At 45.9% G+C, this 55,168-nt stretch carries 63 protein-coding genes, 1 pseudogene and 1 riboswitch (1 of these 65 cut by a window edge); of the genes and pseudogenes, 38 read left to right on the top strand and 26 right to left on the bottom strand.

The genetic code is table 11. The features are described 5' to 3' along the window. Together AC5W14_RS00320 and AC5W14_RS00315 are read left to right on the top strand one after the other, a co-directional pair. Nucleotides 1-58: the end of a hypothetical protein gene (locus AC5W14_RS00320; RefSeq protein WP_496193445.1), read on the top strand. It extends 158 nt beyond the left edge of the window; only the last 58 of its 216 coding nucleotides appear in the window; its start codon lies off the left edge, out of view; it ends in the stop codon at nt 56-58. Nucleotides 59-307: 249 nt separating this feature from the next. Continuing rightward, nucleotides 308-823: a DUF1643 domain-containing protein gene (locus AC5W14_RS00315; RefSeq protein WP_496193444.1), complete on the top strand. Its 516-nt coding sequence runs from the start codon at nt 308-310 to the stop codon at nt 821-823. Nucleotides 824-937: 114 nt separating this feature from the next. On the opposite strand, the gene AC5W14_RS00310 is transcribed toward AC5W14_RS00315, so the two are convergent. Together AC5W14_RS00310 and AC5W14_RS00305 are read right to left on the bottom strand one after the other, a co-directional pair. Beyond that, complete coding sequence (locus AC5W14_RS00310) at nt 938-1,522, bottom strand: hypothetical protein (RefSeq protein WP_496193443.1); 585 nt, start codon at nt 1,520-1,522, stop codon at nt 938-940. A gap of 112 nt (nt 1,523-1,634) precedes the next feature. Beyond that, nucleotides 1,635-2,054 (bottom strand): hypothetical protein, encoded by a 420-nt coding sequence (locus AC5W14_RS00305; RefSeq protein ID WP_496193442.1) that lies wholly within the window; start codon nt 2,052-2,054, stop codon nt 1,635-1,637. A gap of 202 nt (nt 2,055-2,256) precedes the next feature. On the opposite strand from AC5W14_RS00305, the gene AC5W14_RS00300 reads away from it, so the two are divergent. Both AC5W14_RS00300 and AC5W14_RS00295 read left to right on the top strand, forming a co-directional pair. Beyond that, entirely contained in the window at nt 2,257-2,514 is a 258-nt protein-coding gene (locus tag AC5W14_RS00300) for a hypothetical protein (protein WP_496193441.1), read from the top strand. Between the two features lie 32 nt (nt 2,515-2,546). Continuing rightward, a complete protein-coding gene (locus AC5W14_RS00295) occupies nt 2,547-2,930 on the top strand; it encodes a hypothetical protein (protein ID WP_496193440.1) in 384 nt (127 codons plus the stop codon). Between the two features lie 69 nt (nt 2,931-2,999). On the opposite strand, the gene AC5W14_RS00290 is transcribed toward AC5W14_RS00295, so the two are convergent. Next, complete coding sequence (locus AC5W14_RS00290) at nt 3,000-3,161, bottom strand: hypothetical protein (RefSeq protein ID WP_496193439.1); 162 nt, start codon at nt 3,159-3,161, stop codon at nt 3,000-3,002. A gap of 520 nt (nt 3,162-3,681) precedes the next feature. Here AC5W14_RS00290 and AC5W14_RS00285 point away from each other — a divergent pair. Continuing rightward, nucleotides 3,682-4,590 carry a sensor domain-containing diguanylate cyclase gene (locus AC5W14_RS00285; RefSeq protein WP_496193438.1) on the top strand — a complete coding sequence of 303 codons (909 nt, stop codon included), beginning with the start codon at nt 3,682-3,684 and terminating at the stop codon, nt 4,588-4,590. Nucleotides 4,591-4,614: 24 nt separating this feature from the next. Here the strand turns inward: AC5W14_RS00285 and AC5W14_RS00280 are convergent, their stop codons facing one another. After that, the gene (locus AC5W14_RS00280) at nt 4,615-4,749 is read right to left on the bottom strand and encodes an anti-repressor SinI family protein (protein WP_496059589.1); all 135 of its coding nucleotides are present in this window, start codon (nt 4,747-4,749) and stop codon (nt 4,615-4,617) included. A 27-nt stretch (nt 4,750-4,776) separates the two neighbouring features. Then, a riboswitch (cyclic di-GMP riboswitch) is annotated at nt 4,777-4,860 on the bottom strand. A 196-nt stretch (nt 4,861-5,056) separates the two neighbouring features. Here AC5W14_RS00280 and AC5W14_RS00275 point away from each other — a divergent pair. Then, nucleotides 5,057-5,440 carry a hypothetical protein gene (locus tag AC5W14_RS00275; protein ID WP_496193437.1) on the top strand — a complete coding sequence of 128 codons (384 nt, stop codon included), beginning with the start codon at nt 5,057-5,059 and terminating at the stop codon, nt 5,438-5,440. A gap of 55 nt (nt 5,441-5,495) precedes the next feature. On the opposite strand, the gene AC5W14_RS00270 is transcribed toward AC5W14_RS00275, so the two are convergent. The 4 genes from AC5W14_RS00270 to AC5W14_RS00255 form a co-directional block, all read right to left on the bottom strand. Continuing rightward, nucleotides 5,496-5,930: a VOC family protein gene (locus AC5W14_RS00270; RefSeq protein WP_496059591.1), complete on the bottom strand. Its 435-nt coding sequence runs from the start codon at nt 5,928-5,930 to the stop codon at nt 5,496-5,498. Nucleotides 5,931-6,085: 155 nt separating this feature from the next. Beyond that, nucleotides 6,086-7,084: an aldo/keto reductase gene (locus AC5W14_RS00265; protein ID WP_496059592.1), complete on the bottom strand. Its 999-nt coding sequence runs from the start codon at nt 7,082-7,084 to the stop codon at nt 6,086-6,088. A gap of 98 nt (nt 7,085-7,182) precedes the next feature. After that, nucleotides 7,183-7,581, bottom strand: a complete 399-nt coding sequence (locus AC5W14_RS00260; RefSeq protein ID WP_496193436.1) for a YhjD family protein — start codon at nt 7,579-7,581, stop codon at nt 7,183-7,185. A gap of 243 nt (nt 7,582-7,824) precedes the next feature. Next, a complete protein-coding gene (locus AC5W14_RS00255) occupies nt 7,825-9,234 on the bottom strand; it encodes a cell wall-binding repeat-containing protein (RefSeq protein WP_496059594.1) in 1,410 nt (469 codons plus the stop codon). Nucleotides 9,235-9,432: 198 nt separating this feature from the next. Between AC5W14_RS00255 and AC5W14_RS00250 the strand changes: the two are divergent. From AC5W14_RS00250 to AC5W14_RS00220, 7 genes and pseudogenes are all read left to right on the top strand, one after another. After that, nucleotides 9,433-9,603, top strand: a pseudogene (locus AC5W14_RS00250) (TetR/AcrR family transcriptional regulator); the annotation flags it as partial. Next, entirely contained in the window at nt 9,604-10,119 is a 516-nt protein-coding gene (locus tag AC5W14_RS00245; protein ID WP_496059595.1) for a TetR/AcrR family transcriptional regulator, read from the top strand. It abuts the pseudogene before it with no gap. Continuing rightward, a complete protein-coding gene (locus AC5W14_RS00240) occupies nt 10,070-10,966 on the top strand; it encodes an ABC transporter ATP-binding protein (protein ID WP_496059596.1) in 897 nt (298 codons plus the stop codon). Before AC5W14_RS00245 ends, AC5W14_RS00240 begins: the two co-directional genes overlap by 50 nt. A gap of 13 nt (nt 10,967-10,979) precedes the next feature. Beyond that, nucleotides 10,980-12,575 (top strand): ABC transporter permease, encoded by a 1,596-nt coding sequence (locus AC5W14_RS00235; protein ID WP_496193435.1) that lies wholly within the window; start codon nt 10,980-10,982, stop codon nt 12,573-12,575. A gap of 134 nt (nt 12,576-12,709) precedes the next feature. Then, the gene (locus tag AC5W14_RS00230; protein WP_496059598.1) at nt 12,710-13,036 is read left to right on the top strand and encodes a hypothetical protein; all 327 of its coding nucleotides are present in this window, start codon (nt 12,710-12,712) and stop codon (nt 13,034-13,036) included. A 16-nt stretch (nt 13,037-13,052) separates the two neighbouring features. Next, on the top strand, nt 13,053-13,283 hold the full coding sequence (locus AC5W14_RS00225) for a hypothetical protein (RefSeq protein WP_496059599.1): 231 nt from the start codon (nt 13,053-13,055) through the stop codon (nt 13,281-13,283). A gap of 26 nt (nt 13,284-13,309) precedes the next feature. Next, nucleotides 13,310-13,594 (top strand): hypothetical protein, encoded by a 285-nt coding sequence (locus AC5W14_RS00220; RefSeq protein ID WP_496193434.1) that lies wholly within the window; start codon nt 13,310-13,312, stop codon nt 13,592-13,594. A gap of 48 nt (nt 13,595-13,642) precedes the next feature. Here the strand turns inward: AC5W14_RS00220 and AC5W14_RS00215 are convergent, their stop codons facing one another. Continuing rightward, nucleotides 13,643-14,401: an STAS domain-containing protein gene (locus AC5W14_RS00215; protein WP_496193433.1), complete on the bottom strand. Its 759-nt coding sequence runs from the start codon at nt 14,399-14,401 to the stop codon at nt 13,643-13,645. A 150-nt stretch (nt 14,402-14,551) separates the two neighbouring features. On the opposite strand from AC5W14_RS00215, the gene AC5W14_RS00210 reads away from it, so the two are divergent. Next, nucleotides 14,552-15,526 carry an NAD(P)H-quinone oxidoreductase gene (locus tag AC5W14_RS00210; protein WP_496193432.1) on the top strand — a complete coding sequence of 325 codons (975 nt, stop codon included), beginning with the start codon at nt 14,552-14,554 and terminating at the stop codon, nt 15,524-15,526. 86 nt (nt 15,527-15,612) lie between these two features. Then, the gene (locus tag AC5W14_RS00205; RefSeq protein ID WP_496193431.1) at nt 15,613-15,990 is read left to right on the top strand and encodes an FAS1-like dehydratase domain-containing protein; all 378 of its coding nucleotides are present in this window, start codon (nt 15,613-15,615) and stop codon (nt 15,988-15,990) included. 39 nt (nt 15,991-16,029) lie between these two features. Here AC5W14_RS00205 and AC5W14_RS00200 read toward each other — a convergent pair whose 3' ends face one another. Further along, complete coding sequence (locus tag AC5W14_RS00200) at nt 16,030-16,878, bottom strand: LysM peptidoglycan-binding domain-containing protein (RefSeq protein WP_496193430.1); 849 nt, start codon at nt 16,876-16,878, stop codon at nt 16,030-16,032. 281 nt (nt 16,879-17,159) lie between these two features. Here AC5W14_RS00200 and AC5W14_RS00195 point away from each other — a divergent pair, with 281 nt between their 5' ends. The 3 genes from AC5W14_RS00195 (at nt 17,160) to AC5W14_RS00185 (ending at nt 18,662) form a co-directional block, all read left to right on the top strand. After that, nucleotides 17,160-17,621, top strand: coding sequence for an N-acetyltransferase (locus tag AC5W14_RS00195; protein WP_496059605.1), 462 nt, complete (start codon nt 17,160-17,162; stop codon nt 17,619-17,621). A gap of 69 nt (nt 17,622-17,690) precedes the next feature. Beyond that, complete coding sequence (locus AC5W14_RS00190) at nt 17,691-17,894, top strand: hypothetical protein (RefSeq protein WP_496059606.1); 204 nt, start codon at nt 17,691-17,693, stop codon at nt 17,892-17,894. Nucleotides 17,895-17,999: 105 nt separating this feature from the next. Then, nucleotides 18,000-18,662 carry an HAD family hydrolase gene (locus tag AC5W14_RS00185; protein ID WP_496059667.1) on the top strand — a complete coding sequence of 221 codons (663 nt, stop codon included), beginning with the start codon at nt 18,000-18,002 and terminating at the stop codon, nt 18,660-18,662. A gap of 29 nt (nt 18,663-18,691) precedes the next feature. Here AC5W14_RS00185 and AC5W14_RS00180 read toward each other — a convergent pair whose 3' ends face one another. After that, nucleotides 18,692-18,964, bottom strand: coding sequence for a hypothetical protein (locus AC5W14_RS00180; RefSeq protein ID WP_496193429.1), 273 nt, complete (start codon nt 18,962-18,964; stop codon nt 18,692-18,694). A gap of 157 nt (nt 18,965-19,121) precedes the next feature. Here AC5W14_RS00180 and AC5W14_RS00175 point away from each other — a divergent pair, with 157 nt between their 5' ends. From AC5W14_RS00175 to AC5W14_RS00145, 7 genes are all read left to right on the top strand, one after another. Then, nucleotides 19,122-19,607 (top strand): glutathione peroxidase, encoded by a 486-nt coding sequence (locus AC5W14_RS00175; protein ID WP_496059608.1) that lies wholly within the window; start codon nt 19,122-19,124, stop codon nt 19,605-19,607. Between the two features lie 160 nt (nt 19,608-19,767). Further along, entirely contained in the window at nt 19,768-20,004 is a 237-nt protein-coding gene (locus AC5W14_RS00170; protein ID WP_496193428.1) for a hypothetical protein, read from the top strand. Between the two features lie 140 nt (nt 20,005-20,144). Continuing rightward, on the top strand, nt 20,145-21,305 hold the full coding sequence (locus AC5W14_RS00165) for a dicarboxylate/amino acid:cation symporter (protein WP_496193427.1): 1,161 nt from the start codon (nt 20,145-20,147) through the stop codon (nt 21,303-21,305). 124 nt (nt 21,306-21,429) lie between these two features. Further along, nucleotides 21,430-22,215: a carbon-nitrogen family hydrolase gene (locus tag AC5W14_RS00160; RefSeq protein ID WP_496059611.1), complete on the top strand. Its 786-nt coding sequence runs from the start codon at nt 21,430-21,432 to the stop codon at nt 22,213-22,215. Nucleotides 22,216-22,240: 25 nt separating this feature from the next. Further along, nucleotides 22,241-23,101, top strand: coding sequence for an alpha/beta fold hydrolase (locus AC5W14_RS00155; RefSeq protein WP_496193426.1), 861 nt, complete (start codon nt 22,241-22,243; stop codon nt 23,099-23,101). 11 nt (nt 23,102-23,112) lie between these two features. After that, entirely contained in the window at nt 23,113-23,310 is a 198-nt protein-coding gene (locus tag AC5W14_RS00150; RefSeq protein WP_496193425.1) for a TRAP transporter large permease subunit, read from the top strand. Nucleotides 23,311-23,327: 17 nt separating this feature from the next. After that, nucleotides 23,328-24,104, top strand: a complete 777-nt coding sequence (locus AC5W14_RS00145) for a putative hydro-lyase (RefSeq protein WP_496193424.1) — start codon at nt 23,328-23,330, stop codon at nt 24,102-24,104. A 14-nt stretch (nt 24,105-24,118) separates the two neighbouring features. Here AC5W14_RS00145 and AC5W14_RS00140 read toward each other — a convergent pair whose 3' ends face one another. Then, the gene (locus AC5W14_RS00140) at nt 24,119-25,216 is read right to left on the bottom strand and encodes a DNA alkylation repair protein (protein WP_496193423.1); all 1,098 of its coding nucleotides are present in this window, start codon (nt 25,214-25,216) and stop codon (nt 24,119-24,121) included. A gap of 127 nt (nt 25,217-25,343) precedes the next feature. Here AC5W14_RS00140 and AC5W14_RS00135 point away from each other — a divergent pair, with 127 nt between their 5' ends. Continuing rightward, nucleotides 25,344-26,669, top strand: coding sequence for a protoglobin domain-containing protein (locus tag AC5W14_RS00135; protein WP_496193422.1), 1,326 nt, complete (start codon nt 25,344-25,346; stop codon nt 26,667-26,669). A 17-nt stretch (nt 26,670-26,686) separates the two neighbouring features. On the opposite strand, the gene AC5W14_RS00130 is transcribed toward AC5W14_RS00135, so the two are convergent. From AC5W14_RS00130 to AC5W14_RS00120, 3 genes are all read right to left on the bottom strand, one after another. Continuing rightward, nucleotides 26,687-28,279, bottom strand: coding sequence for a histidine kinase N-terminal 7TM domain-containing diguanylate cyclase (locus tag AC5W14_RS00130; RefSeq protein WP_496059617.1), 1,593 nt, complete (start codon nt 28,277-28,279; stop codon nt 26,687-26,689). A 150-nt stretch (nt 28,280-28,429) separates the two neighbouring features. Continuing rightward, complete coding sequence (locus AC5W14_RS00125; RefSeq protein WP_496193421.1) at nt 28,430-30,013, bottom strand: histidine kinase N-terminal 7TM domain-containing diguanylate cyclase; 1,584 nt, start codon at nt 30,011-30,013, stop codon at nt 28,430-28,432. A 140-nt stretch (nt 30,014-30,153) separates the two neighbouring features. Beyond that, entirely contained in the window at nt 30,154-31,512 is a 1,359-nt protein-coding gene (locus tag AC5W14_RS00120) for a hypothetical protein (protein ID WP_496193420.1), read from the bottom strand. 171 nt (nt 31,513-31,683) lie between these two features. Here AC5W14_RS00120 and aroD point away from each other — a divergent pair, with 171 nt between their 5' ends. Then, nucleotides 31,684-32,433, top strand: coding sequence for a type I 3-dehydroquinate dehydratase (gene aroD, locus AC5W14_RS00115; RefSeq protein WP_496193419.1), 750 nt, complete (start codon nt 31,684-31,686; stop codon nt 32,431-32,433). Between the two features lie 59 nt (nt 32,434-32,492). Here aroD and AC5W14_RS00110 read toward each other — a convergent pair whose 3' ends face one another. Both AC5W14_RS00110 and AC5W14_RS00105 read right to left on the bottom strand, forming a co-directional pair. After that, nucleotides 32,493-32,795 (bottom strand): nucleotide pyrophosphohydrolase, encoded by a 303-nt coding sequence (locus AC5W14_RS00110; RefSeq protein ID WP_496059621.1) that lies wholly within the window; start codon nt 32,793-32,795, stop codon nt 32,493-32,495. Continuing rightward, the gene (locus tag AC5W14_RS00105) at nt 32,782-34,434 is read right to left on the bottom strand and encodes a DUF2075 domain-containing protein (RefSeq protein ID WP_496193418.1); all 1,653 of its coding nucleotides are present in this window, start codon (nt 34,432-34,434) and stop codon (nt 32,782-32,784) included. The genes AC5W14_RS00110 and AC5W14_RS00105 overlap by 14 nt, the downstream gene beginning before the upstream one ends. A 286-nt stretch (nt 34,435-34,720) precedes the next feature. Here AC5W14_RS00105 and mqo point away from each other — a divergent pair, with 286 nt between their 5' ends. Continuing rightward, nucleotides 34,721-36,229 carry a malate dehydrogenase (quinone) gene (gene mqo / locus AC5W14_RS00100; RefSeq protein ID WP_496059623.1) on the top strand — a complete coding sequence of 503 codons (1,509 nt, stop codon included), beginning with the start codon at nt 34,721-34,723 and terminating at the stop codon, nt 36,227-36,229. Between the two features lie 209 nt (nt 36,230-36,438). Continuing rightward, nucleotides 36,439-36,684 (top strand): hypothetical protein, encoded by a 246-nt coding sequence (locus AC5W14_RS00095; protein ID WP_496193417.1) that lies wholly within the window; start codon nt 36,439-36,441, stop codon nt 36,682-36,684. 33 nt (nt 36,685-36,717) lie between these two features. Here AC5W14_RS00095 and AC5W14_RS00090 read toward each other — a convergent pair whose 3' ends face one another. Beyond that, nucleotides 36,718-37,947 carry a dicarboxylate/amino acid:cation symporter gene (locus AC5W14_RS00090; RefSeq protein ID WP_496193416.1) on the bottom strand — a complete coding sequence of 410 codons (1,230 nt, stop codon included), beginning with the start codon at nt 37,945-37,947 and terminating at the stop codon, nt 36,718-36,720. Nucleotides 37,948-38,166: 219 nt separating this feature from the next. Between AC5W14_RS00090 and AC5W14_RS00085 the strand changes: the two genes are divergently transcribed. The 3 genes from AC5W14_RS00085 to AC5W14_RS00075 all read left to right on the top strand — a co-directional run bounded on the left by AC5W14_RS00085 (nt 38,167) and on the right by AC5W14_RS00075 (nt 40,554). Then, complete coding sequence (locus AC5W14_RS00085; RefSeq protein ID WP_496193415.1) at nt 38,167-38,304, top strand: hypothetical protein; 138 nt, start codon at nt 38,167-38,169, stop codon at nt 38,302-38,304. Between the two features lie 359 nt (nt 38,305-38,663). Continuing rightward, nucleotides 38,664-39,653, top strand: a complete 990-nt coding sequence (locus tag AC5W14_RS00080) for an aldo/keto reductase (protein ID WP_496193414.1) — start codon at nt 38,664-38,666, stop codon at nt 39,651-39,653. Between the two features lie 115 nt (nt 39,654-39,768). Continuing rightward, entirely contained in the window at nt 39,769-40,554 is a 786-nt protein-coding gene (locus AC5W14_RS00075) for an SDR family NAD(P)-dependent oxidoreductase (protein ID WP_496193413.1), read from the top strand. A gap of 36 nt (nt 40,555-40,590) precedes the next feature. Here AC5W14_RS00075 and AC5W14_RS00070 read toward each other — a convergent pair whose 3' ends face one another. After that, on the bottom strand, nt 40,591-40,731 hold the full coding sequence (locus tag AC5W14_RS00070) for a putative quinol monooxygenase (protein ID WP_496059628.1): 141 nt from the start codon (nt 40,729-40,731) through the stop codon (nt 40,591-40,593). A gap of 324 nt (nt 40,732-41,055) precedes the next feature. On the opposite strand from AC5W14_RS00070, the gene AC5W14_RS00065 reads away from it, so the two are divergent. Then, nucleotides 41,056-41,238, top strand: coding sequence for an undecaprenyl-diphosphate phosphatase (locus tag AC5W14_RS00065; RefSeq protein WP_496059629.1), 183 nt, complete (start codon nt 41,056-41,058; stop codon nt 41,236-41,238). Between the two features lie 960 nt (nt 41,239-42,198). Here AC5W14_RS00065 and AC5W14_RS00060 read toward each other — a convergent pair. Next, the gene (locus AC5W14_RS00060; protein ID WP_496193412.1) at nt 42,199-42,834 is read right to left on the bottom strand and encodes a pentapeptide repeat-containing protein; all 636 of its coding nucleotides are present in this window, start codon (nt 42,832-42,834) and stop codon (nt 42,199-42,201) included. A gap of 239 nt (nt 42,835-43,073) precedes the next feature. On the opposite strand from AC5W14_RS00060, the gene AC5W14_RS00055 reads away from it, so the two are divergent. From AC5W14_RS00055 to AC5W14_RS00035, 5 genes are all read left to right on the top strand, one after another. Beyond that, nucleotides 43,074-44,273: a sensor histidine kinase gene (locus tag AC5W14_RS00055; RefSeq protein WP_496193411.1), complete on the top strand. Its 1,200-nt coding sequence runs from the start codon at nt 43,074-43,076 to the stop codon at nt 44,271-44,273. After that, a complete protein-coding gene (locus AC5W14_RS00050; protein WP_496193410.1) occupies nt 44,209-44,850 on the top strand; it encodes a response regulator transcription factor in 642 nt (213 codons plus the stop codon). The genes AC5W14_RS00055 and AC5W14_RS00050 overlap by 65 nt, the downstream gene beginning before the upstream one ends. Before the next feature lie 108 nt (nt 44,851-44,958). Further along, the gene (locus AC5W14_RS00045) at nt 44,959-45,891 is read left to right on the top strand and encodes an ABC transporter ATP-binding protein (RefSeq protein WP_496059633.1); all 933 of its coding nucleotides are present in this window, start codon (nt 44,959-44,961) and stop codon (nt 45,889-45,891) included. A gap of 12 nt (nt 45,892-45,903) precedes the next feature. Next, nucleotides 45,904-47,178 carry an ABC transporter permease gene (locus AC5W14_RS00040; protein ID WP_496059634.1) on the top strand — a complete coding sequence of 425 codons (1,275 nt, stop codon included), beginning with the start codon at nt 45,904-45,906 and terminating at the stop codon, nt 47,176-47,178. Next, complete coding sequence (locus AC5W14_RS00035; RefSeq protein WP_496059635.1) at nt 47,175-48,278, top strand: ABC transporter permease; 1,104 nt, start codon at nt 47,175-47,177, stop codon at nt 48,276-48,278. The genes AC5W14_RS00040 and AC5W14_RS00035 overlap by 4 nt, the downstream gene beginning before the upstream one ends. 49 nt (nt 48,279-48,327) lie before the next feature. Here AC5W14_RS00035 and pruA read toward each other — a convergent pair whose 3' ends face one another. From pruA to AC5W14_RS00005, 6 genes are all read right to left on the bottom strand, one after another. After that, entirely contained in the window at nt 48,328-49,875 is a 1,548-nt protein-coding gene (gene pruA / locus AC5W14_RS00030) for an L-glutamate gamma-semialdehyde dehydrogenase (protein ID WP_496193409.1), read from the bottom strand. 12 nt (nt 49,876-49,887) lie between these two features. Further along, entirely contained in the window at nt 49,888-51,093 is a 1,206-nt protein-coding gene (locus tag AC5W14_RS00025) for an ornithine--oxo-acid transaminase (RefSeq protein ID WP_496193408.1), read from the bottom strand. 54 nt (nt 51,094-51,147) lie between these two features. Next, complete coding sequence (gene rocF / locus AC5W14_RS00020) at nt 51,148-52,038, bottom strand: arginase (RefSeq protein ID WP_496193407.1); 891 nt, start codon at nt 52,036-52,038, stop codon at nt 51,148-51,150. A 107-nt stretch (nt 52,039-52,145) separates the two neighbouring features. After that, a complete protein-coding gene (locus AC5W14_RS00015; protein WP_496193406.1) occupies nt 52,146-53,546 on the bottom strand; it encodes a sigma-54 interaction domain-containing protein in 1,401 nt (466 codons plus the stop codon). Between the two features lie 159 nt (nt 53,547-53,705). Then, complete coding sequence (locus AC5W14_RS00010; RefSeq protein WP_496059640.1) at nt 53,706-54,614, bottom strand: Gfo/Idh/MocA family protein; 909 nt, start codon at nt 54,612-54,614, stop codon at nt 53,706-53,708. Nucleotides 54,615-54,739: 125 nt separating this feature from the next. Beyond that, the coding region (locus AC5W14_RS00005; RefSeq protein WP_496193405.1) for a phytanoyl-CoA dioxygenase family protein at nt 54,740-55,168 on the bottom strand (429 nt) is incomplete at its 5' end.

The raw sequence follows: 55,168 nt of genomic DNA, 5'->3' as shown, positions 1-55,168 counted from the left end.
CTGGAGCGTTTTCGTTTATCCTATTCGCCTTTTTCATTATATAAAGCCAAAAGAATAACCCAAACATTATTTAATAAAAATTTTAAAGGATGATTTGAATGGAAGGAGTAAAGTAAGGACTGTATATTTTACTTGCCTAGAAGTAATTATTGTATTTTTTTCTTTCATAAGGTTGATAGTAAAGTATTATAATGTTTGTTTAAAACGATAGTGCCGTTAAGTAAAACAATATTAAAACAATGAAATACAAAATTATATTCTGAAATTGAAAAGTGAAAGAATAAGTATGAGAAGGAGAGAAGCGTTAATGGCTGGAACACCTTGGAGTTTAAGTGATAGAGTTACGGTTGTTTTTGATAATGAAAATAAGAAATATAGAACATATAGATATTCTTTAAAATGTATATGGGAGGAGCAAAAAGATGTAGTGACTTTCGTAATGTTAAATCCAAGTATTGGAGACGCGGAGTTATGTGATCCAACATTAAAAAGGTGTATGAATTTTTCTAAAAAATGGGGGTATGGTGGTATGAATATTTTAAATCTCTATGCCCTTATTTCTACTGATCCGAAAGGATTAAGGAAACATCATGATCCTATTGGGCCAGACAATAATAATCACCTTTTGGAAGCATTAAAAAACACAGATAAAGTAGTATTAGCATGCGGTCAAAGTTTTAACGGGGTTAAAACTCGAATTAAAGAAGTTATGGCATTGGCAGACAAGCATGAAATATATTGTATTGATACAACAGTTAAGAATATTCCAAAGCACCCTTTGTTTTTAAAAGGAGATTCGACCTTGAAGCCTTACACAGCATAAAAAAAGAAAAAATTATTTTTTCTTTTTTTATGCTCATTTTAACTAGTGTTGTTTTGCAAAATGTGTTTAGAAAAGCCTTCATTAGCTCCAAGTTACTTACGTAGTCTTTAGCAGTTATTCTTCCTCATACTCCCATATTTCTTCGTCAGAATATCCTTGTTCCTCAGCCCAGTCGATTTGGTCTTGAATCCAGGAAGGCGCCTCTTCGCCGGTTTCACTGTGGTAATAGACATCGTCTTCCCGCTCTTCATTTTCGAGTGGGGCATGCATAGGGGGACCGTCGCCTTCCGGGTACTCTTCTTGGGATTCCGTGTATTGCTGGTCGCTTTCTTCTAATAATGCCTCCTGCGCTTCGGTTTCTTTCTGCCGGGCACGCTCGGCTTCCTCGGCAGCAGCCTGCTGAGCGGCTATTTCTCGTTCCATCCGCTCCTGTTCAGCCAAACGTTCTTCCTCGGCTAGTCTGGCTTCTTCTGCGATTCGTTCTGCTTCTTCTTGCTCTTCCTGTTCGCGTTGTTCCTGTGCCAGACGTTCTTCCTCCTTCTGCTTTTCTAAAGCTTTCTGTTCTTCTTTTTCGGCTGCCGCTTCTTCCGCCGATTCTGTATCTTCTACAGGTTCATCCTCCGGGGTTTGTTCACCCCCACAGGCGGCGAGAATGAACACTGCGCCGCAGAACATAGATGGTAACCAGTATTTTTTCATCGTGTCTCTCCTCATTTTTATAAAAGTAAGTCCTTCACATATCTTTAGTATAATAAATTGGTAAAGATTTGAAAACAACAAAAAAGCTGTGCTGGCATCAGCACAACCTGTATCAGGCCCCTTTTGAGAATAGCTTTAACGTTAAGTCGAGAAGGTGGCTTCCGTCTGCTTCTGCGGTGTGACGGGCTGCATGTATCGCCAGAAAAGATGCCTTCGGGATAGGCTGGATATCTTCACCGTTATGTATCGAGAAACCGGCTTCTTTCACGGCCAGAGCGAGATCCCGGTCAATGTTGTAAACAAGCAGCGGCTTCAACTGGGCGGAATCGCAGGCACGGTAGTGGTTCTCAAGCCGGCTGCAAAAGTCGGTGAGTTCCTGCTTATCATCAAACTGCAGGGTAAGACCGGTAAGTGTCATAGGATCAGAAGGCGTCTGGTAATGAAGCTTTCTATTTTGGCTTGCATGAATTTTATCAAATAAGTCTTTGTATAAATAGTTTGCCAGTTCGGCGCGGTCAATCAGGCTGCTCATAAGAATTCTCCTTCGTATAAACATATTTCTGGAAATTATAACATTATTCGTTAAACAACAGATAGCGCTTACAAAAAATCAGTAACAAGGGATCGGGGCTTAAGGTCGTAGAAGATTATGTAACAATCCGGTCGGTGTTTTTCACAATAAGCTCCAGACATGTTATATTTGCCTGACCATAACTAATAAAGGACTGATGCAAATGAACAGCCCGATTCCAGAAGAACTGCTTAATCATTATATTGCCTCTATGGAACTGTACATTGGAGAAGCAATGGAAGAACAAGAATTTAATGGTATTGAACTCACGGTCATGAAGGAAGTAGGGCTGGAAAACACGAAAGAAGGGCACCGGGCCTTCTATGATGTCATGAGCACGACTGCTTCGTTTCTGTACGGGGAATGCGAAAAGGAAGATATCTACGCCGAGTTAAATAAAGTGGCAGCATCCAGAGAGTAGACAGTCACAAATAAAACGAAAGGAGGAATTGAATGAAAAGAAGGCTGCGAATAGCCGCTGTTTATACAAGTATTTTTGCAGCGGCGGGAATAATCATTGGATTTTTCATTAACGGAGCAATCGATTGGAAGCTCGTTCTCAGCATGGTAGTGACAGGAGTTGTTATTGGCTTGTTTATAGCGCCTGACGCTTATCTGGCTTCCGGCACAAAACAAGAACGCACCAGGTTCGATCGAAGAATACTCTACATTCTGTTGGCGGGCAGTGGAGTATTTTTTCTGCTCGGACTGGCCGCTTTTATAAGGGCGGAGGAGGCAGACCGACTTCTGACCGGCGTAACAACCATGCCATTACTTATAGTGATTCTATTGCTGATGGGGCACAAAAGGCGGATAGAAAAACAAAAGCATACATAAAAACCCTGATGTCCTTTACGGATGTCAGAGGTTTTTTCAGTAGTCAGTATTGGTTCATTATTCAACTGTTTATACTTCTTCCGGATTGGAAAGCTCGTCGATAAAGGGCTGTACGTTTCGTTTTTTATCGCCGCGGAATGTGTTTAACATACCGAGAAGAACGGCCACTTCATCATAATCAAGCGTTAACGTTACTTCATCATTTTTAATATCATTTACTGCTTTTGCCATCGGACATCCCCCTGATTGTGAAATTATTGTATAAAATGCTGTATTAAAAAGCGCAGCCGGGTACTTCTTTTACTATTATTCACCATTTTCTGTTTTCTAAAACGTGTCCCGCTCAAAAAAATATGAATCCCTTTTGTTAATTTCACAAACCATATTAAAAGCTAAAATAGTTCAGCAGCAATACAAACTGCTGACAGTCCTCCAATTTCTGCTCCCGGTCGATTCCAGTTCTTTCTAAGAGAATCAAAAAAAGGAGGAGAATAGATTCTCTTTTCTACAAAAAAAAGAAAAGATAGTGTTAGAAACAGGAAAATAAGGGGAATATGTTAAGCAGATAAGAATGCTGTATCCCAATTATGTTGTATTGTTTAAACAAAAAGAAAATATAGTGAATAACGATAGCATTTATTGGATGTTTTTAGTGAAATAAAGAAAAGTTTTATATATACTAAAGGAAATAATTGGTATGTACATCTACTGACCGTCGTCCAGATAGTTCATTCTTGAGAGGATGCCTGCTATGAAAATGGAAAAGAAAGAAATATTGGCCGAAGATTTTGCGATTAGTACATCCATATTAAACTCTCTTCGGGATCAAATCTGTGTGATCAATCATGCTGGAACAATTCTTTTTGTGAATGATGAATGGATTCGCTCGGCCGGCAGCCAAAATAACCTTTGTGATTTACAGGGAGTCGGTGCGAACTACCTGCATACGATCGAAAGCAGTACCCATGTATATGAAGGTCTACTGTCCATTCTTTCAGGAAAAGAAGATTATTTCACGTATGAATATTCCTGTCACACGCCGACCGAAAAAAGATGGAATGTAATGCAGGCGACTCCGCTGCTTGAAAAGGGATTGGGGCGCCAGGGCGTTGTGATCCGCCATGTAGATGTGACAAAACAAAAGCTGTTGGAACTGCAGTTAAAGCAGCAGGCAGAAACGGATTCACTGACAGGTCTGTATAATCGACGGTATTTCGAAAAACGCCTGGAGCAGGAGGTAGCACTGCTGCAGCGAAATGGATCCTATTTATCCCTGCTGTCTATCGATGTGGATAATTTTAAAACGGTCAACGATGTATACGGGCATCTGGTAGGAGATGTGGTGCTTAAACAGCTTGCCCTCCTCCTTGGAAAGTCTACGAGAAAAACGGATATTCTGGCTAGAATCGGCGGCGATGAATTTGCCGTCCTGCTTCCGTGTACAAATGCCGACGGATTGGAGAAAGTAGCGGCTAAAATACTTAAAGTCGTGCAGGATCAAAACAAAAGCGGGCAGAACCCGTATCCGATTGCTCTTAATATTTCCATAGGCGGGGCTTATTTTTCCAATAAAGATTCGATGGAAGCGATACTGCAGAAAACTGACCGGGCATTGTATGAAGCCAAGAACCTCGGAAAAAACCAGATTAATCTCGTGTAATACCCAAAAAAAGAAGCCGAGTGTTTACGGCTTCTTTTTTGATTCGTCCGCATACTGCAGAAAATCCTTGACTTGTTCCCTGGTAAGTCCGGCTTTTTTAGCCTCAAGGATCAAAGCCAGCCATTCGTGGTCCAGCTTTTTCTCATTCTGTCTGCTCATCAACCCTCACACCTTTAGGAGTATTCCTCAGGCGGTCCAGCCGTCTTAGCGCAATGCCTTAGACCTGTAACTTTGCGAAACTGCTTTTCAACAGCGTAGCCTTTTTCTGAAGGTTGGTAACTGTCTTTATTGTACTATGAAATCACCGGTCACATTAAAAGAAATTGAAAAAATATTCGGTTTTTTTGTGCACGCTGCACAGGCAGGCGGTATGACGCAACTATCTTCCGAAAGAAAAGGACCATTGTTCTAAAGGATGAATGTGATTATAATAGAAGGATAGGAAGCACAGGAGAAGGAGGACATTATGGAAGATCGACTAAAATTTTCTATTATTTATGCAGCCCTTGTGTTTGTCATCGCCGTTCCTTTTACCTTTGTGGTAAAAGAAAGCGATGTGAGCTGGGGACTGAGCCTTGGCACGAGCGGTATCACCTTTTTGTATTGGTATTTTACATATAAGAAAGAAGCAAGGGTTATTGGTGCCACCCGGTATAACAAAAAGACAAAAGGACGGGCCGGCTCCAAAATGATTTATGCGAATATCATGTACAGCTTTGTGTTTGCCTATCTTATTGTGACCAACAGCTATAGTGACGGCAACTGGCTGACGCTTCTTCTGCTTACATCACTATTGTTCCTGGCCGTACAGCTGTTTCAGAATAACAAAGAAAAACTGGTGAAAGAATAAAAGGTTTGTTTCTTACAGGCTGAAGCAGGGGCACGTTCCCCAGCTTCAGCTTTTATTATTGGTTTTCTTCTACAGTCGACACGTGCCACAGCACGCCGAACGGATCTTTTACCTGGCCGTAGGCCGGGCTGAAAAAGTTTTTCTCAAGCGGCATCACGACTTCTCCTTCAGCTTCAAGCGCCTGAAATATCTGTTCCGCAGAGGAGGCATCACTTACATGAAGCGCAATGGCTACCAGACTTCCGGAAACATCCGGCCCGGGCATCCCCGGAAGCGAATCGGAGAGCATTAAATCCATGTCGCCTATTTTTAAATAGGCGTGCAGGATAAGCCCTTCGGCACCTTCCGGTATTTCCATGCCTTCCATATCTTTTATATCCCCATACGTTTGACTGTCAATCACTTCAGCTCCTAAAGCTTTTTCATAAAATACAATGGCTTCCCGGCCTTTGCCATCAATCATAAGATACGGATTCATCCCTTGAATCATCAGTATACTGCCTCCTTTATTCGTAGTCGGAAAAGAAGACCGAAGATGACTGCTCCCATCACATCACCTCTCAATATATGGCTTGTTATTGAATATATTCTGGATAACCCAATAGTTCCCTTTAAAAAAACCAACAAAAAATCCTGCGCTGTAGGCTACAGGATGTGATTCTGAGGTTTAGTGGTAATAAGCTCTTCCGAACGGTCCGTGGCCGAAGGCGGAGCAGGGGATAAGGCAGAAATTTCATCGCGCCATTCAGGTGTCATATTAATATCCAATGAGTTTAACGAATGCTCAAGCTGCTCCGGGCTGCGCGCTCCGATAATAGGGGCGGTGATACCAGGATGCGATTTAGCCCAGGCGACAGCGAGAGAAGCGGGGTGGATGCCATGGGTGGCTGCATAGGAAGAAAAGCGTGCAGCAATATCGAAATTAACCGTATCTGCATAACGGTCGGTGTACATCTTTTGTTCGACCAAACGTCCCTGGACCGGTCTGTCCGTTACGCCGTATTTTCCGGTAAGCAGGCCGCCCCCGAGAGGACTGTAGGAGATCACTCCGACCTGTTCGGAAGCGGCAAAGGGAAGGATTTCGACTTCGGCCTGACGCTTGGCAAGGTTATACATCGGCTGGATCAACTCAAAGCGGCTGAGATGTTCTTTAGCTGAAATACCCAGAGCTTTCGCGAGCTGCCAGGCTGCCCAGTTGCTGGCCGCCGGATAAAGGATTTTCCCCTGGCGCTGCAGATCGTCAAGAGCGCGGAGAGTTTCTTCCATTGGGGTGAGTGAATCGAATTTATGTAGAAAATAAAAGTCAATTCGATCCGTTTTCAATCGGCGCAGGCTGTTCTCGACCTCAAGCATGATATGACGCCTGGACAATCCGCGTGCATTCACATCCGTACCGGTTGGATTGGCCACTTTGGTTGTCAGCACAATATCATTCCGGCATCCGGCGATACAGTCTCCCAGAATTATTTCCGCCCGGCTGTCATTGTAGTTGTTGGCAGTATCAAAAAAGTTAATGCCGGCTTCCCGGCAGCGATTGAACATAGTTTTAGACGTTTCTTCGTCTGCATTGCCTCCAAAAGACATCGTGCCAAAACAAAGCTCAGATACAGAAATACCTGTTTTTCCGATCGGATTGTATTTCATATAAGCCGCCTCCTGCTTGAGTAGTTACAAAAAGTATAAAGCTTAACCCCCGTTATGTAAACGCTGTAATGTAAAATATTGACTCCAGTGTCCGTTTGTTACTTTAATGAATAATATGTATCGAAAAAAGCAGAATCGCCGAGCAGGTAATAGCGAAGCAGCTCACTGATGCGTTTTTTCATGTTGAGCTTCAACAGGTGTAGACGCTCATGACGGCCTTCGCAGTAAATGTCATATACAATAAAACCCGGATAAGCCGCATCGGCCCGGGCGAGTCGAATGCCTTGCTGCTGTAGATCCTGCTTGATATCACGGAGGTCCCGTTTTATCCGAAGAATCAGCACGTCAAACAGTTCCTGGTAGTAATGGCCAAGCTTCATCGTCTTTTCCAGAAAAAAAGAGCGGTCTTGTTCCATTGTATTCACAAGCAACTCGGTAAGCAGAAAACGATCTGCGGTCTGAAGGTGCTGCTCTTCTATCATTTTGACGTCTTCCATCGCACACCTCTCTTTCCTAAAGCAGCAGAACAGGATTTTTCTAAGTATATACGAATAAACGTTCCCCTGTGAAGACTTAAATACGAATCGACTGTAAATAAAAAACAGCGCCTTTCCCACAAATAGGAAAGATGCTGTTTTCAGTTTTTCTGGTCAGCGTTTCGTTTCATGTACGGTTCCTTCTTTCAAAACGTAATTCCTATTGTTCTACCCGTTTCCAAAAGAAGAAAACCTTTATGAGAATTAAGGCGTCACACGAACAGCACCGAAGTATCCATCATTCCAGTAGGCAGAAAAGGGGGTGTAATCCACGCCTTTACTCACTGTGGCATGAAATAATGTGTTGTTATCAATATAGATAGACACATGGTTAATGATGCCATTTTTATTCGTATCAAAAAAGACAAGGTCTCCTTTTTTCAGGTTGGACCGAGCAACGGGGGTTCCGGCTAAATACTGCTGGCGTGAAGTCCGTGGAAGCGTAATACCATTTTCAGCAAACACACGCTGGGTAAAGGATGAACAGTCAAAAGCCGACGTTATTGTAGGGGCTGCTCCAAACAAGTACGGAGTGCCGATATAGCTTTCTCCCCTTGCGATGACGTTATCAATAACGCTCGTATGAACGCCGCCGACCTGTTCTTTAGGTGGTTCAGGGGTCGATGTATCGCTGTTGGAAGATTTTTCATAAGCTGCCATTACCGAATCGCTGATGGCCGCAGTTCCCCCTAAGATTAAGCTGCGGTTGGAGGAATTTTGAGCGTAGTCGACGGTAGCTGTTCGAGCGCTGCTGTGATGGGATAAGATAACTGGTGCATTTAACTTATTTGCAAGTCCAGCCGCAGCTACAGCATCAGGGTAATCTTCCTGTTGAGTGTTTACAGAAGTACCGCGCACATAAATATTATGTTGTCCGGAGGCGGATAAAGATTCTGCAGCAGCAATACTTGTTTCATAACGATCTGCTCCTTGAATTCTTTCTACCGTTCGTCCTTCATTGCGAAGCTGCTGCTCTACAGAGGCACTTACTGCAGCCGTGCCTCCGAAAATAGTTACATGTTTAACGTTAGCTGGAAGGTTCACACTTAAACTGTTTTTTCTGGTTAAATATATCGGACGTTCTTTAATGGCAGCCATGCCGGAAGCACTTAGTGCATCAGCTGCCACTTCACCGCTTACGAGAAGAGCGGAACTTTTCTTATCATAACTGGAAGTTTCGTTCACGGCTTCAGCTGTTTCATAACGGGTGTCTCCAGAAATACGCTGGACAGAAATGCCTTCAGCGTTCAGCTTTTTTTCTACAGTAGAAGAAATTGCCTGCGTGCCACCCAAAAGATAAACTGTTTTCGTGTTTAAGCGGCGCAGTTCCGAAATAATACGGGAGTCAAGAGAGCCAGATCTTGTTAACAGTATGGGAGCATCATTTTTAGCAACCAGGCTTGCAGAAGCCAGCGCATCAGCAGGATGATCTGCTCGGGCTAGAATGGCATAATCACTTTTATTCCATCCGTATTCTGAAATGCCAATGGAGGTACCAATCCGGTCCTGCCCGTGTATTCGCTCCGAGGCGTCCGCTGTAGTAGGGAAAGCAGCAAAGCCAATCAGACAGGCAAATACCAAAGGAGTAGTGCAGCGTAGTAAAGATTTTTTCATTATGTATTCCTCCATATGTATGTTTTGGTGTTTCTAATATCACGTGCAGAGGGTCTCATTTATGGGAGGCGCATACTCTAGTTATCGGCAGGTTCTGTAAACATTTGAAGGAAAAAAAGTAAATTGACCAGAACGGTCGAACATGCTATATTTAAGTCGACCAATGCGGTCTAATAAAAATGAACGGAGGGATGGCTTATTACAACATCTTTTGCAAACCTGCAGCCGGAGAAGAAAAAAGCCATTCTGGACGCCGCATTAAAAGAATTCAGCGACAATGGATACAAGCAGGCGTCCACAAACAATATCGTTAAAGATGCCCAGATCGGTAAAGGGATGCTGTTTTATTACTTTAAAAGCAAAAAAGGCATGTACGAATATTTAGTGGACTACAGCATGGAATTTATCAAAACGGAATATTATGCCTACATTGATGAGTCCGAAACTGATTTTATCGAGCGCTACCGGAAAACATCGGAGCAGAAACTACACTGTTACTTATCGCATCCGTATCTTTTTGCGTTTCTCGGCACGTTGTTTCTATCAGACGAAAAAGAGTGGAGCCCGTCCCTGCGGGAAAAATATGAGGAATTGACGAGGCTTGGCTACAGCAAGATGTACCATAACGTCGATATGACACTTTTCCGGGACGACGTCGATGTAGAAAAAGTATTTAAGCTGATCACCTGGGCAGTGGAAGGTTACGGCAATGATATAAAGCACAGGCTGCACGGGAAAATGATAAGTGAAATAAAAATGGAGCCTTTTTGGGATGAATTTCATGACTATTTAGACATATTAAAAAAAAGCTTCTATAAACAGGAGGTAAGCTGTCATGACTATTCTGGAGACGACGGAGCTGACAAAGACGTTTGGACGGGTTAAGGCACTTGATCGAGTGAGTATCGAAGTGAAAGAAGGCGAGGTTTACGGATTTATCGGCCCGAATGGGGCAGGAAAGTCCACGACGCTTCGTGTGCTGCTGGGTGCGATTAAAGCAACAAGCGGAAGTGCCCGTATCTTTGGAAAGGATGTATGGAAAGAAGCGGTCGCCGTGCATAAGCGAATTGCCTATGTTCCGGGTGACGTCAGCCTCTGGCCGAATTTAACGGGCGGAGAAGTTATTGACTTGTTTATGAAGCTTCATGGAACGAAGAATGCGAAGAGGCGCAGCGAGCTCATCGAGATGTTCGATCTGGATCCGGCTAAAAAGTGCGGAGCCTATTCAAAAGGAAACCGGCAGAAAGTGGCATTGATCGCTGCCTTTGCGTCTGAAGCAGATTTGTATATTATGGATGAACCAACATCCGGACTCGATCCGCTGATGGAAAAGATTTTTCAAAAGCAGGTACTGGAAGCAAGGAAAAATGGAAAAAGTGTGCTTTTATCAAGCCATATTCTGTCCGAAGTGGAGAAACTGTGCGACCGGCTCAGCATTATCCGTCAGGGGGAAATTATCGAAACCGGCAGTCTTGCCGATCTTCGTCATTTAACGAGAACCACTCTGCTGCTGGAGACGAAGAAACCGCCGCAGGGGCTGTCTTCTTTAAAAGGTGTCCACGAAATGACCCATAAAGAAGGTGCTCTTCAATTCCAGGTGGATACAGAAGAACTGGAGCATGTGATGGCGTTTGTCAGTTCTTTTGGGATTACCCGGCTCGAAAGTGCACCTCCTACGCTGGAAGATTTGTTTTTGCGCCATTATGAAACCGCGCGTCCAAAAGCGCAATAGAGGGGGAAGGAAGATGTATCAGTCTTTATTTGCCCAAACGAAAAAACTGTCCTGGTTTGTCATCAAGCGCAACAAGCTTCGTTTTCTCATATGGCTGATAGTATTGGTTGGAATAACTGCCGGAACGGCAGCCTCCTTTTTAGGACTTTACCCCTCCGAGGCAGAACGCCAGGCGCTTACGACGGCGATGGTAAACCCGGCGACAACAGCGATAGTAGGGCGCGGCTATGGATTGGATAATTATACGTATGGCGCTATGCTGGGCCATCAGATGCTTGCGATGACGGCCCTTACAGCCGGCATCATGAATATCCTGTTTGTGAGCCGCAATACAAGAGGCGATGAAGAGGACGGAAAGACAGAAATGCTGATAGCCCTGCCAATCGGCAGAATGTCTTCATTAGCTTCAGTGATTGGCACGGCGTTTTTTTTAAATGCCGTTTTAGTTCTAATGATGACAGCGGCATTAATGATGCTTAATATTGAGAGCATTGATGGGGCAGGTGCTTTTCTCTATTCTGCCGCTATCGGGCTGTGCGGGTGTTTTTTTGCAGCGGGAACGGCTCTTTCCGCACAGCTTGCCCAGGGCGCCAAAACCGCGACCGGTCTGGCGTTTGGTTTATTAATGACCACGTATGCCCTTCGTGCCATTGGAGATGTGAATGAAAATGCTCTCTCCTGGCTGTCTCCGATAGGGTGGGCGCAGCAGACGGAAGTCTTTGTAAACAACATCTGGTGGCCGCTGTGGCTGTTAGCGGCTGCAGTGCTCCTAACAGCAGGTATCGCCCTGTATATCAATGCAGCAAGAGACACAGGAGCTGGTTTGTTTTCAGCCAAAAAAGGAAAAAAAGAAGCTGGACTGCTGCTGCAGGGACCAGGTGGACTTGCTTTCAGGCTGCAGCGGACCGGTATATTATTCTGGACTGCTGCTCTTCTGCTGCTTGGTATCACGTACGGATCGGTATTGACCGATACGGAGGCTTTCTTTGAAACAACGGATGTCATACAGGGAATTATTTCGCAGACTTCTGATTTCACGCTAAGCGAGCAGTTTCTGCCGATTTTAATGGCTGTCATGTCTCTTATTGGAACCATTCCTGCTGTCATAGCTGTATTGAAAATAAAAACGGAAGAGAAAAAAGAACGCTTGCAGCACATACTGGGCCGTTCGGTTTCCCGGGTGCAGCTGCTAGGCAGTTATGCGATTCTTTCCGTTACGCTTAGTATCGTGATGCTGCTTGCAACAGCTGGTGGGATGGCGTTGGCGATAGACCAGGAAAGCATCTCAATTTCTACGGTGTTTACTTCTGCCTCTCTTTATCTCCCGGCTTTATGGGTGATGACCGGTCTGGCTGTTCTCCTGATTGGGTTTTTCCCCAAGTATACGTTTATAGTCTGGCTGTATTTAGGCTATTCCTATGTGGCTGTATATTTTGGGGGGATCTTTCAGTTTCCGGACTGGGTAGCCGAACTGACACCGTTTGGCTGGGTAGCATCATATCCATTAGAAGACGTGAATACCATGCCAATCATAGGATTGGTGATTACAGCCATTCTGCTCGGGACAGCCGGATTTATAGGGTTTATGAGACGGGATACGAATGGATAATATGTACAAATAAACAGTTGATTATATTATTGTCTATATTATTATTATGTAAACAAAAACGTGGAAATCTATTTCGGGTATAAGTTTCTCGAAAACGGGTATGTTTTTATATAACCTAAAGGAGGGTCTGCACGATGAGAAGAATTGGTGTTAATAAAATTGCGATCAATGGAAAAACCCATTATAAAGCCGATAAAATGGTGCTTGAGTGGCATTCCAACAGCAGGTGGGTCCTTCAGGTCCAGTATTTGAACCTCACGTTGAAAGATTTTCAAAAAACAAAAGATGGAAGCGTGGAATTGACGATTTACTCGGATAATGATAAATTCGGCACATATAAAGGACGGGCGCGGCCGATTCCTTTACACGGCGACAAAAAGAATCAAGGCGTCTACAATTACAAATTTCAGGGAACGGAGCCTTTAACCGAAGTCGAAGAAAAATTAACACACAACGGATAGAAAGGAATGACAGTCCATGAAGCAATACAGTGAAGAAGTATTAACGGAGCGTGGATTCGTGTTTGACGAAGAAGCCACGAAAGAAGAAACAAAAAATAAATTTAACTCCAACGGCTACAAAATTTATACGCAGTGGCTCAAAGATGAACGAATTGCCTCTTTAGGAGTAAACAACGATACAGAAGACAAGCACATTATTTCCTCATTAAACAAGCTGGAAGAAGACCGGAAGAAAAACGCTAATTAACGTTTATTTCGGGGGAGGATTCACGTATGAGAGACATTGAGATCAAACTGGTCTACATCAATGATCAATTCATCGACTGCCAGGGTGGCATTTTATCTGTGGAAAACACGGAAGACAGCTGGCAGTTTGAGATGCATCATCCGGTACTAACCCTGGAAGAAGAAGGACTGCACCATACGGATGAGTACTATTTAAAGCTTTACACAGTAGATGATACGATGTTTACCGGGCGTACCTTTACGTCTGAAAACGTAGAACAAAATAAAAAGCTCCTTGTGTTTCAAGGAGCCGGTGAACTAAATGAAGCGTGACATGGAAAGTCTCCGGCTCAAGCCGGGGACTTTTTGGCGGTAAGACGCTTAGGGATTCATCTGTTTCATCACATATTTTAGTCCGGTTTTGGAATGAGGGAAGGTAGGAATATTCCGTTCCAGATTCCCCATAGTCATAGCAAGATTGCTGCTCATGCCAACAACAATACACTGCGTGCCGACTAATTTCAGGCTGTCATGCACCCGCTGAATATAGTATTTCAAACGATCTTCGAATTCATATACTGCGCCCAGATTTAATATAACGTACTCGATTCGATGTGTGCTGCATTCTTCTAAAAGAGAGTGCAGCATGTGCCCGGCACGTTCTTCATTGAATTCTCCAATCATAGGCAGCACGATCGTGCGGTCCCAAATATGTACGATTGGAATAGACAGCTTCCGGTACCATGCTTCTTTTCTTTTTTCTTCCTCCGCTCGTGAGGTCACATCCATCAGCATTACAACAAAACCAATAATGTGGTCTTCCTCCTGGAGAGGAGTAATGACAATATCGGCAACGATCGTTTGTTTTATCGTAATGCGTGTCCGCTGTGTCTGCTGCATGTGCTTCATCACATCGAGCTGATGCGCGCTTAAATCATAAAAATGATGAATGGAAACGCCGATAAAATCTTCCGGTCCAGTCATATAAAACAACGGGGCAGCTTCCTTCAATAATACCGCCGCCTGTTTATTCGCCCAAATGATTGTATACTCCTTATCCAAGAGCATTACATTTTCACCAATACTGTTAAGAATGGTCCGGGAACTCATATTTGAAGGAATGCTGCCAATACCTGACATAGGATACCGCCTCCATCGTAAAGTCATATTCTTTTGATTATAGGTTACCACATAATGCCAGCCTTCCGCTTTAAAATCGGCAGGATTTGGCAATAGAAAAAAGAAGGAATATAACATGAGCTGTTTACTATAAACAAAGGAGTTTTATACATGAGAGCTGTAACGGTAAAGGAAGCTGGCGGTGCAGATCAGCTGCAGGTAACAAATCAGCCGCTGCCGGAACGGGGCAGGCGTGAGCTTTTAATTAAAGTAGAAGCCGCTGCAATTAACCGGACGGATATTCTAGCACGTGAAGGGAAAGCCGGTTACATGAAAAATCCTATCCTTGGAATAGAAGTAGCCGGTACGGTAGTGGAGAGCGACAGCTGGTCCTGGCAGAAAGGAGACCGGGTAATGGGACTTGTCGAAGGCGGCGGCTATGCAGAATACGCCGTAATGCCCGCTGACCGGGCGATGCCGATACCCTCATCTTTGTCCTTCGAGGAAGCCGCAGCCATTCCTGAGGTATTTCTAACGGCGTTTCAGACGCTCTACTGGATTGGACGGCTTCAAAAAGAAGAAACGGTTCTTATTCATGCAGGGGCAAGCGGTGTAGGAACCGCCGCGGTGCAGCTTGCCCACAGGCTCAGCCAGGCACGGATCATTGTAACCGCAGGATCGCAGAAAAAACTCGATGCGTGCCGTAATCTTGGTGCTTCCGTGTGCATTAACTACAAAACCGAAAAATTTGAGAAAGAAGTACTAAACGTTACAGACAATACGGGTGTAGACTTGATTTTGGACTTTATCGGAGCCTCCTACTGGGAAAAAAACCTAAATAGCGTACGAACCGACGGACGCTGGGTGTTGATCGGTATACTCGGAGGCGCGGTTGTGGAAAAAATGAATTTAATGGACGTACTCTTAAAGCGCGTTCAGATTACAGGGACATTGTTAACACCAAGAAGCAGTGAATACAAAGCGGAACTCACTGCCGATTTTGTGAAACATACCATGCATTTATTTCAACGCGGGGATCTGGCACCGGTAGTGGACGAAGTATTTTCCCTGGAAGAAGCGTCCGCCGCCCACACAAAAATGGAATCCAACAAAAATATCGGTAAAATTATTCTGCGGGTCAGCTGAAAGCAAGCAAGGAGCAGCATCGCTTCCTGCTCGGTTATGGTAGAATAGAGAATGAATATTCATTCATTTTTTAGAGGAGGAAAACGATGGTTAAACCAGGCGATGTATTTCGGGAAGAAAAAACGTTCCAACGGGAGGAAGTTCGCCATTTTGCCGAAATAACAGGAGATACCGGCAGGCATCATATGGAAGAAGATGAAAAAGGACGGGTGATGGTTCACGGGCTGCTGACCGCAAGCATCGGCACGAAAATTGGCGGAGGGCTGCATTATATTGCAAGAGAACTAAACAGTGAATTTCTGCGCCCGGTCTTCAGTGGAGATACAGTAACGTGTGAACTCGAAATTCTTACTGTCGATAAAGAAGAAGCCCGTCAGGTCGTGTCGCTCCGCTCGACATACCGCAACCAGAACGGAAAAGAAGTGCTGCGCGGTACAAGCATCGGCGTTATTCTGCATCGTTAAAAAGGCCTCTTCCTGTATGGAAGGGGCCTGGATTCATGATTAATAGACAGCGACCACTGCAGGACGGGCCCCTTTTGTGGTGTAATGCAGGGTAACCGTACTGCCTTCTTTCAGGGAGTAGGTGGTGCTGTATGCTTTGCTAACCGCTGTTTCTTTACCGTTTATCTGAAAATAGAGCGTGTGGTTGTCGCCCTGGCCGATATATTTGGCTTTTGTAGTTATCACATTGGGGATTTTTAAGCTTTCTCCGGCCCAAAGCGCAGAAGTTTTTTTGTTGTTTAGTTGTTTTAATGAAGAAACGGTAGTGCCGAAACGGTTAGCGAGCGAATACATCGTATCACCCGGCTGTACCTTATAAGACGCTTTGGCAGTGGTGGCGGCAGGAGAGGCTTTTACTTTCAGCTTTTCCCCGACGTAAATGGTTGTGCCCTTTTTCTTATTTAACTGCTGCAGCGCAGGCACGGTCATGTTGTGGGCCCGGGCAATGCGGTACATGGTGTCTCCCGATACCACGGTATAACTGCCTGATTTGGATTTACTGTTCTGAAACTGGTCAAGTGGAACGCCTTTTCCTTGATTGGCATTCTCATTATTGGCAGCTTCTATAGGGACGAGAAGCGTCTGTCCGGAACGGATCATGTACGAATGCAGTTCATTTACACTTTGCAGCTGTTCGACGGTAACTTTGTGTTTGTTGGCAATCGAGTAAAGGGTGTCACCTGGCTGAACCCGGTAATCCTCACTGCATGCGCACGCACTTCCGGCAGTGGATAATGTTAAGAAACCGGCAGCCGCTATACTGGATGCAAGCGAGACCCGCCATACTTTCCGGCGTACGACCTTTTTGTTCTGGTGGCTGGTTGAGCGGGTAGGAAGGGAAGAAACCATTTTCAACAACTCCTTTTCGTTAGTGGGTTTCACTAAAATGCAACATGTACATTTTAAATACGAAAAAAGGAAAAATGGAATCAGGATGGGGTGATATAGAGGATTGGTACTACTCTTATTATACCTTTAAAAGAAGGAAAAGAAACAAAAATTCGCTGAATAGAACAAAATTTTTATAAACATGAAAATGAATAAAAATACATTTATATGATTATTTATTTACATTTATCCTGGTTTCCATTACACTGAATGAAAGAGTAAAAGGATAAAGGAGAAAGATCATGGTTACGATAAGAAAAGCCCGGCCGGGGGATGTAGAATCTATATATAGCATTGTTTACGATTACGCCCTGCAGGGGCTTATGCTTCATCGCACCCGTGAAGCAATCCGGCAGGAGATAGAAGCAGAAGCAATGTTTGTGGCAGAAGAAGCTTCTTTGATTTACGGCGTGGCAGGAATTACCGTCTTTGATCCTTCTCTGGCAGAAATCCGCTCCCTCGCGGTAAATAAAAGCGGACAGGGCAAGGGAATCGGCAGCAAACTGGTCGAGCGGATCGTGGAAGAAACAAGAGAGCGCCGCATCGAAAAGCTTCTTTCACTCACCTACCAGGTTCCTTTTTTTGAAAAATGTGGATTTCATATCACCCAGAAGGAAACGATGCCGCAGAAAGTGTGGAAAGACTGCATACACTGCGCGAAATTTACCAACTGTGACGAAGTTGCAATGGTCGTTTATGTATAAAGGAAAGGGATAACGGCAGGACACAGCGAATACAAACGAAGTAGAGAGAATAAAGGAGGTGCCTGCTGTATGCATTACCGCGTAACGTATTACTTTTCCAAAGACTTTTCTGTTGTTCATATGATCAAAACAGATGAACCTTCTGAATCGCTCAGCAACCGTATTTTTGCTGAAAATGAAATTCAGTTTCATGATTCCTCCGGAACGCTCCACCGTTTTTTAATGAAGGATGTTGTCCTGATTACCATCGATCAAGCTCACCAGGAAGCATAAACAAACCGCACATCCTCCGGGATGTGTTTTTTTTGCCGGGCTTTCTTGATTGCCAGGAAAGAATAGATATTTTATAATGCAGAAGACAAAAGGAGAGTGGCAGCGATGATTAAAGGCGTTATATTCGATTTTGACGGATTGATTCTCGATACAGAAACCCATCAATATGAAGTGATGAATACGATATACAAAGAGCACGGCCACGAACTGCCGCTGGCATTGTGGCAGGAACAGATTGGCACGTACACGGGATTCAGGCCGTTTTCCTATTTGGAAGAGCAGCTGCAGACCCCGGTTGAACATGAGGTGCTTGAAAAAAGACTGAACGAAACCTTCGTGGAAAAGTTGTCGTCTGAACAGCCGCGTCCCGGCGTGCATGACTACCTTCAGGCCGCTTCGCACCTGAATTTAAAAATCGGTCTCGCCTCGAGCTCCGATTATTCCTGGGTGTCCCGTCATTTGAAGACATTAGGGCTGTATGATCATTTTGAAACGATCAATACGAAAGATGACGTGGAGATTGTCAAACCCGATCCTGCGCTTTATCAAATAACGGCCAAACAGCTCGGTCTTTCCCCGGAGGAGTGTCTCGTATTTGAAGATTCGGCAAATGGGGCGCTAGCTGCAAGAAGAGCGGGAATGGCCTGTGTGGTGTTTCCGAATACGGTCACGAAAGCAATGGAATTCGGGGAAGTGTCCCATCAGTTGGAATCGATGGCAGACATGGAACTGCAGGAATTGATCCAATATATTAATGAAAAAGCATAAAAAAGGAATCCCACGATGGGATTCCTTTTTTATGCCTGATTGGCTCGTTCATTCCGGGAGGAATACAGGCCGGGGTTTCCCGGGCTGACGATTGCGGCGATCACACGGTCATGGTCTTCATCGACATCCTGCAGGGAATAAATTTCGGCGACAATCTGCGCCGGCGTCTGCCGGAAGGACGTTTCAATCATCCAGCAGGAGCTGGTAAGCTCTCTTGATTTAAATGAGGTGCGGATATACTTTTCAATAGCGCCGAAATCACGCTGCCGGCCGGTGATAGCCAGTTCGTAATTTACAATCATAAAGCTCATAGCGTATTACTCTCCTTCTTTCTAACAGTTCCTATTCAGTGTACCAAATCGTGACATGCACAGAAAGCATGATGCCTGCAGGGAAGCTCGATTCATTGCGGTTCTTTTTAAAGTTATTTATAGTAAATAAAGAAAGGAGAGGATAAAAATGAGTGTACATGACTTTACAGTGAAAACCCCTAAAGAAGAGGAGAAGGCATTATCCGATTATAAAGGGCAGGTCATGCTGATCGTAAATACAGCGACCAAATGCGGGCTTGCTCCTCAGTTTGACGGACTCGAAGCGCTCCATAAAAACTATAAAGAGGAAGGCCTTGCCGTAGTCGGATTTCCATCCAATGATTTTCTGAACCAGGAACCTGTAGAGGATGAAGCGATGGAAGAAACGTGCAAAGTGAATTTCGGCGTAACGTTTCCCCTGTTTGCGAAAGTAAAAGTGAACGGACCGGAGGCCCATCCTTTATATAAATACTTAAAGAAAGAAGAAGGCGGCGTGTTCGGCTCTGCTATCAAATGGAACTTCACGAAGTTTCTGGTAGACCAGGAAGGCAGAGTAGTTTCCCGCTACGGCCCGAAAACAGCACCAAAGGATATGGAAGACGATATCCGCAGACTTCTTGAAAAAAACGAGTAAGACAGTGCGGCCCGGGAGGCCGCTTTTTTATAGGCACAGAACTTTTTATCCATAAGACAAAAGACTTGCGGCGGCAGGCTTCTTATAGCATAATAATAACCATTCCGATTTATTAGAAAAGGTGGTGAAGGGCGGGCCCGGCCTGCTGTTGATTATGCCAATGAATAACATACAAACATTTTTTAAGTTTCATCCTATAGAGGCACAGCGTTATACCTTTGTGCTGGATAATAAGCTGCACATGATAGAAAGTGATTTTATGATAGGGGTTATTTTGTCTTCTTCCCAGGAAGAACAAGAAGAAGTAATGAGCATGCTTCATCATATTAAAAACGATCAGCAGACGATTCATGACATGCTCAAACATTTTGCGATACTATACGTGAAATACCAGTAAAAATGAAGCCGCAGCACCTGCGTGAAATGAAATTGTCCTGCTCTTTATGACAAATTTACGAAAAGGATTGTTTGTTGGCTGAATACCGGTAAAATGAGAGGGGTGCATGACGAGTCTAACGCAGTTATTGGAGGATACATATGAAATTAATCATTCGCTTACTTGCCGGCATTGCAGCCGGGGCACTTATTGGCTATGCGGGAAATGAAACGACCGTACAGCTGATGGTAACCATAAAAGAACTGATCGGAACGTTTATTTTCTTTATGGTTCCGTTGATTATCCTGTTTTTTATTACAGCAGGTATTGCTTCCCTCGGAAAAGGAGCGGGGCGTATCCTGGGGGCCACCGTCGGGACAGCCTACGCGTCTACGGTGCTGGCAGGAACTTTTGCGTTAACGGTGGTCGTGTTTGTACTTCCTGCTTTAGGTCTGACAGGAGGAGAAGCAGCCCAGCCTTCTGAAATGGAAGGATTTATTGATTTCACGATTGAGCCGGTGTTTGATGTATTGACGGCTCTCGTGCTGGCATTTGTGTTTGGTATTGGGATTGCCGCTACCGGTTCTCAAAAGCTGCTTGGCTTTTTCACGGAAGGGCAGTCCATTGTAGAACTGTCGATTCGTAAAGTGCTGATCCCTCTGCTTCCTTTTTATATTGCAGGTGTATTTGCAGAAATGAGCTATGAAGGCACTGTCGTGCAGACGCTGGGCGTATTTGGAATAGTCCTGCTGCTCGCCATTGGAATGCATTTTGCCTGGCTTATGATTCAGTATAGTATTGCAGGAACATTGAACCGGACAAATCCTTTTGTGCTTCTAAAGACGATGCTCCCTGCTTATTTCACAGCATTAGGTACGATGAGCAGTGCCGCTACGATTCCGGTAACGCTGGAATCCGTGAAAAAAACAAAGGCGCGGCATGCTGTAGCCAATTTTGTCGTGCCATTGTGCGCGAACATCCATTTATCAGGAAGCATGATTACGATCGTGACAGCAGCCACAGCCGTCATGTACGTTTATCCAGGGCTTGCGTTTCCCGGCTTTCTGGCGATGATTCCTGTTATTATGACGCTCGGCGTGATGATGGTGGCAGCACCCGGCGTACCGGGCGGCGCTGTCGTTGCAGCAGTCGGGGTACTATCCACCATGCTTGGTTTCGATGAAGGAGCGGTTGCCCTGATGATTGCCATTTACCTGGCTCAGGACAGCTTCGGAACGGCAGCCAATGTTACCGGAGATGGTGCCATTACAATGATTATTAACTCTTTAAAAAGCAGCAAAGCCAATATAGACGTGGATTAAAAAGCAGAGCCCGCGGGCTCTGCTTTTTTGTGGCGAACAATAGTGAAGAGCGGGTCTTTGTTTTATTATTGGAAAGAAGAGGGTATAAATAGATAAAACAGGATGAAAACAGAGGAGATTGGACATGAATATTATCGTTTTTCAAATGAATATTATTGCCGGAGAGCCGGAACGCAACAGGGAAAAAGTAAAAGCGTGGTTTCAGCGGAATGTGGAGCCTGCGGTAGATATTGTAATGCTTCCTGAAATGTGGACAACTGCTTACGCGCTGGAGGAACTTGACGATCTGGCGGAGCCACCGAACGGCCCGGCCGTTACTTTTCTTAAAGAACTGGCTGTAGAGTATAATGTTCATATCATCGGCGGGTCAATCGCGGTGAAAGAAGACAATAACATTTACAACCGGGCTGTCGTCATTGATAGAAAAGGCCATGTCGTATACGAGTACGATAAAATTCATCTTGTGCCCATGCTTGATGAACCAACCTACCTGAGCGGCGGCAGACAAAAGGTTCAGGCGTTTGAGCTGGACGGCATTAAAATGGGGATTATTATCTGCTATGACCTGCGTTTTCCGGAAATTATCCGGGATCTGGCCCTGCAGGGCATTCAAGTCTTGTTTATACCGGCGGAATGGCCGGATGCACGTGCAGCCCACTGGGAAACATTAAGTGTGGCCCGGGCGATTGAAAATCAAATGTATGTAGTGTCCTGCAACCGCATAGGGTCGTATAACGGCACGACGTTTGCCGGACGTTCAATGTTTATTGAACCATTTGGAGGCGTGCTTTCCAAAGGAACCCCGGATAAAGAAGAAGTGCTGCAGAACACACTGGATCTGGAAAGCGTGAAACGAGTAAGAGAAGAGGTGCCTATTTTTAAAAGCAGAGTACCGGACTTGTATAATTAATCCACTAGACAGAAGGGGATGAAGGATGAATAAGATCGGATTGGTCTACCGGGAAGATGGCCGGCAGCTGGAATATACGATAAGAGGGGCGGGACCGGCTGTACTCGTAATGCACGGCGGTCATTCGAACTGTTATGAACAGCTGGGGTACAAAGAGCTTATCGAGGCAGGTTATTCCATTATAACGCCTTCCCGTGCCGGTTATGGGGAAACGTCCCTTGCATGCGGGAACACACTGCAGATGGCTGCAGAAAGCTGGGTACAGCTGCTTGATGCCTGCAATATCAATTCGGTTTCCATCCTTGCCATGTCAGCCGGCGGACCGGAAGGCATCGCAATGGCAGCACTTTATCCCGACCGGGTAAAATGCCTCGTGCTGCAGTCTGCCGTAACAAAAACGTGGCTTGCGCCAGGAGATAAAGAATATACTGCAGCCCGGATTCTGTTTAATCGTTATACAGAAAAAGGGACATGGCGTCTGCTTGCTGCAGCCAGCCGGAAGCTGCCGGACGTTGTTTACAAAGCAATGAGCTCTTCTTTCAGTACGCTGCCTTATGAAAACATAGCCGGCAAAACCCGCCCGGAAGACGTAACGGCATTTGTGCATATGATGCAGACGCAGCGGTCGAAAACCGGCTTTTTCAACGACATCGCTCTGGCCCGGGAGTGTGTGCCTTCTCTTCTGGAACAGATCACATGTCCAGTGCTCATTCAGCACAGCAGAAACGACGCAGCGGTAGCCGGTTCTCATATGTATCACGCGGGAAAGCATATAAAACAGGCAGAAATGCAGCTGCTCGACACATGGGGCCATTTAATCTGGGTTGGTCGTTACTCCGATCAAATGCAGGAAAAGCTGCAAGCATTCTTAAACGCTCATAGCTGAAGAGCGGCAGCATGGGCCCTCCACTTGGGGTGGCATTGTTTGTCACCGCCCGAATTGCTAATAGTAAAGTACCGGATATGTTCAAATACCTGATCCCGCAGATCAGCATTCTTTTGGCAGTGTTTCTTATTGTTACGTATCTGCCGGATATTATTATGTTTATTCCGGATAATTATGAAAGCTGGTTCAATACGCCGCCGGCAGAGTAAGAAGGAGGAGAACAAAAATGATATCGGCAGAAAACGCACGTCTGCAGATACGGAGCCGCTCCCATATCGGGCCTACCACCGGCATGGCGCCGGAGTACACCCAGACAAACGTAGTGATTCTTCCCGAAAAAGAAGCCGCGGCTTTCCGGGAATTTACGCGTCTGAATCCAAAGTCGTGTCCGGTACTCGAAGAAATGACCGCGGGCGATTACGTTTCCTCTTTAGCGGCCGGATCGGATATCCGCAGTGATGTGCCGAAGTATCGTATTTACAAAAAAGGCGCATATGTGGAACAGCAAACGGACATAACGGATTTGTGGAGAGAGGATTTTGTAACGTTTCTAATCGGATGCAGCTTTACATTCGAAGCTGCGCTGCTTAAGGAATCGGTGCCGATCCGTCATATAGAAGAGCACCGCAATGTACCAATGTATAAAACAACCATACCGGCAGAAGCCTCACTCCCTTTTCAAGGAAAGATGGTCGTGAGCATGCGTCCGATCCCGGAAGCACTCGTCCAGAAAGCAGAACAGATTACCGCCCGATATCCTGATGTGCACGGGGCACCTGTTCACGTCGGAAATCCAACCGATCTGGGCATTACGAATTTAGGGAACCCGGATTACGGCGACGCGGTAACGATCCGCCCGGGAGAAGTACCCGTATTCTGGGCGTGCGGGGTAACACCGCAGAATGCACTGTTGGAAGCAGAAGTATCGCTCGCGATTACTCATGAACCAGGCCATATGTTTATTACAGATCAGCCGCATGATGTGTATAAAAAAAGTGAATAAAAAGAGCTTCTTCCTTAGGGAAGAGGCTCTTTTGGTGAATCCATCAGTTCAAAATCAACCGCCTGTTTTTCTTCACCGTTTATTAAAACAGCCAGCGTGTGCCTGCCCGGATAATGAACCCGGGTCGTTAACTGCCGGAAGGACAAGGTTTTAACGAATTGCCTGTGCGTGTCAGCTGCCACCTCTGTTTCGGTTACATGAAATACCTTCCGCGAGCGGCGGCCGCTGTTTTTTACATAATCCACTGCGAATTCGACCCTCACCTTCGTACGCTTCTTGGTCGAGAGGAGAAAAGAAAACTCTGCGCTGTTCCCGATAGGCAGCCTGTCGGGAACGATAGTGAGATTGGACACTTCTGTGCGGCCTGGATAAAATCCAAACAGACCTAATATTCGGAGGTCGCCTTTTTTCAGCAGGGAGCGCGACGCATGTTTGACGATCCAGCTGGTACGTCCTCCAATTTCATTCCAGCGGGTAACCGTTTCGAGAAATAAATCGGGATGGGTTTTGGATATGTCATTCAAATGATTGGCCACACTTTTCTGCACATACAGAGACGGATCCTGAGCTAGTTCTTCCAGCAGAGGAAGCGTGAGTTCAGGGTTCTTTTTTAATGCAGGGATTCCCTCTCCCCACGGCAGTCGTGGGCGGCTGCCTTCGCTGGCCAGTCGGCGGATATGCTCATTCGGGCTGCGGGTCCATACAGCCATCCGTGCCAATGTGCCGTTCAGGTCATGTTTTAAAAAGGAACGGATCGCATATTCTGAGGTGGAATAGCACGTATAGGCTTCCAGCGCCTGAAGGGACCGCTCCCGGTGCAGATGGCCAAAGCGTGCCACAAATTCAGGAAAGACAATGCCTTCCAGCCCTTGAAAAGAAGGAGCGGCCTGGTCAAGTACCTCGAGTGCTTCGAGATACCCATCAGGCAGGACCTGCTGCATCGATTCGGCAATCCGTGCAGCCCGCTGCTTAAATTCCAGCTGCTCCCAGTCTCCCTGGTATACGGCGTTTCGGAAATCTACCACAGAAACGGCAGGCGAAAGCGCAGAGAGTATGCCGCCAAGACGTTCCACGTAGTCTGAACTATAAATACTTTTTAGACTGGCTGTCATATGATCCCCCCGTTGAGATGCTTAATTGTAAACTATTTTATATCTATAGATGGAATATTTGATAAATCTGCCGATAGTAAGAAAAAGACTGTATACCATATTATACGGGATAAAAGGAGATAATCGAATGGCATTTCTAACAATAGCAGGCTTGAGAAGAACTGGAAAAAAAGGAAACGGATCCACACCCGTTTATCAGGGGAAAGGCACATTATCTATACCATCCGGCAGTGATGTGCACCGGCAGCTGCATATTATCAATTTAAGCGAAGCGGATCTTTCGATAGTGAAATCACTCAAGCCTCTAGTGGTAGAAAACATAGATTGGATCACCGAACAGTTTTACGGCAATATTACCAAACAGCCCAACCTTCTCGAGATCATTGAAAAACACAGCCACGTGGAGCGTCTGAAAACAACGCTAAAAGCCCATATCGTGGAGTTGTTTGATGGGACGATTGATGATACGTTTTTGGCAAAAAGAAAGCGCATTGCCCATGCCCACGTACGGATTGGTCTGGAAACGAAATGGTACATGTCTGCTTTTCAGGATCTGCTGAACTCACTGGCTAAAACCGCCGAAGCTCATATTGAAAGCCGGGAGGAATTAACACAGGCTGTACTTATTATAAGCAAGTTGATTAATTTTGAACAGCAGATCGTTCTTGAAGCCTATGAAGAAGAAAACGAGAGACTTCGTCTGGCAGATCAGGCCGTGACGGATACGTTCATCGAACGGGTCAACGTTACGTCCGAAGAGCTGTCAGCTATATCTGAAGAAACCAGTGTGTCGATTAAACAAACAACGGTGCAGTCGGAAAATATATTAAAGCTTGCCCAGCAGGGATCAGACCTGGCCGATAAGTCGGAGGCGTCTTCGATGAGCGGCAAAACCCAGGTGGAGCACCAAAGTGAAAACATGACCTATATTAAAAAAAGCATGGATACGATCCTGCAGGATTCCAAAGAACTGCAGGTCATTTCCCAGCAGATCAATGAAGTGATCGATATCGTTCAGGATATTGCGGTGAAAACGAACCTGCTAGCGCTGAACGCCGCAATTGAAGCATCGCGTGCGGGCGAACACGGAAAAGGGTTTTCTGTCGTAGCCGACGAGATACGTGCGCTTTCAACCCAGACGAAACACTCTACGTCCACTGTCTCGGACTTGATTGCCAAAACCAATGCACAGGTGAAAAATGTGTCCGCTTCTGTGGATCAAGTTAATTTACTCGTCCAGGAAGGAACGAACGGCATGGCGGAGACAGACCGTTATTTTGCCGAAATTCTGGCAGCGATGAAAGAGTCAAAAGGACAGAACGAGAAAATTGAAATGGAGCTTGGGACGTTTGCTGCGGTGATGAAGGAAATGGAACACGCCATGGCAGAGGTGGCCGGTTCGGCTGAAGGGCTCAGCCGGATACGGGAAGAATTTGAACAACAGCAGCGCTGAAAAAAACGGAACCTCTTTTAAAAGAGGTTCCGTTTTTTTTCGGGCCGGCGGGAAGAAGCAAGCTGCAGGTTGGACTGCACGCAGTTCCGGCCGCGGCTTTTTGCTTTATATAGAGCCTGGTCTGCCTGTTCTGCGATAGGACAAAGCGGGGGAGGCAGGGTGCCGGCAGCGGTGTAGGTTGAAGCAACTCCGAAGCTGGAAGTAACCGTAATGCTTTTATCTTCAATGGTAATCGCCGACGCGGCAATTTTCCGGCGTAGATTCTCGGCAATTTTTACAGCGGTTTTTAATGGGACGTTGGGAAGGCAGATAATAAACTCTTCTCCCCCGAACCGTCCGATAATATCGGAAGCACGCAGGTTGTCTTTCACCGTAAGCGCCACGTTTCGCAGCGCCCTGTCTCCGGCTTCGTGGCCGAAGGTATCATTTACCTGTTTAAAGTAATCGATATCAAACATAATGATGCTGACATAGCCTCCTTTTCGGCTTAACGTTTTGTTTGCATCGTTTGCGCGCTCAATAAAGGCGGCTTTATTCAGAAGCATCGTAAGAGAATCAATCGTCGCAAGCTCTTTTAGTTCTTTTTCTATTTCCACGCGCGTGGTGACATCAATTAATGTAACGATTTTCCCAATATCTGTATTATTTCTATCATAGATAGAGGAAAAACGGGGATGGAAGTGGTAGTTTATTTCGTCGGTCTCCCACGTGAAGTCTTCTTCTTTTTCCTGGTATATAATCTTAAGGAATTTAGGATGATCTGCTAATACTTTATCTGCGGGCTGGCCGATGGAATCATCTGAGAGTTCGGGTACCAGCTCCTGCATGGGCCGGGTATAGTCTATAATCATGTCGCTTTTATTCAGCACGATGACCGGCTCTTTCATATTTTCAAATACCCGGTCTCTTGCGATCGGAGCCACAAGAAAAAAAGGAAACATGACAAGGGCAAAGCCGTGAAACAAAAAGGAAACAGCCAAAAACACAGGAGCGAGATCAAGGCCGGCGGGCTGGAAATTATATGCATGAAGAATACCGGATAGAATGGGAATGCAGATGCCGGCTGCCATTAACAGGGTAGGGACTTTGTATTTCGAAGAAACGCGCTGCAGCTGGCGCAGCAAAATGAGAACACTTGAGAGCAGGCAGAAGAACATAAAAAAAGAATGTATATAGAACCACAGACCCGGCACCAGGTTTAAAACAGGAAAAGGCCCGCTGTTATCAAAAGAAACAGATGCATAAAAATAAGAGTGCAGATGGCTTGTCTGCTGCATTAAAAGAGTGATTACAGGAAGCACGCATAGCAGCTGAAAAAGCCAGGATGGCATTTTTAATCCAACATAGCGGACACACATAAATAAAATAAACAATGGAATAAAAGGGATAAACAAATATTCCACGTTCAGCCAGAATCTTATATTTTCAAAGGAGGAGGCGGATAAACGAAGCGTATGCGCAAAGGCATACAAGGCAGTATAAAGCGTAGCTAGAATAAAATAAAACCCGCCGGGAGAAGCTTTAATTTTAAAAATGGCAAATATGCTGAGCATAAGGCTGAGAACGCCGCTGAGCACAACAGCACTCATGTAGAGGCTTAAATCTCCCATTACTGTATCCTCCTCTATAAACAGTTCCGAACGATCATGTATATTTTATAACGAACTATCTATAGTATAAACAATCTTTATATCGAATGGTATGGTTATTCCTATAATAATAGGGAAAAGAAGGAAAAAAATGCCCGGCGGCAGGTGCTGTTAACGGGAGCCTGCCGGCTCGGACAAAAGGTGCTCGTAGACGCGGACGCAGTTGCGGCCATCACGCTTGGCCTCATACAGAGCAAGATCAGCTTTTTTTGTTAACCTGTTGAGTACTGCCGGGACATCCGCCGGCTCATCAAGCAGCACATGGGCAATCCCGAAACTCGAAGTCACTTCAATATCAAACTCTTCTGTGACAATTTTTAATCCGGCTATTGCCAGACGAAGCGTGTGGGCTTTTTCCACCGCTTCTCCTTTTGTTGTCCCGGGAAGACATAAAATAAACTCCTCCCCGCCATAACGGCCGGCAATATCAGACGGGCGCAGGCTTTTTCTAATGATTTGGGCAATGCTTGTAAGCACCTGGTCTCCGGCATCATGGCCGTATGTGTCATTAACCTGTTTAAAATAATCAATATCCAATAAGATAAGCGCTGCCTGTACGGGTGGAGACGTCGGCAGGCTTAGACTTTTTTCAGCCTGTTCGGTAAAAAAGGTACGGTTGTATATTTGGGTAAGGCCGTCCGTGCTGGCCAGGTGTTTTAATGTTTCTTCCATTGCTACACGTTCTGTAATATCGAGAAAGGTAACAACGGTCCCGGCGTGGTTGCTGTTTTTATCCATCACCGGAGAGAAACGGACGTGAAAATGGGCAGGGCGTTCGTTGATTTGAAGAGAAAAATCACATTCTTCGCCTTTCTCGACAGCAGTAATTAGATCTTCGTGTTTGTTCAGCGCCTCATGTATTGAATGGCCGACGAGTGGATCGGTAACATGCAGGGGCAGGCTTGTAAAAGAGGTATTGTAGTCAATAATAATATCGTTATCGTTTAGCACAAGCACTCCCTGCTCAATGCTTTCAAACACAATATCTCGTGCGATCGGCGCTACATCAAACATGCGCAGGGAGGTAAGCGCCAGTCCATGAAACACAAAAGACAGGCTCATAAAAACAGGAACCAAATCGATACTTCCGGCGCCGGTATTGACGGTGTTCAAAAATCCGCCGATGCCCGGCACAATAAGCCCGATAATCATCAAATAAGTCTGCTTTCGAAACGGTTTGATTAATTTCCGAAGCTGCAGCAGCAGAAGCACAATGCTGATACAAACGCAGCTGTAAAAAAATACAGCATGAAGCATATAAAAAGGGCCATGCTGCAAATAGATAACTGAAAACGGATTATTAACGATTACCCCCATAGAAGTATAATACATATAGTGAAATTCATTTGTGTTTTGCATGATAATAGTGATTACAGGAATAATTAACACAAGACAAGACATCCATAGTCGCACTTTATGGCCGCAGTATTCTGCAGCCATTAAGAGAATAAATACAGGCAGCAGCGGCAGTGCAATATACTCGACGCGGAGCCAAAAGCGCATCGCTTCATAAGTCATGCTATATATTTCCATTGCATAGGAAAAGGTAAACAGGGCGGACAAGGCGGTAACAATAATATAATAGCGGCCGCCCGGCGCATGCCGGAACCGCATAAATCCGAAAATAGAAAGAAAAGAACTTAATAGAGAGGCAAGGGATACAATAATTAAATAGATTATAACGGTCGACGACATAGGTTCTTCTCCTTCTATATATAAGTATGGCTGTATCTAGTATATAGAGAGGACGTTTGTTCGTCTATAGTGTACAAAAATATAATATTCACTGTGATAGAAGAATAAATGGCAGTCATTATTTTTTCGGAAATCAATAGTTAAAGAACAAATGTGAGTCCATAGGCAATGAGAATACTAGAAACGATAAAGTACAGGGAGAATGGTAAATTCCATAAGCTGAGCTGGAAAGGCACAAGGTTCATCTGGCCGGCCAGAAGCGACACCGATAAATTATAAGGGCTGTAAATGGCCGTGGCGAGACTTGATGTAATTAATACGAGCGCGAGCGGGATGGAAGAAATATCGGCCATTACGGGAGAAAGCACTTCGCCAAGAAGCGCAATCGATACGAGCGGATGAAAGCCGCTGAATGAAGCCAGGATGAAATACAGGCCGATTAATCCGAACAACAGCAGTTCATGCCCGGCATTCGCAAGAAAGACAGCTTCCAAATAAGAAATAAAAGGAGACGCCGACAGCATTTCCACAAAAAAACCGGCACTTAGAAACATAAAGAAATAGTTGGAAAGAGAAAAAGTCCGCACTTTAAAAACGGGAACGGCAATATTTAAATAACGTCTGCGCCTATGAATCAGCAGCGCCCAAATAAATGAAATCGGCACAATCGATAGAACGACGGAAAACAAAAAGCCCTGCTCGAATAAGTATTCAAAAAGAGTCGCCGTCAGCACGAGCACACAGAGCATGCCCATCATCTGCGCGGTTTTTCTAATGATTTTTTTTAAAGGAAGGCTTTCGCTGGTCTTTATCATAAGAGGGAGGCCTTTGTATTTTCTGCGTGAAAATATCCAATCGGATAAAAACATCAGCAGCACGAGCGGAATTAAAAATGGGACGAGGTGAATATAGGTAAACCCCGTTAAATCAAGCGAAATGATGACCATAATTTCAATAGGACTCCACACAAGACAAAGCGCGTACCCGCGCAGAATGCTGCGGGTATAAAAAATATCGGCCATTTTCGTCTTCATGCCGGAAAGCGACGGCTTTAACGTCCGATGAACGAGCGACACGGTGGCGATGTTTAAAAAGAGACCTAGAAAGTGGGAAATCATAAAGCTGCGCGTGTACAGTGTGTGTACGTCATGAACGCCATTCTGGAGAAGCCGGCGCAGGCTCGTATCATACTGTCCGGCCCGTATAATCGAATTTAAAAAAGGAAGAACAAAAAACAGAGACAATATGCCGATCATCGAATCAAAATACAAAAAGAAAGAGCTCCAGGCAGTTCCGTTGTAGACAAACAACACGGATGCCAGAATAAGAAAGACCAGTCCTGATTTTTTATAAAGGCCGGATGCGTGTAAAGAAGCTGCCGCAAGCGACAATACAGCGAGAATGCCTACCGCATAAGAGAAAAACGGCGTTTCCCAAAAGCGGGACATGGTATAGATAAGTATTAAACTCGAATATAACGTAATAATGACCGGCCTCATAGTCTCCTCCTTTTTATTGAATAAAACATATTATCTCATGTATTTTTAAACGGTCCTACAAAATATTTAAAGAAAATAGTTACAGCAGCTGAATGTTTCCGATAGACTAAGAATAAGAGAGCAGCAGCAGAGAGAAGCTGTATAGTAAAACAATCAGGAGGCACAACCGTCATGACAATAAAAGCACAAAGCCTGGATTTACACAAATATACGTCCAATATATGTACAGCATTAGTAGGAAAAACAGAAGAAGAAGTGAACCGGGAACTGGATATTATTCTGCCTAAAGAGCCTGACGTACTGGAATGGCGTGCTGATCATTTGCAGACGCTGGCAGACACCGGCCGGGTGCTTCGTACAGCCTCATCCATTAGAAAGCGGGCCGGCAGCCTGCCGATTATTTTCACGATCCGGTCCGTGCACGAAGGCGGAGAAACGATCGACATAGAAGAAGAGGTAAAAATAGAGCTGATCGAGCAGGTAGCGGCAACTGGAAGTGTGAGCGCGGTAGACTATGAATGGAGTAATCAACAGGAACAGGTGGAAACTGTTCAAAAGTCCTGCCGGAAACACGGGATCCAGTGTATCCTGTCCTATCATAATTTTCAGGAAACGCCTGCCCGTGAAGATATGGTACGAATTCTTCAAGAGATGGCTGCTCAAAATCCGGATTACGGCAAGCTCGCTGTCATGCCGAAGAAAAATACGGATGTACTGCAGCTATTAGATGTGACCGAAGAGCTGGCAGCCTCTATTGACATGCCGATTATTACAATGGCGATGGGGAAGCTTGGAGGCATTACCCGGCTCGCCGGCTGGCAGTACGGGTCCGTTCTCACGTTTGCCGTGGGAAGCAGCAGTTCTGCTCCCGGCCAGATACCGATTGATTTAGTCAGAAGTGTGGAACAAGTGCTTAAATAAAGGGGATTATACAGAAAGCCGTCCGGCATCCGGGCGGCTTTCTCATGCGTTATTTATGTCTAGCCCGCCGGATACTTCACAGCGTTTTTTGCCAGCTTCTGCTCGATAATTTCTTTTACATCAAGATTTAGGTCTGAGCACATCATCAAAGCATAAATAAGCACGTCGGCGATCTCTTCGCGGATATTATCTCCGTTCGCCTCCAGCGCCTGGGCACTGCTTTTCCACTGGAAATCCTCCAGCAGCTCGGCTGCTTCAATAGAAAGGGAAATCGCAAGATCTTTTGGGTTATGGTACTGCCGCCAGTCTCTCTCGTCCCGGAAGTGGTTAATTTCGTTGATTAACTGATTAATGTCGCTCATGGTCTGCTCCTTTGCTTACCGCCCGTAGTTTCTTTTTCAGCTTAGGGTCAACGGCATATAAAAACAAGCCGTGGATGCCCCGCTTCATTAACATAGTAAGCGAATTTAAAATAATTTCCTCTTTCATCTGTTCATTCTGCGCTTTTGTATAGTCTTTTCTTGCCGCAAATGCGCCTTTATCCTGGTATTTTGTCGTATCAATGACTAGTTTGTCTATTTCTTCATCGTAGCTTACGGAAGGGCCGATCACCACACCGGCATAGTTCAAATCAAAGCCCTGCACCGTATAAATGGAGCCGACTTCCTTGATCGTCTGGGGACTCTCGGCCCATGTTTTTTTGTCGTCCGTGCGGTTCCACGGCATGTTTAAACCATCTTCGTCGACATAGTAGGTGCCGCCATCCTTTTTATGCAGGTAATCAAACGTGGATACGATCCGGGAAAGGCCATGCTGTTTGTTCTTCGCTTCAATGCCCTGCCGGAAGTCATCCGGATCGTCAAACAGCTGAAATTCATAGCTGTCTGGACGGTCCTGTGGAAAAACAGGTACCTGCTTTTCGAGAAAAGCATTAATCCAGTCCAGTACGGATTGGTCCGCAGTCATCCGCAGCTGCGAAGAAAGTGGCAGCGTTTCGGTTTTATATTGCCTGCTGATATTCTGCATCATCTTTTCGTTCCAATAGCTTTTAATTTTCAGTACCTGATTTGGATCGAATATAATAATGGTGATTTTACTGCGCTTCATAATTTCCTGCAGATGGTTTGCAGCGTTGAAATTATTGTAGGAATCTTCTTTGGTCAGCAGGAGGTGGGCTTCGTCCACCAGCGTAATATCTGCCGTTTGATCCTGTTTTGTCATTTTATTAATAAATGACGTTGGCTTTTCAAAATTATTTTTCTTTAAATTAGGCAGACTGTCCGCCATATTTTTATACGTTTTAAGCATTTCGGCGTGATTAACGAGTAAGTAGTTTTTTGTTTTGTAGAGCGTCGAGCCCGGATCGCCGGCTTCATCCTGGATCGTGTTAAACAGGGAGCTGAGCAGCACGCTTTTGCCGGTGCCGGCATCGCCTTGAATAATAAACACCCGATGCTCCGGATGCTGGATGTGTTCTTTGCAGTATGCAATCAGCTTTTCTTTTACATCTACCTGCTCCGGAGAAAGCTCCTTAAAAGGGGAAAGCTTGAACAGATCCTTGTTCTCCAAATACGCCAGGGATTCGGACACGATATTCCGGCTGCGCAGCTCTTCCCAGATTTCCTGAAACAGTGTCTCGTTGTAGTAACTTTTCTGGTAGTACTGGTGCATCTGCCTAGTGGCACGCTGGCTGACATTCTGGAGCTTGTACCGGTTGTCGGCAATAAAGTAGTTAATAAGGTTGGATTCAATGTTATATGTAGCCGACTGGTTGAATGTTTCATGGCCGAACATCAGAAGGGAGTTCAGGCTGCGGCGTTTTGGATTGACAAAATGATTCTTCAGGCGCCGGTCCGCCTGCACAGACTGGCCGATATAGGCCGTCGGTTTGTTTTTCTCATACAAAATATAAATCACAGGCTGATTATTTAACGCCTGTACGGGCATGGATGCAATAGTTTCTTCGGTAAATGTGTGATGTTCGACGATTAATGGGCCCATACTTTCTCCTTAAGTGTATTTTTCTCATCGTACCATAAGACAGATTGCGGCAAAAAGAACGTGAAGAAATTAACATAGAAATTGCGGAAAAATTATTGTATACTATAACAATAATTGAAATAAAACCTGTATTAAAACACGGCTTCATATTTTATTCTTCGGCCTAGGATGATACAATATAGTAAGGTAATTATGTGTATGAAGCGGATGTACAGCAGACAATATAGAAGAGTGAAAAGTAGAACGCTTACATCCTTTCAATAAAATTAAGTATAGAGGCGATAACATGAGTAAGGAACATACTTCTACAGACGTCATTTTAATTGGTGCAGGTATTATGAGCGCCACGCTGGGTTCGCTATTAAAAGAAGTAGCACCGGAATGGAACATTACAATGTTTGAGAGACTGAGCGGGGCAGGCGAAGAAAGTTCCAATGAATGGAACAACGCAGGCACGGGCCATTCTTCGCTCTGTGAGCTCAACTACACGGACCAGAATCCGGACGGCTCCATCGACATCAGCAAGGCTGTCAAAGTGAACGAAGAATACCAGCTGTCCAAGCAGTTCTGGTCGTATCTTGTCACGAGCGGAAAGATACAAAATCCAAGAGACTTTATTATGCCGGTGCCGCACATGAGCTTTGTGCAGGGCCAGGACAATGTCAACTTTTTGAAAAAGAGACTCGATGCTCTATCAGGAAATCCATTATTTCAGGGCATGGATTATGCAACCGATGCCGAAACGTTAAAAAAATGGATCCCACTCATGATGAAAGGCCGTTCGCTGGACGCTCCGATTGCCGCAACGAAAATTGACGCCGGCACCGACGTAAACTTCGGCGCCTTAACGCGCAAACTGTTTAACCATCTGGAAAGCCAGGACGTTAATATGAAATTCAGGCATCAGGTGGAAGACATTAAGCGCGTAAGCGGCGGCGGATGGAAGCTGAAAGTACAGAACCTGGAAACCGGAAAAACAGAACATCACCAGGCTAAATTTGTCTTTATCGGCGGCGGAGGCGGAAGCCTTCATCTTCTTCAGAAAACCGGAATACCGGAAAGCAGAGGCATCGGCGGATTCCCGGTAAGCGGCATGTTTATGGTATGCAGGAAGCCGGAAATTGTCGAGCAGCACCATGCGAAAGTATATGGCAAAGCACCGGTCGGCGCGCCCCCAATGTCCGTTCCCCACCTGGACACAAGGTTAATTGATAAGGAAGAGTCGCTGTTCTTTGGACCATTCGCGGGCTTTTCCCCGAAATTTCTGAAATCAGGATCGAATCTGGATCTTTTCACTTCCGTCAGGGCAAACAACCTGATTACAATGTCGGCGGCCGGCATGAAAAACATGCCTCTGACAAAGTACCTGATCAATCAATTGCGGCTGAATAAGGAACAGCGGATGGAAGAACTGCGCGACTTCGTACCGGAAGCAAAAAGCGAAGACTGGGAGCTTCTTGTCGCCGGCCAGCGTGTGCAGGTTATTAAAGACACAGCCGAAGGCAAAGGCACGCTGCAGTTCGGCACGGAAGTCGTCAGCTCTGCCGACGGTTCTGTATCCGCTCTTCTCGGCGCCTCACCGGGCGCGTCTACTGCTGTTGCTGTCATGCTCGAAGTAATGGAAAAATGCTTCCCGGACAAAGCAAGCCGCTGGGAGCCGAAGATCAAAGAAATGATTCCATCCTACGGTAAAAAGCTGTCCGATCATCCCGAGCTCGTGGACAAGCTGCACGAATCCACAGCAAAAGCACTGAACCTGGAGCAGGAAGAAAAAAAGCAGGGGAATTTAGCTTAATAGGATTTTAAAACGCGCATGCGGCCTGAGGGTTGTGTGCGTGTTTTTAAGATAAATTAAATAGATTTTAAGATAATGCATGTTGAACCGTATCATAAGTTCAGTTATTCTTAATCGTAAAAACATTTAAAAGCAAGTCTGCTTAAACAACTGTAAACCGGGAATAGAAGACCTAAGCATACTATGTCTCAAACCATGAGGAGGTTTTTATGCTCGATTATAAGTTGACCCGCGTGATTGATTTGACAATTATGAAGCAGAATCTGGAAGGGTTTCCGGAGAATGTCCTGGCGGATGCGCACCGGGAATTGGCGCTGGAAATTGGCTATGAGTTAAAGAATGAAGATAAAGAAGAGCTCGACCGTACGACGCAGGCGATTGATGATTATTTAAATATGAAGCTGGGCTATCAGGAATTAACAGAAAAAATCCAGCAGCAGCAAAAAGAGCAGTAAAAAACGAGCAGGGATTTGAGCCCCTGCTCGTTTTTATGCGTCTGCTTCTGTTTTGTTTTTCTCTGTTTTATCAATAACTTTCGTTCCAACGAGGTCGCCGGTCACGTTCAGTGCCGTCGCTCCCATACCGATCAAAACGTCGACTGCTACAAGCAGGGCAACGGCTTCCATCGGCAGCCCGAGCTGGGCGAAAACGGTGGCAATCATAATGATACCCGCACCGGGCACGCCGGCTGTGCCAATGGTAGCCAGTGTGCCGATCAGCACAATCTGCAGGATAGCGACAAAGCCGAGCGGTTCTTCAATTACGTTAGCGGCAAATACGGCGGATACGGCGACGCGTATGGCCGCGCCGTCCATATTTATCGTAGAGCCGAGCGGTATGCTGAAGCCGTACAGGCTTTGTTTAATACCGAGATTTTTTGCGGCATTGAGTGTAATAGGCACCGTCCCTGTACTGCTCTGTGTGACAAAGGCTGTGAGCATCGGCGTACGGGCTTCTTTGAAAAACGCTCCGAGTTTGGTTTTCGTAACAAGCAGCAATCCGATGTATAAAGCCAGCTGCACGGCAAGTGCCGCATACAGCACGAGAATAAAGTTTCCGAGTGACAGCAGGGTGCCAGCGCCCTGGCTGCCGACGATACCGGCGATAATAGCGAAAATGCCGAACGGAATGTACTGGAGAATTCCTTTCATTACTGTGATGGTCATTTCATTTAACGCTTCTGCGCCGCGGTAAAGCCTCTCTCCCATATCCCCTGTAGAGGCGGACGAGCGCAGATAGGAAATCGCGATACCAAAAACGATGGCGGTAAAAATAATGCCAAGCAGATTCATTTCTGTAAAAGCAACAGCGAGGTTATCCGGTACAATACTTAGAACCACTTCTGTTAGTTCCGGACTGTCGGGAGAATCAACATTTTCACTTCCGTCGAGTGTGACCCCGGTCCCCGGATTAAAAAGACTGGCGACAGAAATACCAACAATAATCGCAATGGCAGAGGTAACAACATAATAGAGAAAAACTTCTCCGCCCATGCGGCCAAGCCCTTCTATTGTAGTCTGGTTTACCCCGACGATAAGGGTAAATAAAATAAGTGGAATAATAATAAACTGCAGGAGCCGCATCAGCAGATCTCCGAAAGGCGCAAGCACAGAGGCATTTTCCCCGAATATAAGTCCAACTGCAATACCGGCTGCAAGAGCAACGGTAATTTTTTTTATCAACGACACTTCAAAATACTTTTTCACTAACTGCTTCAAGCCAAACCCTCCTTTATAAAAAAACCTATCGATTTAGTCAACATTAAATAACCTATCTAAAATAGGAAGGAAAGTCAATAAGATTGCTTACAATATGTATAAAACCTTATAGAAAGCACTTGTCTTTTTCGTTTCTAAAGAGTTTTTACTAATAGGATGGTTATGAAAAAGGAGAGGAGGTCTTGTGTTAAAATGGAAATAAATTGGGAGGTGTGGTCGATGGGCAATCACTCAAATGATGGACATACCATCGGAGAATCTGCTATTGGAATCATGCCATCCGGCTTATTTATTATTAACACCTGTACGTTTTTCGATACGACGTTTAAACAAGATAAAACAAAGACCTCATCTTAAAACAAGTACTGGATTTTAGGTTGTTTGATAGAGGAGGTTTCAACATTGACGGCAAGGCTCATTTTACTCATTTAATATCCGTGGCCATTGGATCTTTTTCTGCTGACATACTGGAAAATATAAACGTTAATGTTTGGGCATCCAGAGTGATTGGTTGTTTTATTTCTATTCTGGCTGCATTTCCCTTAAATAGAATGTTTAAAATCTTTTAAAGTGATTATGTGCTGTTCATTTTGCGGAACGAATTTTTATAATGGACAGGTTTAAATAAAAGAAAAAAAGGAATGATTATTTATGTACAATAATTACTAAATATTATCAAAGAATCAAAAGTACGTAAAAAGAAAGGATGACAAAACATGCAAAAAAGAAAACTGGGAACGTCAGAACTTGAGGTATCACCACTGGGACTCGGATGCATGGGCATGTCTGAATTTTACGGTACAGGAAATGAAGAAGAATCGATTCAAACGATTCACCACGCGCTTGAACAGGGAGTAACGTTTTTGGATACAGCCGATATGTATGGCGTCGGCCACAATGAGAAGCTGATTGGACGGGCGATTAAAGACCGCCGTGATGACGTAGTTCTGGCAACAAAATTCGGCAATGTTCGTGGAGAGGACGGTTCTTTTAAAGGAGTAAACGGGCATCCGGACTATGTTAAGCAATCATGTGAAGACAGCTTAAAACGCCTGGGAATCGATCATATTGATCTATACTACCAGCATCGTGTGGACCCGGTGGTGCCGATTGAAGAGACCGTCGGGGCGATGGCAGAACTCGTAAAAGAAGGAAAAGTCCGTTATCTGGGATTATCGGAGGCATCTCCAAAGTCGATAAAAAAAGCGAATCAAGAGCATACGATCACTGCGCTGCAGACGGAATATTCGCTCTGGAGCCGTGATGTGGAAGAGGAAATTCTTCCATTGTGCCGGGAACTCGGTATTGGCTTTGTTCCATACAGTCCGCTTGGCCGTGGCTTTTTAACCGGACAGATTAAAACGATCGATGACTTGGAAGAAAATGATTTCCGCCGCTACAATCCGCGCTTCCAAGGCGAAAATTTCCAAAAAAACATTGATCTTGTAAGAAAAGTCGAAGACCTGGCAAAGGAAAAAGGCTGCGATCCATCCCAGCTTGCTTTAGCCTGGCTTCTTGCCCAGGGAGAGGACATTGTGCCCATTCCGGGAACCAAGCGTCGCAAATACGTGGACAGTAACCTTGGAGCGCTGCAGGTGAACGTTTCAAAACAGGATCTTGAACAAATTGATAAAATAGTGCCCCGTGGTGCGTTTGCCGGAGAACGTTACCCTGCAGAACACATGAAAGGTCTTAACGACCAATAACAGATAACACGTAAGAAGCTTGGCATGCGGTTTTTCTACGAGAGAAGCACAGCTAATGGAATCCAGCTGTGCTTTTTCACATGGTACCAATTGAAAGATAAAAGGAGTAGATACTATGACTAATGAACGTCCGTTTGTCATGATCACAGGAGCCTCTTCCGGATTAGGACTGGAACTTGCTAAATTATTTGCTCAGGATGGGTATGATATTGCGATTTCAGGCTCGAGTGAGCGGATTTTTGAAGCAGAATCGACTATCAAAAGCTATAGGGTGGAGGCGTATCCTCTCCAGGCTGATGCCTCTACCTATGAAGGAGTGGAGGCATTCTGGCAGTTTGTAAAAAGCAAAAATAGAAAGCTGGATGCAGCTGTGTTGAATGTCGGTGTTAGTATGGGCGGTTCCTTCCTTGAAAATGATTTAGAAGAAGAGTTAAAGTTGATCGACATTAATATTAAAGGAACGGTGCATATGGCAAAACGCGTCTTGCAGCATATGGTTCCAAATAAAGAAGGAAATATTCTGCTCGTGTCTTCTGTCTCAGCGACGCTACCGACTCCGTATGAAACAGTATACGGACCCTCTAAAGCATTTGGATTTATGTTCGCGGAATCGCTGAGAGAAGAGTTAAAAGAAACAGGAGTCAATGTAACAGCGATGCTTCCTGGTGCGACCAATACAGATTTCCATCATAACGCCGGCATGGATTCTACGTACTTCGGCGACGAGAGAAACAAAAACGACAAAGAATTAGTCGCGCAACAGGGCTACGAAGCGTTTAAGAATAAAGTAGATCACGTCGTTTGCGGGGATGAAGCGACGAAACAAGAAGCGGAAGACAATCGAACAACACCGGAAGAGGTAAAAGCTGCGGCCCATGCGAAAAAAGCAAAACCGCAATAACTAAAAAGAAGCTGCCGGTGAGCAGCTTCTTTTTAGTTATTCTACAGGTTGTACTTTATACACTTCCCGGGAAACAACGAGATTCTCTGTATTTTCGCGGTAGGCCTGGTAATGATCAGTCTGAATGTGCTGCTGAACGGCTTCTTCATCTTTCCACTTTTCCGAAAAGATAAGCACCTATCCATATTCCAGCAGCAGACTAAATTTCATGTTTATCTTCTCCTTTTCAAGACAAACTTAATATCCTGCCGTGATATGCATTCTGCGTAGACACACAAAAAACCTTCACCGCTGAGTCGGTGAAGGTACACAAAAAAGCCTTCACCTGTCTCATAGGTAAAGGTCTCGCTAACAGCATACTGGCTGCCAATAAAACCGGGGATTTCTCCCGTCCTGACGATTTTATTGAAAAAGCTACTCCCCTTTTTCCAAAGGATATCAAGTTATTTCTTATAATGTACTCTTCTCTAACGAACATGTCAATCTTAATTATTCTGGCTGGTGGACCAAGTTTTCTGGAAGCATGCTTTACTTACGGGGATGGTGCAGTACCCGGCATTGTGGCCCGGATTTTCAAGATCATGTGTCACAATATCAAGAGACGTTCTCCATGAAATAACGCCTCACACAGCAGTTGATTTTACTTTTATGTTGGATAGAGTACTGCGGCGTGGAGGCTTATAAGAGATAAACTGAGAGAAATTTCAGTTTTATCAGTGAAGTTCCTCAAATGGAACCAGACCATTTGAGAGCAGTCTTCAGCTGACACTAAAGGGACCAAACGACAGAAACATACCCAAGTGAAAAAGGAATAAGGCAAGAAGTATTACTGTGTACAGAAGCATAATCATAGAGGTACTTTTTTGGCTGTCTAATACATAGTATTTCACTAAAAGAAAGGAGCGGGAGAAATAGAAAACAAACGTGAAAATAATGAACATCGTTCCAAGTGGATAGGTAATCGACCGCCATGAACCCAGGTAGGAATAAAAAGAAAAACTGAGATTATAAAGCAAAATACATAGAATAGAGAGTGTCACCATATCACTGAAAATTTTCTGCGTACTTCTTTCAGTCGCAGAGTAACGCCTGCTGAACCAGCGGATCACATAAAAGTTCACAAGCACGGCTGGAACACTTAGCACAAACAATGTTTGTCCCAAAAAAATGTACATAAATATTCCCATGGTTTCATAAACAGGAAGAAGAGTTCCCATAATGATTAGGTTAACCGCATATAAGACAAAGACAAGCAAAAAAAGGAACAAAATGAGGAGAATGATACTGTTTATAATCGTTAAATGATGATCTTTCTTAATATTTTTTCTGGGAGCGCTCAAGGCGTTTACAAAAAAAGCCCACATGGTTAGTTTCTTATCACCGGATTTTGTCATAATAGCTCCTTTTTACCTGAAATGAAATGGGCATGCCTAATTGAACAGTGAAAAGCAGAGAGACCGCTTATAATAGTTCTCTTTTAGTCAACTACTAGATATATTCGATGCCCGGTATAGAATTCCTTTCTCCAAAAACAAAGGCGGGCGCTGAAAAGAGTGAAGCTGATCAGAAGATTTATGGAACCAATAGATTAATGCGGCTGTATTTTAACGGAAAATAAGAAAAGCAAAAGGAAAAAAACAGTACCTAATCCACAATTTTGAGGCCTAAAAGAGCCGCAAACTGCAGGGCCTGATGACTGGAGACTTTGCAGCCGAATAGATTATCGGGCGAGATTGTGAGGGAATCAAACCTGGAGGTACTAATGTCGATTCCTTTTAATGATGTCTGTTCAAAGTTGGCATCCGTAATGTTACAGGAGTTGAAGACGACATTCTTAAACAGACAGTCAAAAAAGTCGGTATTCACTAATGAACTGTCCTGAAAAGAGGTTTTCTCGCATTTGGATTCACCAAACGCTGCGAGGTTTAACAGGGAGTGTTCAAATGACACGTGACCGAATCGGGACTCGGTGAAGTTTACGCCTGTCAGCTTACAGCTGTGGAACACGACGCGGTGAATGGAAGAATGGCTTAAATCAGCGTTGGAGAAATCACAGTTTTCAAACTGCACGTCGGTAATGTCGATATCCCGGAAAAATGTGTGCGAGAACCGGGAGTTTTTGATAATCATTTTTGACAAACGGGCACGAGGAAGCGATTCTGCTTCAAACAAAGAATCGGTGATCGAGCAGAGCTCGAGCTCTCGATCTTCTTCCATTAGAATATCGCTGAAACTTCTCGTAAAAAGGTGGTTCGGAATGGCAGGGGCATTTATTTTCATACTAAAACCTCTCTCTGCGTGTATTGTATTACTATAGGAAAGAAACACAAATAAAAACAGACTATATTTTTTGTGCAAGGTATGAGCAAAGGTTATTATATCCATTATAATTTCACATACTTTAATATTTTTAAAATAAAATAAGCAGTAAACAGATAAAACTACTTGAGAAATTACATATAAATTCATTTGTCTATATATGATAAAGTTAAAGAAAAACCTGAGGCGGGGGAATCGCAATGCACATAATAGAACGCCATCAGTTCTGGATATGGCTTCTGCTTTTAATAGGGGCATGGGGATCGATTTTATTTACACCGTCTTCGCTGTGGGACCTGCCGCTGAAAGCACTGCTCGCTGCTTTGTTTTTTGGGGTGTTTTTTCTGCTGCCGCTTGCAAACGAGCACATGAAAATACAGGCGGGGCTCATCTTTCTACTGGGGCTGGTGGCTGCTGCAGCGGCATGGCCGGAGGGGACGACGATGCCCGTATATGAACTGCTGCTTGTTTACACCCTCTTGGGCGGCCTGGCTGTGTTTTATCTGCCGGCTGCATACGCTGCGGCAGCGGGTGCTGGGTTTATCGTTCTGGCGGTGCTTTCCGGGCTGCCGGGTAACCTTAGCTTTTTTCTGTTGTACATACTGACGGCCGGTACGGGACTGATTATGTATACGTATATGTATCGGAAGGAACAGAGAATGTCCCGGCGCAATGAAATCCTGTTCACTGATTTTCGAAAAATGAAGCGTTCCCTGATTTCAGGTGAACAGGCCGTGCGTCGTGAAGAGCGGACGCAGATTGCCAGGGAAATTCATGATTCGGTGGGCCATAAATTAACCGCATTACTCATGCAGCTGGAAGTATTCCGGATCCAGGCCCCGGAAAAACAGGAAGAGGTACAGGCGCTGAAGGAGCTGGCCAATGAAAGCCTGGAAGAAACGAGATCGGCGGTGAAGTCATTAAAGCGTGAGGAAAGTTCCGGGCTGCCGGCGATTCTTCTGCTTATCCGCAAGCTGGAGGCAGAAAGCGTTGTAACGATCGATTTTACGATAAAACAGAGAGCACTTACCGCTCCGTTGAGCAACGTCCAGTCTATTGCCGTGTATAGAGGCGTACAGGAAGCGATTACGAACGCGATGAAGCATGGCAGTTCCAACCAGATAAGCATTACTTTCGAGGCACCGGGCGGTCATATTTTCCGTTTTATCGTAAGAAATTTTATAAAATCGGAGATGTTTCAAAAAGAAGGTTTTGGCCTTTCCTCGATGCGAGAAAGAATGGAAGAAGCCGGTGGAAGTTTACGCATTGAAATATATAACAAAGAATTTATAGTAACGGGAACGCTGCCATTAGGGCAGGGAGGGGGTGCAGACTATGATTCATATACTGCTGGCCGAAGATCAGAAGATGGTTCGACAGGGATTGAAAGTTATGATTGAAACGGACGAATCTATGCTGGTGAGCGGGGAAGCGGCAACGGGTCTGGAAGCCGTCGAATTATGCGAAAGCGGCAACCGCTATGATATTGCGATTCTCGATATCCGAATGCCGGTTATGGATGGGTTAAAAGCCGCTAAAAAACTGCACGAAGACTACCCGCAGATGAAAATTCTCATGCTGACGACGTTTAACGATGACGAGTATGCAATTGAAGCGTTAAAAAACGGAGCGAGGGGCTACCTGCTGAAAAATGCCGACACGGAGGAGTTGATCCGCTCGATCCATACCTGCCTGGAAGGAGGACTCGTTCTCGAAAGCCATGTGGCGGCCAAAGTACTTCCTAATTTAATCGGTCGCAGCCCTCAGGAAAAGCAGTTTCTGGATCCGTCATTGACCGAACGGGAAGTGTCGCTCATCTGCTGCGTCGGAAAAGGAATGAACAATAAAGAAATAGCGGACACCCTTTATCTTTCTATCGGTACAGTAAAAAATCAAATCAGCGTAATTCTCGAAAAACTGGAGCTTCGGGATCGTACCCAGCTTGCTATTTATGCAATCCGCAATCAGATGGTATAAACAGATGACTAAAGTCATTTAAAAACGCAGCATAGATGACAAAAGACAGTGGGAGCACTGTCTTTTTGTGTATACACTACATATAACAACAAAAAAGGAGGTACGTCTATGCTGGAGGTAGAGAATGTGTCCAAATCATTTAAAGGCAGAAATGTAGTCGAGGGAATAAATCTTTATTTGGAAAAAGGCGAATCAATTGGACTGCTCGGGCCGAACGGAGCCGGGAAATCAACGACTATTTCTATTATTTCATCGCTCATTAAGCCGGGCAGCGGCGATGTGAAGCTGAATGGAAGCAGTGTAATAAAAAAGCCTTCGATAATCCGGAAAGTAATTGGCATTGTGCCGCAGGATATTGCCTTGTATGAAGAACTGTCCGCCTACGAAAACCTGCTTTTCTTCGGCCGGATGTACGGCATGAGCAAAACCGGCCTGGAAACGAAAATTCAAGAAGTCTGTAAACTGGTCGGGTTGGAAGACCGCCAAAAAGATATTGTCAAAACGTATTCCGGCGGGATGAAAAGACGGGTAAACATTGCGGCAGCCCTCCTGCACGATCCGGAAATTTTAATTATGGACGAACCGACGGTCGGTATCGATCCCCAGTCCCGAAGCTATATTCTGGAAATGATCCGCAGCTTAAATATAGAAAAAGGGATGACCGTATTGTACACGAGCCATTACATGGAGGAAGTCGAACGGCTCTGTGACAGAGTGTATATTATGGATCACGGGAAAATTATTTCCTCCGGTACAAAAGAAGAGTTGAAAAATATTTTATCTGCCGAAGAGACCATTTATATCGATTTTGACCGGGTATATCCAGCGATGTATCAAGAACTGCAGCATCATAATGACGTGCTGCGGGCCTCGGAAACCGAGCATGGCCTGAAGCTGATTGTGCCAAAAGGAAGCCGCCTGCTTAGCCGTATCTTCCAAATTACCGAGCGTCATAAAGCACAGGTCACTAATGTGAACGTCAGCGTTCCGTCACTCGAAGATGTATTTCTGCATTTAACAGGACGTAAACTTCGTGATTAGGAGGGGACAAATGTGAAGCCTTTTCTTATCAAAGATTTTAAAATAATGCTCCGCGACCGCTCTGAGCTCGTTGCTCTGCTGCTTATGCCTTTTATCATTATGGGAATACTCGGTACGGCATTAAGCGGTGTGATGGAAGGCGATACGTCTTCGATTGATATTCAGCTGGCTGTAGTCTACGAGGACGTTCAGGAGGAGGGTATTGCGGCTTTTCAGGAGCAGTTGCAGAACAGCGGACTGCCTCCGGAAGCAGAAGGTGAATTAGCTGCTGCTGCAGAGAATACGAATCCGGCCGGGTTGTTGGATAATATGCTGGAAGATCCGGAATTGGCGGACATGATACACGTGCAGACGATGGAGCGGGAAGAAGCAGAAACAGCCGTTCGTGCAGGGGATATAGATGCCGTGCTTACCTTCCCGGAACATTTTACGGAAGAGACGCTGAACAACATGTTAATGAATAAAGGAAACGGCAGCGAAATGCAGCTGCTTATAAGTGATGAGAGCTCTATTAATACCACAATTCTGAAAGATCTGCTGGCAGGTTTTACAGATAACCTTAATACCGAAAGTGCGATTGCTGCTGCCGGAGGAGCCGAGGCTGCTGTATCCCCTGCTCCGATAGAAGTCGGCGGGACTGAATCAGTATCCCAAAATGAGCCGGTCAGCGCGATGCAGTACTACTCCATCGGCATGGCTGTCATGTTTGTCCTTTATGTAGCAGGTACTATAGCGGGTAAGGCATTCGTAGAAAAACAGCAGCAGGTGTATAACAGAATTATTTTATCGGGAACAAGTCCCTGGAAATACCTGGCGGGAAAAATCATAGCCACTGCTGTGATTGCTTTTGTGCAGCTGACAATTCTTTTTATTCTGTCCGCTCTCGTATTTCGAACCTTTGAACTAAGTTCCCTTTCCTTTTGGATGGGCATGCTCGGCATTTCTGCTGTTCTGGCGGCCTGTGTAGGGGGGATGGGCGGCTTATTGACCTCCTTATCGATTCGGACCGAATCAGATACGGCCTCAGGAATTTTTACAGGCGTGATTGTCACGCTGTTTGCGTTTGCGGGAGGCAGTTTCTTTCCGCTGGAAGGAATGCCCGCATTTATCAGCGCCTTTGGCAGCTGGACGCCTAATGGAGCCGCGATGAACGCTTATTTACGATGGGTGCAGGGATTTGGATGGAGTGAGCTCGCAGGACCATTTATGCAGATCGGCATCGTTTCGCTCGCGGCAGTCTTTATCAGCTTCCTGATCTTTCCAAGAAGGAGGTCGGTGTCCTCATGAAAGCAATATTCCTTTTACAGTGGAAAAGGCTGCGGCGGATGCCGTATCTTGTTCTCACATTTTTCGCTCTGACACTGCTGTTTGTCTTTTTCTTAGGCAGTAACGGCCCTGGAGGGCAGATGGAAGTTAATGCATACATGGGGGAGAATGTGCAGGAAGCAGAGGCTGCCGGCTGGATAGACAGACTTAACGCCTCGGATTCCTTTCATTTTGAACTGGTGGATGAAGATCGGGCACGCAGTGAGATTATGGACGGAAGCCGGAACATGGCGCTTGAAATAAGAGAAAATGACTACCGCATGCTTGTTGCGGTGGAAGACCAGAACCACCAGCTTGTCGACAGCTATGTGAACCAGGTGTTTCGGGAAGAGCAGCGGCTGCAGCAGGCAGAAGAGCAGACAGGAGCGACTGATCTAAGAGAACAGGTGGAAGAAGAAATGGACAATCCGCCGCTCGATTTAACGATCAATTCAGTAAGCGGGGAAGAAAGCGGGTTTGTGTATAACGCGAGTCTGCAGGCGCTGTTTGGGATGACGCTGTTTTTCTCCATGTATACGATCATGTTCAGTCTTTCCAACGTTGCAGACGAAAAGCGGCAGGGCACATGGGATCGGATGATTGTGTCGCCGCTCCGGAAATGGGAAGTGTATGGAGGGCATCTGGCGTACTGTTTTGTACTCGGTATGCTGCAGATTATGATGATCTTTGTATTCTTTGAATGGGTGCTTGGTTATGACGTTAATATTCCAATCGGAGTCATAGCCGTCATCACAGCCTGCTATACGTTTGCCGTGGTGTCTGTCGGTATGCTGTTGATCGGGCTCGTCCGTACGACCCAGCAGCTGCGGGCGGTTATTCCGATCGTCGTAACATCCATGGCGATGCTCGGAGGAGCATTCTGGCCGCTTGAAATCGTCTCGAATTCGTTTGTGCTTGCGCTCTCCAAAGGGACGCCGATATACTACGGGGTCCAGGCTCTATATGATGCGTCGGCACTTGGTTACGGTATTTCCGGCCTGGCCGGCCATTTATCTCTGCTCGTGCTGTTTGGCGTTCTCTGCATGGGTATTGGCATCAATCTAATGGAACGCAGAAGTTAAAAAAGCAGAAACCCTCCGTTTCACAGGGTTTCTGCTTTTTCGTTTACAATTACAGCATTTGACTGACAGTTTTCGGATGCATGTGCTGGATAAGGTAGTCGGGACCGCCTGCTTTAGCATCAGTTCCTGACATTTTAAAGCCGCCGAACGGATGATACCCGACAATGGCGCCGGTGCAGTTGCGGTTAAAATACAGGTTACCAACGTGAAAACGCTGCTTTGCGTATTCCAAATGTTCGATCGTTCGGGAAATAACTGCGCCGGTTAACCCGTATTCGGTGTTGTTGGCTATGTGAATTGCCTGTTCATAGCTCTCGGCTGACGTAAAGGCCACGACCGGTCCGAATATTTCTTCCTGCATAAGCCGGGAGTCGGGGTCTGCATCCGCAAACACGGTCGGCTGGATAAAGTAGCCGGTGGAGTCATCGCTTTCCCCGCCTGCAACAAGGCGTGCTTCCCTTCGCCCAATCTCAATGTAACCGGTAATTTTATCAAAGGCTTTCTGGTTTACAACAGGCCCCATGTAGTGGTTGGAGTCTACGGGATCACCAACAGTCAGGCGCCTGGTACGCTCTTCGATTATGCTGAGCAGCTCCTCGTATACGTCCTGATGGGCGATAACGCGGGAGCCGGCGGAACACTTCTGGCCGGAAAAGCCGAAGGCGGACTGAATCACCGCTTCTGCTGCCACCTCAAGATCGGCGTCGCTGTCGACAACAATGGTATCCTTGCCGCCCATTTCGATAATAACCCGCTTTAAATGAAATTGGTTTTCCTGAATAACAGCTGCGCGGTTATAAATGCGCGTACCGGTCGCACGGGAGCCGGTAAAGCTGATAATCGACGTTTTTGGATGATCCACCATATAATCGCCGATCACTTCCGGGTCACCGGGCACAAAGTTGACGACGCCTTTTGGGACGCCCGCTTCGTGGAGAATATTAATAAATGCAGCAGCGATGACAGGCGTCGGTTCGGCGGGCTTCAGCAGGACTGTATTGCCGCTCACAAGTGGTGCTACCGTGATGCCCACCATAATCGCACAGGCGAAATTCCACGGCGGAATCGACACCGTCACGCCGATCGGCTGATACACATACTGATTGTACTCACCATCACGGCTGTTAATCGGTTTGCCGTTTTTAAGCTCGATCATCTGCCGGGCGTAGTATTCCATAAAGTCGATCGCTTCGGCTGTATCTGCGTCTGCTTCTTTCCAGGGTTTGCCGGCTTCTTTCACGAGCAGGGCGGAAAATTCATGTTTGCGGCGGCGCATAATGGCTGCCGCCCGAAACAGCAGTTCTGCCCGTGCTTCTGGATTTGTGTACCGCCAGCTTTCAAATGCCGTGGAGGCAGCCTCGAAGGCCTGATCAATATGAGCGGTCGTCGCTTTGGATACACGTCCAATGACTTCGTCTTTATGAGCCGGGTTCGTGGAGACCAGTTTATCTTCAGTCGTCACCGCCTCTCCATTGATCACAAGCGGATAGTCGCGGCCGAGGGACTGCTCGACCTGCTGCAGCGCCCGGCTGAATGCCTGCTGGTTCGTTTCGTCGGTGAAATCAGTAAACGGTTCGTGTTTGTATGGGATGTACATTATATGACCTCCTTAGTTTGTAGTAAAAACGTCTTCGATTTGGGAAATCGCCCAGTCCAGGTCTTCCTGCTCAATGACGAGCGGCGGGGCAAAGCGGATGACCGTTTCATGTGTTTCCTTGCAGAGCAGGCCTTTTTCTTTAAGTTGTTCACAGTATGGACGAGCCGGTACGGTAAGTTCCAGGCCGATAAAAAGGCCGCGGCCGCGCACTTCTTTAATAATCGGATTCTGGATGCTGCTCAGCTTGTTTTTAAAATAAGTGCCAAGCTCCAGGGAGCGCTCCGCCAGGTGTTCTTCTTCCAATACCTCAAGCGCAGCGATCGATACGGCGCAGGCAAGTGGATTGCCGCCGAACGTAGAGCCGTGGGAGCCGGGGGTGAATACGCTGAGAATGTCGTGGTCGGCTGCGACGCAGGATATAGGAAAGACCCCGCCTCCGAGTGCTTTGCCGAGAATATACATATCAGGTACGACGTTTTCCCAGTCGCAGGCAAACGTTTTCCCCGTCCGGCCGAGTCCGGCCTGAATTTCATCTGCTACAAATAGAACATTATGTTCCTGGCAGATTGCATACGCTTCTTTTAGAAAGCCTTCAGGCGGAATAACAATACCCGCTTCTCCCTGAATCGGTTCGACCAGAAAAGCAGCGGTCTGCGGCGTGATGGCCTCCCGCAGCGCTGCAGCGTCTCCATAAGGGATCAGTTTAATGCCGGGCAGTACCGGCCCGAAGGCCTGCTTGTTTTCCTCTTCAGAAGAGAGGGACACGGCAGCCATCGTTCTGCCATGGAAATTACTGTTACATGCAATAATTTCTGCACGGTTTCGCTCAATTCCTTTTTTTTCATAGCCCCAGCGGCGGACGGCTTTTATAGCTGTTTCCACCGCTTCAGCTCCCGTGTTCATCGGCAGGATCATATCTTTATTTGTTAATGCGGCCACTTTTTCATAAAACGGTGCCAGCGGCTCGCTGTGAAAAGCACGCGACGTGAGGGTTACTTTTTCCGCCTGCTCCTGCAGGGCACGAATAATTTTAGGGTGGCAATGGCCCTGGTTCACGGCAGAGTAAGCACTCAGCATATCAATGTAGCGGTTTCCTTCCGGATCCTCGACCCATACCCCGTTGGCCTTGGAAATAACAATCGGAAGCGGCTTGTAGTTATGGGCGCCGTACTGTTCTGTCTGTTCAATAATGGAAGCGGTTGAAATGGAGGCTGTCATTTTACTCTCTCCTTTATATAGATGAAATGTAACGTTTCCTGAAAAATATCTTTTCTAACAGAGCTTTTCCCCAAAGAGGGAACCGATTAAATCGACCGCGGCTTTAGCCGTGCGGTTTTTTTCGTCCAATATAGGATTAACTTCTACAAAATCAGCGGACGTAATGATTTCTGCTTCGGCGAGCATTTCCATCGCCAGGTGGCTCTCCCGGTAGCTGAGTCCGCCGACGACCGGTGTACCGACACCCGGGGCATGCTGGGGATCAAGCGCATCCAGATCAAGACTTAAATGGACGCTGTCTGTTTTGTCCTTTAAATAGGAAATGGCTTCTTCCATCATTACGCTCATGCCGTGCCGGTCTATTTCATGCATCGTATACACCCGGATGCCGAGCTGTTTAATTAACTGTTTTTCGCCTTCATCAAGCGCACGGGCTCCAAAGAGGACGATATTTTCGGGGCGGAGCTTAGCCCGGCTGCCGCCGATATGGGTGAGCCTTTCTTCGCCAAGCCCGAGCGCAGCGGCAAGCGGCATGCCGTGAATATTGCCGGACGGGGAGGTGTCGCTCGTATTCAGGTCGGCGTGGGCGTCATACCAGATCACGCCCGGGTTTTCATAATGGCCGGCCACCCCGGCGACCGATCCGATGGCGATGCTGTGATCTCCCCCAAGAGTAAGAGGAAAGCTGCCGGAGGCGATGGTTCTGGATACCTGTTCCGCCAGCCGGGTATTTACATCAACGACCTGGCCCAGATTCCGCAGGCTTTCGGTTGTCCCGGCAGTATGCAGCGGGGGTGTAAGGTCCCCAAGATCTATCACGGTGTGGCCGAGATTCTGAAGCCGTTCAACGACGCCGGCGTAGCGGATAGCACTCGGTCCCATATCAACCCCTCGTCTCTGCTGGCCTAAATCCATAGAAGCGCCAATAATACTAATATGTTTCATCGTTGTCCTCCTTTAACATATGTAAGACTCTCTTGTTAGTAATGCAATATACGTGCCAACTTAATGGTATCTAAAAAAAACGAAGCTGAATGAACAGCTCCGGTTTTCTACACTAATATTTTTTGGATCCCGAGTTTTTTCAGGCGGTACTGCAGGCTCTGGCGGCTGAGGCCTAGCACCTCCGCGGCCTGTTTAATATTGTAGTTGTTTTTTTCGAGTACCTGCTTGACATACTGCTTTTCTGCTTGAAATAAATACTCATGAAGCCCGGGAGACCCCTCGACGAAGGGAATGTCTGCAGGAGCTTGTTGTTCAACGGGAGAGGTTATCGATGTCCCTTTTGAAACAGGACGGTTTCGAAAAGGAAAGGGAAGGTGCTTTGTGTCAATCCGCTTTTCTGTTTCCATTACGTTCATCGCGCCTTCAATTACATGCTCAAGCTCCCGCACATTTCCCGGCCAGCTGTGCTGCTGAAACAGCTGATCTACTGCCGGTTCCAGCCCTTGGACGTGCAGCTGGAATAAATGATTGTATTTGGATATAAAAAATTCGGCCAGAGGTGCAATATCGGCCCGGCGCTCCTGAAGCGGCGGAATAAACAAGGTAACTACCCCAAGCCGGTAGTATAAGTCTTTGCGCAGCCGGTTTTCGGTAATCGCATCGATTGGATCTTCGTTCATTGTGGCGATAATACGGATGTTCACTTCGATGTCCTTCGTTCCGCCTATCCGCCGGATCGTCCGTTCCTGCAGCACCCGCAGCAGCTTGGACTGCAGGTGGGGGCTTAAAGAATTCAGTTCATCGAGAAGCAGCGTCCCGCCTTCCGCCTGTTCAAACAGGCCCGGTCTGTCAGCAGCACCGGTGAACGCCCCTTTGTTTGTACCGAATAAAATACTCTCAATCAGGCTGTCCGGCAGCGCTGCGCAGTTCTGGCTGATAAATGGTTTGGAAGCGCGGCTGCTTTCGTTATGAATGCTCTGGGCAAATATTTCTTTTCCGGTACCGGTTTCCCCGATAATTAAGACAGAAGACGTAGTCCGTGTGGCACGTTTTGCGAATTCAACGGCTTCTATGAGTTCGCGGCTGTTTCCGATGATGTGCTGAAATGTGTACCGGCGGCTGCTTTGACTGCGGTTTTCCTGGAGAATCCGTTCGAGCTTCGTAATGTCTTTGGCAATTTCCACTGCTCCGATAATACGGCCGTTTTCCCGCACGGGGAAGGTGTGGTTTACTGTAGTGATTTCCGCGCCCTGGTTATTTAAATAGGTCTGGCGGGGCCTGCGGGACTCGGTGCCTTCACGCCATGCCTGCTCGAGGGTGCTGTCGTGCCCTTCATTAAAAGCAAATACATCGGAAATATTACGGTACAGCACATCACAGCTGTTCATGTTTTCAATCTGCGCCATTTTTTCATTGTAGATAACGGTTTTTCCCATATCATCTACGACATGAATGCCAAGATCGATATGTTGAATCAATGCCTGGTATATCGTTTCCGGAAGGACCATCGTTTATCCCTGCTTTCTAAACAAATGCCAAAATTTTTTTCTTAAGAATTAATATTTATATAAATAGTAGCACGAGGGAGGAGGGATGCAAAATAATTTGTGAAGATTATACAGGGTAAAACAAAAACAGACAGGGTTTCCTGTCTGTAAAAGGTGATATTATTGTTCCTTCATAAGCTTTTGCACCATTTGTTCAGCAATAGCGTGTCTTTGGGCATCCGCTTCGTAACCTGTATAGGAGGCACCGCCTTTGTGCACCGCATCAATAAACGCAGCGGTAACGCCGAAAAACCCCCGCTTCTGGAGCATCGGCTCCCAGTCGTTCATGGAATGCTTGATAATTTGTTTATTTTGATGAGTGGCGACATCATTGATGTTGTGAACAACTCTTGTTTCGCTCTCGCTCATCAGCTCGACTTTTTCCTCGGTCGTGCCCGCGTTGCGGTTCATAATACCGATGGCGGTTCCTTCTTTGGCTTCGAGTTCGAGCACTACGTGGTGAACAAGCCCGTCTTTCTGTACGCCGCGGGTCCGAATTTCCTGAATCTCATAAGGGAATAAGTACAGAAGGGTATCAATTACGTGTATAAAGTCCTCTACAATAAACGTGCGGTAATCAGCGGCCTGATGGTCTCTGTTTTTCTGCATAATGATCATGTTTGGATCCGCTACTTCTTTTAACGCTTGATAAGGCTTAGCATACCGGCGGTTGAATCCAACCATAAGGATTAAGTTATTATCTTTTGCTTTTGCCAGCAGTCGTTTGGAAGCACTGCCGTAAAAAGTGATCGGCTTGTCAATATAAACGTGGATCCCGTGGTCAAGAAGCTCGTCAATAATAGCCTCATGGGCCTCGGTGGCCGTACTTACAAAGGCGGCTTCAATACCGCTTTCCATCCATTTCTTTCGATCGGTAAATATTTCACGGACAGGAAATGTGGCAGCGGCTTCCTCTAGAGCTTCCCGGTTTCTGGAGCATAAGTACAACTCTACGTCTTTTGTTTGAATGAGCGCCGGCAGGTAGGCTTTTTTAGCAATATCCCCGATGCCGATTAATCCTATTTTCATGTTTTTCCCTCATCTCAGCTATTAGTGTACTCCTCTTATAAATACCCTCCTTTTCCAGGAATGAACCGCAGCGGTGGAAAAGCATAGAAAAAGCGGACAGGTGTGAGCCTGTCCGCTTTGTTGTATTAAGAAGAGGGGGAAGTAGTTGTTGAAATCTCAGTCAGTTTTCTTTTATCTGGGGTAATCGGCTTGACGTTCTCGCGGTTGGCCAGGAATTCCGGACGCGGCGGCTGCCCGGAGAACGGGTGGGTGAGTTGGTTTTCCATCGAGTTGAACACGAAAAACACGTTGCTGCGTGCATACGGGGAAATGTTCCCGGACGAGCCGTGCATGGTGTTGCAGTCAAAAAACAGTACCGAGCCGGCCGGACCGGTGGCCCGGTCAATGCGGCCGCCGGCTTTATCGACGAGCCAGCTCATGCTGTCGTTGTCCGGCACGCCGCTTTCCTGCTTCTGCAGCGACGACTTGTAGTTGTCCTTCGGCGTCTCGCCCGGGCAGGAAATGTACCATTTCTGCGAGCCCGGGACGAGCATCAGCGGGCCGTTGAACTCGTA

Source organism: Sinobaca sp. TMA16-18 (genome assembly GCF_059510535.1).
Note: the sequence above shows the minus strand (reverse complement) of the source record. Positions and strands in the feature narration are given on the sequence as shown.

Coding starts and splice junctions, on each gene's coding strand:
- AC5W14_RS00315 (WP_496193444.1), top strand. CDS start 308: ATGGCTGGAACACCTTGGAGTTTAAGTGATAGAGTTACGGTTGTTTTT.
- AC5W14_RS00310 (WP_496193443.1), bottom strand. CDS start 1,522: ATGAAAAAATACTGGTTACCATCTATGTTCTGCGGCGCAGTGTTCATT.
- AC5W14_RS00305 (WP_496193442.1), bottom strand. CDS start 2,054: ATGAGCAGCCTGATTGACCGCGCCGAACTGGCAAACTATTTATACAAA.
- AC5W14_RS00300 (WP_496193441.1), top strand. CDS start 2,257: ATGAACAGCCCGATTCCAGAAGAACTGCTTAATCATTATATTGCCTCT.
- AC5W14_RS00295 (WP_496193440.1), top strand. CDS start 2,547: ATGAAAAGAAGGCTGCGAATAGCCGCTGTTTATACAAGTATTTTTGCA.
- AC5W14_RS00290 (WP_496193439.1), bottom strand. CDS start 3,161: ATGGCAAAAGCAGTAAATGATATTAAAAATGATGAAGTAACGTTAACG.
- AC5W14_RS00285 (WP_496193438.1), top strand. CDS start 3,682: ATGAAAATGGAAAAGAAAGAAATATTGGCCGAAGATTTTGCGATTAGT.
- AC5W14_RS00280 (WP_496059589.1), bottom strand. CDS start 4,749: ATGAGCAGACAGAATGAGAAAAAGCTGGACCACGAATGGCTGGCTTTG.
- AC5W14_RS00275 (WP_496193437.1), top strand. CDS start 5,057: ATGGAAGATCGACTAAAATTTTCTATTATTTATGCAGCCCTTGTGTTT.
- AC5W14_RS00270 (WP_496059591.1), bottom strand. CDS start 5,930: ATGATTCAAGGGATGAATCCGTATCTTATGATTGATGGCAAAGGCCGG.
- AC5W14_RS00265 (WP_496059592.1), bottom strand. CDS start 7,084: ATGAAATACAATCCGATCGGAAAAACAGGTATTTCTGTATCTGAGCTT.
- AC5W14_RS00260 (WP_496193436.1), bottom strand. CDS start 7,581: ATGGAAGACGTCAAAATGATAGAAGAGCAGCACCTTCAGACCGCAGAT.
- AC5W14_RS00255 (WP_496059594.1), bottom strand. CDS start 9,234: ATGAAAAAATCTTTACTACGCTGCACTACTCCTTTGGTATTTGCCTGT.
- AC5W14_RS00245 (WP_496059595.1), top strand. CDS start 9,604: ATGTACGAATATTTAGTGGACTACAGCATGGAATTTATCAAAACGGAA.
- AC5W14_RS00240 (WP_496059596.1), top strand. CDS start 10,070: ATGACTATTCTGGAGACGACGGAGCTGACAAAGACGTTTGGACGGGTT.
- AC5W14_RS00235 (WP_496193435.1), top strand. CDS start 10,980: ATGTATCAGTCTTTATTTGCCCAAACGAAAAAACTGTCCTGGTTTGTC.
- AC5W14_RS00230 (WP_496059598.1), top strand. CDS start 12,710: ATGAGAAGAATTGGTGTTAATAAAATTGCGATCAATGGAAAAACCCAT.
- AC5W14_RS00225 (WP_496059599.1), top strand. CDS start 13,053: ATGAAGCAATACAGTGAAGAAGTATTAACGGAGCGTGGATTCGTGTTT.
- AC5W14_RS00220 (WP_496193434.1), top strand. CDS start 13,310: ATGAGAGACATTGAGATCAAACTGGTCTACATCAATGATCAATTCATC.
- AC5W14_RS00215 (WP_496193433.1), bottom strand. CDS start 14,401: ATGTCAGGTATTGGCAGCATTCCTTCAAATATGAGTTCCCGGACCATT.
- AC5W14_RS00210 (WP_496193432.1), top strand. CDS start 14,552: ATGAGAGCTGTAACGGTAAAGGAAGCTGGCGGTGCAGATCAGCTGCAG.
- AC5W14_RS00205 (WP_496193431.1), top strand. CDS start 15,613: ATGGTTAAACCAGGCGATGTATTTCGGGAAGAAAAAACGTTCCAACGG.
- AC5W14_RS00200 (WP_496193430.1), bottom strand. CDS start 16,878: ATGGTTTCTTCCCTTCCTACCCGCTCAACCAGCCACCAGAACAAAAAG.
- AC5W14_RS00195 (WP_496059605.1), top strand. CDS start 17,160: ATGGTTACGATAAGAAAAGCCCGGCCGGGGGATGTAGAATCTATATAT.
- AC5W14_RS00190 (WP_496059606.1), top strand. CDS start 17,691: ATGCATTACCGCGTAACGTATTACTTTTCCAAAGACTTTTCTGTTGTT.
- AC5W14_RS00185 (WP_496059667.1), top strand. CDS start 18,000: ATGATTAAAGGCGTTATATTCGATTTTGACGGATTGATTCTCGATACA.
- AC5W14_RS00180 (WP_496193429.1), bottom strand. CDS start 18,964: ATGATTGTAAATTACGAACTGGCTATCACCGGCCGGCAGCGTGATTTC.
- AC5W14_RS00175 (WP_496059608.1), top strand. CDS start 19,122: ATGAGTGTACATGACTTTACAGTGAAAACCCCTAAAGAAGAGGAGAAG.
- AC5W14_RS00170 (WP_496193428.1), top strand. CDS start 19,768: ATGAATAACATACAAACATTTTTTAAGTTTCATCCTATAGAGGCACAG.
- AC5W14_RS00165 (WP_496193427.1), top strand. CDS start 20,145: ATGAAATTAATCATTCGCTTACTTGCCGGCATTGCAGCCGGGGCACTT.
- AC5W14_RS00160 (WP_496059611.1), top strand. CDS start 21,430: ATGAATATTATCGTTTTTCAAATGAATATTATTGCCGGAGAGCCGGAA.
- AC5W14_RS00155 (WP_496193426.1), top strand. CDS start 22,241: ATGAATAAGATCGGATTGGTCTACCGGGAAGATGGCCGGCAGCTGGAA.
- AC5W14_RS00150 (WP_496193425.1), top strand. CDS start 23,113: ATGGGCCCTCCACTTGGGGTGGCATTGTTTGTCACCGCCCGAATTGCT.
- AC5W14_RS00145 (WP_496193424.1), top strand. CDS start 23,328: ATGATATCGGCAGAAAACGCACGTCTGCAGATACGGAGCCGCTCCCAT.
- AC5W14_RS00140 (WP_496193423.1), bottom strand. CDS start 25,216: ATGACAGCCAGTCTAAAAAGTATTTATAGTTCAGACTACGTGGAACGT.
- AC5W14_RS00135 (WP_496193422.1), top strand. CDS start 25,344: ATGGCATTTCTAACAATAGCAGGCTTGAGAAGAACTGGAAAAAAAGGA.
- AC5W14_RS00130 (WP_496059617.1), bottom strand. CDS start 28,279: ATGGGAGATTTAAGCCTCTACATGAGTGCTGTTGTGCTCAGCGGCGTT.
- AC5W14_RS00125 (WP_496193421.1), bottom strand. CDS start 30,013: ATGTCGTCGACCGTTATAATCTATTTAATTATTGTATCCCTTGCCTCT.
- AC5W14_RS00120 (WP_496193420.1), bottom strand. CDS start 31,512: ATGAGGCCGGTCATTATTACGTTATATTCGAGTTTAATACTTATCTAT.
- aroD (WP_496193419.1), top strand. CDS start 31,684: ATGACAATAAAAGCACAAAGCCTGGATTTACACAAATATACGTCCAAT.
- AC5W14_RS00110 (WP_496059621.1), bottom strand. CDS start 32,795: ATGAGCGACATTAATCAGTTAATCAACGAAATTAACCACTTCCGGGAC.
- AC5W14_RS00105 (WP_496193418.1), bottom strand. CDS start 34,434: ATGGGCCCATTAATCGTCGAACATCACACATTTACCGAAGAAACTATT.
- mqo (WP_496059623.1), top strand. CDS start 34,721: ATGAGTAAGGAACATACTTCTACAGACGTCATTTTAATTGGTGCAGGT.
- AC5W14_RS00095 (WP_496193417.1), top strand. CDS start 36,439: ATGCTCGATTATAAGTTGACCCGCGTGATTGATTTGACAATTATGAAG.
- AC5W14_RS00085 (WP_496193415.1), top strand. CDS start 38,167: ATGGGCAATCACTCAAATGATGGACATACCATCGGAGAATCTGCTATT.
- AC5W14_RS00080 (WP_496193414.1), top strand. CDS start 38,664: ATGCAAAAAAGAAAACTGGGAACGTCAGAACTTGAGGTATCACCACTG.
- AC5W14_RS00075 (WP_496193413.1), top strand. CDS start 39,769: ATGACTAATGAACGTCCGTTTGTCATGATCACAGGAGCCTCTTCCGGA.
- AC5W14_RS00060 (WP_496193412.1), bottom strand. CDS start 42,834: ATGAAAATAAATGCCCCTGCCATTCCGAACCACCTTTTTACGAGAAGT.
- AC5W14_RS00055 (WP_496193411.1), top strand. CDS start 43,074: ATGCACATAATAGAACGCCATCAGTTCTGGATATGGCTTCTGCTTTTA.
- AC5W14_RS00050 (WP_496193410.1), top strand. CDS start 44,209: ATGATTCATATACTGCTGGCCGAAGATCAGAAGATGGTTCGACAGGGA.
- AC5W14_RS00045 (WP_496059633.1), top strand. CDS start 44,959: ATGCTGGAGGTAGAGAATGTGTCCAAATCATTTAAAGGCAGAAATGTA.
- AC5W14_RS00035 (WP_496059635.1), top strand. CDS start 47,175: ATGAAAGCAATATTCCTTTTACAGTGGAAAAGGCTGCGGCGGATGCCG.
- pruA (WP_496193409.1), bottom strand. CDS start 49,875: ATGTACATCCCATACAAACACGAACCGTTTACTGATTTCACCGACGAA.
- AC5W14_RS00025 (WP_496193408.1), bottom strand. CDS start 51,093: ATGACAGCCTCCATTTCAACCGCTTCCATTATTGAACAGACAGAACAG.
- rocF (WP_496193407.1), bottom strand. CDS start 52,038: ATGAAACATATTAGTATTATTGGCGCTTCTATGGATTTAGGCCAGCAG.
- AC5W14_RS00015 (WP_496193406.1), bottom strand. CDS start 53,546: ATGGTCCTTCCGGAAACGATATACCAGGCATTGATTCAACATATCGAT.
- AC5W14_RS00010 (WP_496059640.1), bottom strand. CDS start 54,614: ATGAAAATAGGATTAATCGGCATCGGGGATATTGCTAAAAAAGCCTAC.